Source organism: Paraburkholderia sp. XV (assembly GCF_020177535.1).
In the GTDB taxonomy this organism is placed as follows: domain Bacteria; phylum Pseudomonadota; class Gammaproteobacteria; order Burkholderiales; family Burkholderiaceae; genus Paraburkholderia; species Paraburkholderia caribensis.
The window spans coordinates 115,344-169,814 of sequence record NZ_JAGUUD010000007.1 but is presented as its reverse complement, the minus strand read 5'-3'; the positions used below and the strand labels follow the sequence as shown (position 1 = coordinate 169,814).

Below are 54,471 nucleotides of genomic sequence, written 5' to 3'. Positions count from 1 at the left end.
GCCTCGTCATCGAGCGCCCACACTTATCGGCTGTTGATTGTTAAAGAACATTCGCTAAAAAGCCGCTGTTTTCTGCTGCTTTCTTGCGTCTCCGTTGTTTGGAGAGGCCGAATTATGCGGAACCCCCAGGGGGCTGTCAAGCACTTATTTCGAACGATCGACGAAAATCTTTCGATGCAACTTTATTAGGCACAGTCGACATTTGTCACCCCCTTTATCGAACCTGGCCATCTGTTCCCATCGGCGTCCCACTCCTGTTCCATTTCCGCCCTCCGTATCCAGCTATATTTTTCACGGATCCAACAATCAGTCCGGACGTTCGTGCGACGTACTGCTTCCGACGCGGCACGCATCGGCGGTGCGGGTATTCGCGTGTACCGGTTCGCCGTAGAACCGGGAGCACCGCCGCATGGCTGCATCCGTCTGCTGTTGCCGTGCGTAAAAGAGGGATGACGCGAGAGGAATGACGCGCCGCCGATGGAGAACACGCAATGGATGTGCAGACGGAAACCCATCCCGTTCCGCCGGGCAGCCACGTTGCGGTCGTCGGCTCGGGCATCGCTGGACTTGCGAGTGCGTATCTGCTGGCACGCCGCCATCGCGTGACGCTTTACGAGGCCGCCACCTACGCCGGCGGGCATACCCATACCGTAGACGTCGAGCTCGATGGCCTCACCCATCCCGTCGATACAGGCTTTCTCGTCTTCAACGATCGCACTTATCCCAACCTGATCGCACTCTTCGACGAACTCGATGTCGCGTCGCACGAAAGCGACATGACATTCTCCGTCTCGCTCGATCACGGACGGCTCGAATGGGCAGGCACCAATCTGAACACCGTCTTCGCCCAGCGGCAGAATCTGCTTTCGCCCAGCTTTCTCGGCATGTTGCGCGACATCCTGCGTTTCAATGCAACGGCTGAAAGGCATCTCGAAGCGGCATCCGCCCGCGGATACTCGGTCGGCGATCTGTTGACAGCTGGCCGCTACGGCGATCCCTTCAGACAAAACTACCTGTTGCCGATGGCGGCCGCCATCTGGTCGTGCGCGAGCGCCGACGTGCTGCGCTTCCCCGCCGCGACCTTCCTGCGCTTCTGCCTCAACCATGCACTGTTGCAGGTGAATCGCCGCCCGCGCTGGAAGACCGTCGCAGGCGGTGCGCGCGAGTATGTCCGCCGGATCGTCGCCACCCTCGATGACGTGCGCACCAATGAACGGGTCGTCGCGGTGCGCCGCGAGCGAGGCGGCGTCCACGTAGCGACCGAAACCGGCTGCGAGCGCTTCGACGCGGCGATTCTCGCCACGCACGCGCCCGACAGCCTGCGCATGCTCGTGGACCCCGATCCCGACGAACGCCATATCCTGGGCGCGATCCGTTATCAGCCCAATGTCGCGTGGCTGCATACCGATCCAACCTTGCTTCCGCACCGCGAGCGGATATGGTCCGCATGGAACTACCTGTCGACCCACGGGGCAGACGGCATGCGCCCGGTCTGTGTCAGTTATCTGATCAACCGCCTGCAACCGCTGCCCTTCAAAAGACCTGTGATCGTGACACTCAATCCGTCGCGACCGCCCTCACCCGAGACGGTGCTGAAGCGCTTCGAGTACGATCATCCACTGCTCGACGGTGCGGCCGTGGCAGCGCAAAGCCGCCTTCCTTCGATACAGCGCGCAAGACGCACATGGTTCGCGGGCGCGTGGACAGGTTATGGCTTTCATGAAGACGGACTGAAGTCGGCGCTGCGCATTGCTCGCGACTTCGGCGTCGAACCGTCGTGGTCCGTACGATGAACGGCCGTTCTTCCGATCGCGCCGGTTGGCTGATGTCCGGGCGCGTGATGCACGAGCGGCTACGGCCCGTGCGTCATCGCTTCGTCTACCCCGTGTTCTGCATCCGTTGCGATCTGGCAAGGCTTCATGAACTGGAGGGCTGGTGGCTGGGCGTCGACCGGTTGCGGCCATTGAGCCTCAGAACGCGCGACTACGGCGCATGCGATGGAACCGACCTGCTTAGGTGGGTCCGCGGGCAGATCGCAGACGCAGGCCTCGACCTGGACGGCGGCACTGTGTGGTTGCAAACCTTCCCGCGCATATTCGGCTACGCGTTCAACCCTGTCAGCTTCTGGTTATGTCACGACCGCGACGGCCACCTGCGCGCATTGCTCGCTGAAGTACGCAACACGTTCGGACAACGTCACTCGTATCTCCTGAAAGCGCGCGACAACGGCCCCATCGACGCGCACACCCAGCTCCACTGCGTAAAAGCGCTACACGTGTCGCCGTTTTGCGATGTCGAAGGACATTACGTCTTTCGTATCCACGAGACCGAACACCGCTCTTCGATCTCCATCGACTATCACGACGCGCAAGGACTTTTGATCCGCACCGCGATTTCGCTAGGAAAGCACCCGCTCACGCGCGGGCACGCGCTGCGCGCACTCATGCGGCAACCGCTTCTCACGGTCGGCGTCATCCTCCGCATCCACTGGCAGGCGCTGCGCCTGTGGTTCAAGAAAGTGCCGTTCTACGGGAGCCGGCCGCCCTCGCCTCACTCACGACCAACATCGATCAACGAGGAATCGTCACCATGACGTTGTCACGCGCCTTCTATGCCGCCGGCGATGCGCCCCTGTTCGCCCGCCTGTTCCTCGCACTGCTGGAACGTTTGCGCGTCGGCCATCTGGTCCTGACGACGCCAGACGGCCAGCAACGCGTGTACGGCGATTCTCATGCCCAACCCGGCGCGCAACTCATCCTGCGCGACTGGCGGGCATGCCGCGCGATCCTGCAGGCGGGCGACATCGGATTTGCCGAAGCGTATCGAGCCAGATGGGCCGACACGCCCGACATCGTGGCGCTGGCGCGGCTCGCCATGCGCAATGAAACCGCGTTGCCGCGCACGGTAACGGGCAGTGCCCCTGCGCGCCTGCTCTATGGATTGCGCCACTGGCTGCGTCCCAATACGCGGCGCCGCAGCGAACGTAACGTGCACGCGCACTACGATCTTGGCAACGCCTTCTACGCGCTCTGGCTCGATCGGACCATGACCTATTCGAGCGCACTGTTCGAGGACGATGCCACCCGTTCACTCGAAGACGCTCAGGCAGCCAAGTATCAGCGCATCGTCGATGCGTTGCAGTTGCGCGCCGGCATGCGCGTGCTGGAGATCGGCTGCGGCTGGGGCGGCTTTGCGCTGCACGCGGCGCACCAGGGCATACGCGTGCACGGTGTGACGATCTCTGCCGCACAGTACGAATGGGCGCGCGAGTGCGTGGCACGTGCCGGTCTCCACGATCTCGTGACGATCGAATTGCGCGACTATCGCGATCTGCGCGGCATCTATGACGCAGCGGTGTCGATCGAGATGTTCGAAGCCGTCGGAGAGCGCTATTGGCCTGCGTTTTTCAGTGTCCTCGGGCGCATGCTGAAGCCGGGCGCACAAGCGCTCGTCCAGTCCATCACGATGGACGATTCGCGCTTTGCTGCTTACCGGTCTTCGAGTGATTTCATCCGCGAGTACATTTTCCCGGGCGGCATGCTGCCGGGCGCCGAACGCTTTCACGCCGCCGCCAGACGCGCGGGTATGGCATGCGTCGAGTCACTATCGTTCGGGCTCGACTATGCACGCACCTTGCAGCGCTGGCATGCACGCTTCGAGGAGAACCTCGACGCTGTGCGGACACTAGGCTTCGACGACCTGTTCATCCGCACATGGCGGCTCTATTTCGCGTATTGCGAAGCGGGCTTCGCCGAGCGGCGCACGGACGTCAGGCAATTCATCCTGACTGCTGCGCCGTGAAGCGCGAGCTCATCGGACCCGCGGCGTGAAGCAGCCATCACTCGCCTGCCGGCAGAAACCCAGGCTGGCCGATCTGTTGCGGATGCTGCGGCACGCGACGAAAGCGCGATGCGTCGAAGCCCATCGCATCGAATCGCGCGAGCAGCGAGCGGTAAACATCTTCGCTGATATCGGGCTCGCGCGCGAAAATCCAGCCGAGGCTCTTGTCGCCGAGACCAAGCAGTGTGTAGCGGTACTCGTCGTCGACATGAAGCGTCTGCTGCGTGACATACACCGGCCAGAAAATGCGCACCTTCCACTCGCCGTTTCCACTACCCGGCACGACGCTGTCGACGAAATGAAACGTCGACGGCGACGCGTCAAATGTTCTCTTGTGTGCGGTGTACCGGTCGTCGATCTTTCCGTCTTCGCGCAGCGACCAATCCGTATAGCTACCCACGTACTTGTTCTCAAGAAAATACGGAATGATGGCAATGACGTACCAGCGCCCCATGTAGCGAGGCAGATCCACACTTGCTGGCTTTAGCGGAATGTCCGCGCGCGGATTGGGATTGGCCGGCGACTGCGAGCAGGCCGACATCAGGGTGACCGTCGCAGCGACGGCGGCCAGCGTCAGAGCAACACGCGTAGCTTTCATCGCATCACCGCTTGCCGAACAGATAGTGCGCAACGCCCCATTCATTGCCTCGCGCATAGCCAAAAAGCTCGGACACAGCCATGTAGAACATGCGCCAGCGCTGCAACCAGAGCCGCGCGTTATCCGTACCGTATGTCAGAATCAGTTCTGGCATCACGCGCTCGCGTGCGTTGTCGAGATTCGCTAGCCATAGCTCCGCCGTGCGTGCGTAGTGCGCGCCGCCGATCCACCACTGGCTGTCGATCCCGAGGTCGTTTTGAAAGTGCAGCAATAAGGCTTCGGAAGGCATCGTGCCGCCGGTAAAGAAGTACTTCGACATCCAGTCGGTGGCGTCCCGGGTCTGAAAGTGATACGCGAGCGTTCGATGCGCAAACATGTGGACGAAGAGTTTCCCATCGGAGCGCATCCAGCGCGCAACGCGTTCCAGCAAAAGGCCGTAGTTCTTCATATGCTCGAACATTTCGACCGACAGCACCCGGTCGAAATACCCGGTGCGTAACTCATCATCGAAATCGAACTGGGCAACGTTGCCCGTCACGACGCGCAGATTCGTGATGCCAGCCGACGCCGCACGCGCCTCAATGAATTCGCGCTGGCTGCGTGAATTCGACAGCGCGACGATTCGGGCATGCGGATAATGCCCGGCCAACCACAATGCCAGCGCACCCCAGCCGCAACCGAGATCGAGAATGGTCTGGCCGTCTTCGATCCTTGCCCGCTCTGCGTAAAGTGCGAGCATCGCCTGTTCCGCCTGTTCGAGCGTCTCGTCGCCACGTGGAAACAGGCAGCAGGAGTACTTCAGATACGCTCCCAGATGCGCCTCGAAGAAGGAAGGCGGCAATTCGTAGTGTTGCGTGTTGGCGGCATCGGTTTCGATCGCAATGGGACTGGTGCGCAACCCATCGAGCAGCGCGTTGAAGCGTTGCGAACGAAGCTCGCCGTCGGATGCGCCTTCTTCGACGAGACGCTGCCGCATCAGGCGGCGCATGCCGAAGCGGATTACGCGATCCGGCACCCATCCGCGCTCGCACGCATGGATCAGCCAGTCTTCCCTGGCAAAAAGCGGCTTGTCCGTCGAAGGCTGAGTTGCCGTAAATGTCATGGCGGGGCACCGTTCGGATGTAGTGGAAGCGTAGAGGGAGGGATTCAGCCGCGTCGCCGCGGCCACGGTATCAATGCGCTGGTTTCGCGCATGTACTCGGCGTAACCGGGGCGCGAATGGACCAGATGCGCTTCGAGCATCGGCACGCCTGAGAGCTTCATCAGCAACCATGCCATGAGCACGGGTGGGAGTAGCGTCAACCAGATCCACGGCGACCCGATCGACAGCGCGGCATAAGCCACCCAATGCAGACACTCGAAGAAATAATTCGGGTGCCGCGAATAGCGCCACAAGCCGACGCGGCACACTTCACCCTGATTCGCCGGGTCGGCGACGAAGCGTCTGAGCTGACTGTCCGCAACCGATTCGCCCGCCACCGATATCAGCCAGATCGCTACCGCGAGCGCGGCCCATGAAACGGAAGGCGTATCCGTGCGCCATGCAGGCACGGCGAACGCCAGCGACAACACCATCGAAATGACCGTCTGACACTCGAGAAACCAGAACATCTTCCGTCCGGCCGCCGCACCCCATTGATTGCGGAAACGGTGATAACGCGGGTCCTCCCGTTTACCCGCATTACGCCGCCACAAATGCCATCCGAGCCGCACGCCCCAGATACCGCCGCCCGCCGCGACCAGCGCACGGGCAAGCGGATCGCCGTTGCTCGCCATGCCGTAGAACACGGCGATTGCGCCCAGCGAAAACGCCCATATCGGATCAATCATCCCCGCGTTTTCGCTTTTCAACTGCCACGCCCAGAAAGCAGCGAACAGCGCGACGAGTACCACGAACGCGAGCGACGCTGCGGCAGCAGGAGACATCAAAAGCTCCTCTAACGTAAATCGGCAAGTACGTTGCGACAGGTTATACGCGCCATGACATTGCGCGGATGCATCGAGCAAAGAGTGGGCGTAAACAGCGTGCCCGCGAGGGGCGGTGTCGCGGATTTGAATCGGTTCCCCCTGCAGCACGAGGGCGCGGCTGCGTCGCTACGAGGAACCGCTAGATGAGGAGCAGCAGAGTAGCGCTCGAAGAAAGGGTGTGCAACGTAACCAGCCTGACGCAAGCATGCGTCAGGCCGACGCACGCACTCCGTGCGCAGAGATGAGCTTGCATGCATGCGCCGGCAGCCCTGCCAGCACCGGCACGCCGGGCGCGAGACCCGGCACTTCGCGCGGGGTGGTCGCAGCAGTCAACGTGAAGCCTGCGCATTCGATGGTGGCTTCGAGCGAGGCGCCGACGTCGCGAATGAACCGCACCGTGCCCCGGACGCAATTCGCATCATGCACGGCCTGATCGGCGCCCAGTTGAATATGCACGTCTTCCGGCCGGATCAGAAGACGAATGTCGCCGGATGCGACGGACGTCGGCGCCGGGTTCGCGACGACGATCTGCTGCCCGCCCGGCAGACGCACTTTCCCGCTCTCGTCGTTTGTGACGGGCAAGATATTGCCAAGGCCAATGAAGTCGGCCACGAATTCGCTGACGGGGTCGCGGTAAATATCGAGTGGCTTGCCCACCTGCGCAATACGGCCTTTCTCCATCACGACGATGAGGTCGGCCATGGTCATCGCTTCGCGCTGATCGTGCGTGACCATGATCGTCGTGATGCCCAGACGCTGTTGCAGCAGACGAATTTCAATCTGCATCGCCTCGCGCAGCTTTGCATCCAGCGCCGACAGCGGCTCGTCGAGCAACAGCAGCTTGGGGGACGTCGCAATCGCGCGAGCAATCGCCACGCGCTGCCGCTGGCCGCCCGAAAGTTGCGTCACGGCACGCCCGGCCATATGCGGCAACTGGATCATGTCGAGCAGTTCGGCGACCCGCCTCGCCTGCTCGCTCTTGCCCGTCTTGCGTAATTTGAGCGGATACGCAATGTTCTCCGCCACGGTCATATGCGGGAACAATGCGAGCGACTGAAACACCATGCCGAAATCTCGCCGGTTCGCGCTCAGGTGCGTGATATTGCGACCGGCGAACATCACCGCCCCCGACGTTGGCTGTTCGAGGCCGGCGATCATCCGCAACAGCGTGGTCTTGCCGCAGCCCGACGGTCCGAGAAAGCACACCAGCTTGCCTTCGGGAATCGCGAGGTCGACGTTGTCGACCGCATGCGCGGCGCCGAAACGTTTCGTGACGGCCTGCAGCGTGAGATGAGTCATGACAGTTTCCAGTCGGTTTCGCGGCAAGGCGCGATGATGCGGGATTGCAGCAGCGCAATCACAGCGCAATCCCTTTGTCGCCCACCAGTTTTTCGAGCAGCCAGATCAGCGCAAAATCGATTGCGACGACGAACACCGCGAACGAAAACACGGTCGGATCGAGCGAAGACACCGTACGGCTATACAGCCATACGGGAAGTGTCATCGTGTCGATGCCATACAGAAAGAACGTCACCGTGAATTCGTTGAACGAGATGATGAACGCGAACAGCATGCCGGCGAGAATGCCGGGCCGCATCAGCGGCAACACGACATCGACGAGCGCGCGTCGCGGACTCGCGCCCATCACGTAAGCGGCCTCTTCGAACTCGGGCCCGATCGACGCCACCGACGCCGCGCAGTTCTTCACCGTGAACGGCAACGCGAGAATCACGTGAGCGATGATCAGCCGGAACACGCCGAGTTCGACGGGCAGAACGTTGAACACCAGCAGCAGCGACAGCCCGAGCATGACGAGCGGATAGACGAGCGGCAGCGCGACCAGTTGTTCGACGAGCCGTTTGCCGCGAAAACGGTAGCGGCTCAGCGCGTACGCGGCGGGCACGGACACGAGCGTCGCAACGATCATCGTCGAGACCGCGACGAGCAGACTCGTTCCGAGCGCCGCGCCCATCGACAGCGCATCGCTTGCGTCGGGCGAAACAAACGTGTGCCACGCCGCTCGATACCACCGCAAGCTGTACGCATGCGGCGGAAATTCAAGCATGTCGGCTGCGCTGAACGACATCGCGATCATCGTCAGAATGGGGAGCGCCGCCAGAAACAGCACGATGGCAGCCGCCAGGGCGGCGACCTTCCCAAGCCGGCCCGGCATCGTCGAGGACGGCCTCAGCGCGCCCAGCGGCCGGCGAGGCAACACACCTTGCGTACTCATCAGGCAGAACCCTCCAGACGCCGCATGCGGCGCAGCAGCCATTGAGACAGCGCCATCAACGCAAGCGTGGCGACCATCAGTACGACGCCCGATGCCGACGCCGCAGGCCAGTTCAACAGCGGCGAAACCTGGTCGTGCACCAGCACCGCGAGCATCGGGACGCGTCGTCCGCCCAGCAACAGCGGCACCGCGAACGCACTCGCGTTATAGGCAAAGACGAGCAGCGCGCCGGAGACGATGCCGGGCATCGCGAGCGGCAGCACGACATCACGCATGGTTTGCCAGCGGGTCGCGCCGAGCGTCGCCGCAGCCTCCTCATACGAAACGGAAATCGCGCGCATCGCGCTCGACATCGGCAGCACGGCCAGCGGAAACGCCGTCTGGATCAGACCGAGCAGCACGCCATGTTCGCGATAGAGCCACATGACGGGACGCGACACGAGGCCGCTGCCGAGCAACGCATGGTTGAGCAATCCAGCGGGGCCGAGGATCACGAGCCAGCCATAACCCTGCAACAGCAGATTCACCAGCAGCGGCAGCAGCACGCCCGCGAGCAGCAGGCGTCGCACAAGGCGCGATTCGGTGCGCGCCATTGCAAGTGCAACGGGAATGGCGAGCAGCACCGCACACACCATGCTTTGAAAAGCGAGCCGCAATGTCAGCCACAGCGACTTGACGAAATAGCTGTCGGCGAGTTCGACATAGTTATGCAGCGTATACGCACGCCATTCGTTGCCTGACACGCCGAAACTCATTCGCACCACGACCAGCGCGGCCGCGGCAAGCACGGCGAGAAACACGAGAATCGGCGCCAGCAGCAGCCACGGCCTCGCGCGCGCCGACGCGCTGCCGGCACCGCTCGCGGCGTGCCCGTCGGGCACGCCCGTCGATCCCGCCGGCGCGACGTCAGCGCGCCCGCGCCGCGAAAAGAGCGCGGGCATGCCGTTCATGCCGAGAAGATTTCCGTGTAACGCTTGATCCACGCAGGCTGCACCGCCGCGAGCGCCTTGTCGTCGTGCAGCACCGCTTTTTCGGCGATCTGCTTCGGGCTCGGCACATAGGCGCGGCTCTCGGCGGGAATCGCGGCCTTCGAGTTGACCGGGCCGTTCAGGACGTCGGCGGCCATCCGGCCCTGCACGCCCGCATCGAGCGAATGGTTGATGAATGCGTGGATCAGGTCGGCATCGCCCGGGTGTGACTTCGGAATGACGGTGAACATCAGTTGCGTCGCGAAGCCTTCCTTCATCCCGTAGGTCACGCCCATCTTGTACTCGGGCTTGCGGATCTGATCGGGGAAGAACGCGGGTGAATAAATCCCGCCGATATCGAGCGAGCCGGTGCGAAACAGATCGGCAACCTGATTCGGGTTTTCACCGAGCGTCATCACATGATCTTTCAGCAGCGCAAGCTTCTTGAAACCCGGCTCGATGTTCTGTTGCGAGCCGCCTGCGAGCTTCGCGGCGATGATCGCGAGATCGACTGCCTCGGCCCACTCCGGCGGCGGCAGGAACACGCGCCCCGCGTATTTCGGGTCCCACAGCGCTTCGTACGAATCGGGCGGCGTCTTCACCGTCGACGTGTTGTAGATCAGGCCGTCCGACCAGAGCAGATAACCGACGCCGAAGCCGTTCGCGCCCGTGCGGTATTGCGGCGCCACGTCTTTCAGGTTCGGCAGCTTGTCGAGATCCGGCTTGACGAGCAGGCCCGCATCGCCGAGCCCGGACGCGCCGACGCCTGCCAGCGTGATCACGTCGTAGGTGGGGCGATCGCCCGCCGCCTTGACCTTCGCGACCATGCCGGACGTTCCGTCGGCGCGGTCGGCGATCACTTTCGCGCCGGTCTTCGCGGTGAAGGTCGCGGCAATGTTGCGCAGCGCGGCCGTGCCCGTATCGTCCGACCATGTGAGCAGACGCAGGGTCTTTCCGGAGAAATTCTGTTGCTGCTGGGCGCGCACGTTGATGAAGGGCATCGGCAACGTCGAAGCCGCGAGTGCCGCGCCGATCGTCTTGATTGCCTGCCTTCTGCCCCGTTTGATGTCTTGCATGACGATCTCCTGATGAACAATCGGTGTCCACTGCCTGTCTCACGTGAACCAGCGGCACGGTGCGAAGGCGTTGCGCGACAACCGACTGTAGGTTTGCCAATATCACGCAACAAGCGAAATATGCGCATGCGCATCATGTCGAAAACTCATGCGCGCGAGGCGTGCAGGCGGCCTTCCTTCAGGCAGGAGAGCGTCATTCAATACCCGCTACATACCCCACCTCAGCGACGGTGTGTGTACTGCGCTATCCCAATGTCTTAGCATTTCGTCGTTCATCACGCACAACGTAATCGACGCGCCCGCCATTTCAAGGGAAGTCGTCAGCGAATCGACCTGCACGCGCGCAATCTTCAGGTCACGCTGCTGCAGCCACAAGCGGGTGGAATTGAACAACAGATAGAGTTCGCCGAGCGGGGTGCCGCCCAATCCGTTGATCAGCACCAGCAGTTCGGCACCCGCCGGCGGCTTGAGATCCGCGACAATGGCCGTCAGCAGTTCGCCCGCAATTGCGTCGGCCGCGGTGAAACGCGCGCGCCGGCGCCCCGGCTCGCCATGGATGCCGACGCCAACTTCGATTTCATCGTCGCCGATCTTGAACGTGAGCGTCCCCGCCGCCGGCACGGTGCAACTGGAGAACGCGACGCCCATCGACGCCGTATGCTTGTTGATCCGGTCACCGAACGCCTTGCATTGTTCGAGGTCCGCGCCGCTTTCTGCAAGACTCCCCACCAGCTTTTCGACGATCACGGCGCCCGCCACGCCGCGCCGCCCCGTCGTGTAGCTGGAATTTTCGACGGCGACGTCGTCGTTGATCAGCACCATGGCATTGGGCAGCTCCGACATCTCCGACGCCATTTCGAAGTTCATCAGATCGCCCGAATAGTTCTTGACGATGAACAGCGTGCCCGCGCCCGTATCGACGGCTTGCGCGGCAGCCATCATCTGGTCGGGCGTCGGCGACGTGAAGACCTGGCCGGGACACGCGGCGTCCAGCATGCCATAGCCGACAAAGCCGATGTGCAGCGGCTCGTGCCCCGACCCGCCGCCCGAGATCAACGCGACCTTGCCCGGCTTGAGCGTCTTGCGCCGCACGAACACCGGTTCCTGATTGAGCACGACGAGATCGCTGTGCGCGGCGCCGAATCCCGCCAGGCTCTCGACCAGAAAGTCGTCGACGTGATTGATGAATTTCTTCATGGTCTGCGCTCCTTCTACGCTCTGTCTTGCGCGAGCCGCGCACATACGGCGTCGATCATCAACTGGCTCGATCGCGCGCCCGGATCGATGTGGCCTCGCGAGCGTTCGCCGAGAAACGATGCGCGCCCCTTGGTGGCGAGCATGTCGCGCGTCGCGAGCATGCTCTGCTCCGCGACTCCCGGCAGGGTGTCGAGCACGGCTTCGGGCGAAGCGTCGCTGTCCGCCAGTTCCGCCAGGCGCGACGCCACGGGAATCAGCACGTCCATCATCGTCTTGCTGCCGAGACCAGCCTTGCCGCGCTGCGCAACGGCATCGACACCCGCGGCGAAGATGCGCGCCGCGTCCTGCACGCTGGCGACGTCCCCGCTCTCACCCGACGCTTTCGCCATGCCGTGCAACAGCGAATAGAACAGCGGCCCCGACGACCCGCCCACCGTCGACAGCAGTTTAGACGCGGCGAGATCCAGCGCCGGCGCGAATGCCTCCGCTTCGATATCGGCACGCAGGCCGAGCAGCGCATCGGCGCCGCGCAACAGGTTGAAGATGTGATCGCCGTCGCCGATCTGCTGATCGAGCGCGGCGATCTCCTCAGTGTGTTCCTTTAGCGTGGCATGCGCAGCCTCGATGCACGCCATGACCGTTTTGCCGTTCATGCCGGAATCCTCCTGCCGTCGGAACGAAAATAAAGAAGGCTGCGCGGCGGCAGTGACACGCCGACCGTTTGCCCTGGCGTGAAGTTGCGTTCCGTCATCGTGGTCGCGACGATCGCGGTGCCTTCGCGCTCCAGAATTAGCAGATGCCGAAGCGGCGAATATTCGAGCACCCGAAGGTTCAGCGCGTCGCGCGCATCGGTGCCGTGCAGCACGATGTCTTCCGGGCGGATCGCGACAGTCGACGTGCCCGCCGGCATCGCCGCCGGATCGAACAGCGCGGACGGCAGCAGGTTGATGGGCGGCGAGCCGAGACGTTGCGCCGCGCTGAGCGACGCCGGGTTGCCATAGACTTCGCGCGGCGTGCCCATCTGCACGATGCGACCGTGTTCGAGAATGCCGATGCGATCGGCGAGCGTCGTTGCCTCGACCTGGTCGTGCGTGACGTAGATGATCGTTGCGCCGATGGAGCGATGCAGCCGCTTTAATTCGATGCGCAATTCCTCGCGCAGCTTGGCATCGAGCGACGACAGCGGCTCGTCCATCAGAAACACTTTGGGCTCGCGCACCAGCGCGCGGCCAATCGCCACCCGCTGCATCTCGCCGCCTGACAGATGCGTCGCCATGTTGGCGAGTTTCGACTCGATGTGCAGCATCTGCGCGACCGACCGCACGCGCGCGCTGACTTCCGCTTCGCTCGTGCGGCGCCGCGGCGAGCGCAACGGAAACGCCAGATTGCCGAACACCGTCAGATGCGGATAGAGCGAATACTGCTGAAAAATGAAGGCGGCGTCGCGGTCTGCGGGATGCATGTCCGTGGCCGCCTCGCCGTCGATGAATATCTCGCCTTCGTCGGGCCGTTCGAGGCCCGCAATGAGCCGCAATGTGGTCGTCTTGCCTGCGCCGCTCGGTCCGAGCAACACGACGAACTCGCCCTCGTTCACGTCGATCGACACGTCGTCCACCGCGACGATATCGCCGAACCGCTTCGTCACGTTGTGCAGGCGAATCTCAGACATAAGCGCCTCCGCTGCCGTTACCGCTACCGTTAAAGGCCATCTGGCGTGCCGCGCCGGGCAGCAGACTGCCGCTCTCCGCGTCGTACAGCAGTGTGCGTTCCTTGTGAAACGACAGCCCGACCTGCGAACCCGCCGCGCGCCCCTCGTCCTTGCCGACCCGCACGCGCACGATGCCGAGCGCCGTCTCGACCACCAGAATCTGATGCGAACCGAGATATTCGTCGGCGATCACACGTCCGCGCAACGCGCCGCGATCGTCTATCACGACGTGCTCGGGCCGCACGCCCACCAGCGCCTTCGCGGCCGATGCATCGGTACGCGGCACGGCCACGGCCGCACCGCCAAGCGAGACCTGTTCCGCGCCTGCCGGGACGCCGCCGTCCACCGCGAGGAAATTCATCGGCGGGCTGCCAATGAAGCTGCCGACGAACACGGTCGCAGGAAAGTGGTAGATCTCATGCGGCGAGGCGGACTGCAGCACTTCGCCGCGATTCATCACGACGATGTCGTCGGCCATGGCCATCGCTTCGCTCTGGTCGTGCGTGACGTAGACGGTGGTCGCCGTGAGCGCGTTATGCAGCTTGCGCAACTCGAGGCACATCAGTTCGCGGAAGTCCGCGTCGAGCGTGCCGAGCGGTTCGTCCATCAGAAAGGCCTTCGGATGGCGCACGATGGCGCGTCCCAAGGCAACGCGCTGACGGTCGCCACCCGACAGGCCGCCCGTCTTTCGATCCAGCAGATGCTGGATGCGCAGCATGCGCGCGGCCGTGTCGACGCGCGCCGCTATTTCGCTGCGCGAGATGCCCTCGTTCTTCAGCGGAAAAGCGATGTTGTTGCGCACGGTCATATGCGGATAGAGCGCGAACATCTGGAACACGAATGCAATGTCGCGCTGACGGGCTCTCAGCGCCGTGACGTCTTCGCCGTCGATCAGGATCTGACCCGACGTCGGCAGTTCGAGTCCGGCGATCATCCGCAACGTGGTCGTCTTGCCGCAGCCGGACGGTCCGAGCAGCACCACGAAACGGCCGTTGCCGACCGTGAGATTCGTATCGTGCACGGCCGTGAATTCGCCGAAGCGCTTGTGGAGATTGGAGAGAACGATCGTCGACATATGGCTCAGTCCGGGAAGTGGCTGGTCACGACAAAGGCCAGCGCGCCCACCAGAATCACGGGAAACGACCACGTATAGAGGCCGACGGTGAACGGTTGAACGAGCATGGCAATGCCCAGACCAATGAGTGCTGTCGATGCGCCTTCCCAGTAGCGTCTGCGAAGGAAGCGCCGGCGCGGCGTGGCAGGTAGGGCTTTCATTTGCGCACCGCTCCAAAAGTGATGCCGCGCAATAGATGCTTGCGCAGCACGACGGTGAAAATGAGGATCGGCAGCACGAACAGCGTGGTGGCAGCCGCCACGGCCGGCCAGTCCTGACCGCCCTCGCCGATGATGAACGGAATGAACGGCGGCATCGTCTGCGCGTCGCCGCTGGTCAGCAATAGCGCGAACGCGTACTCGTTCCACGCGAAGATCAGGCAGAAGATCGCAGTGGCGGCAATGCCCGTGATCGCCTGCGGCAGCACCACCTTGATGAAAGCCTGCATACGGGTGTAGCCGTCCACGAGCGCGGCCTCTTCGTATTCGCGCGGGATCTCGTCGATGAAGCCCTTGAGCAGCCACACGGCCAGCGACACGTTCACGGCCGTGTAGAGCACGATCATGCCCAGGTACGTGTCCGCGAGCCCGAGCGCGCGGTACATCAGGTAGATCGGGATCGCGACGGCGATGGGCGGCATCATCCGCGTCGACAGAATGAAGAACAGCAGATCGTCGGCGAGCGGCACCTTGAAGCGCGAGAATGCATAGGCCGCGAGCGTGCCGAGAAACACCGCGAGAAACGTCGAGCCGAAGCCGATCACGAGTGAGTTGACGAAGCGCGGCAAGACCTTCGACGGTCCCGCAATCACCATGTTGCGCTTGCGCACATCGCGGTCGTACCAGGTCTGTGCAGGCGGCAGGCTCGCGATGAACTCCGGCGTCTGCCGCGAGCGGATCGTGAAGAGGTTCACGTAGCCTTCCATCGACGGCTGAAACATCACGACGGGCGGATAGGCAATCGCGTCCTCTTGCGTCTTGAAGCTCGTCAGAATGATCCACACGATCGGCAAGGTCGCAACGAGCGCGTACGCGATCACCACGACGGCAGCAAACGTCTTGCTGCGCGGCGTCGCAGCGACGACCGATTGTTGAAGGGCAAGGTCTGTCATCGCTGTTTCACCCTGTTGAGTGCCTTCACATAGATATTCGCGGCGCCGAATACGACGACGAACAGGATGATCGCTAGCGCGGACGAATAGCCCGTCTGCCACTTCTCAAACGCGGCGCGCTTGAGGGTGATCGACACGGTTTCCGTCACGGAGCCCGGGCCGCCCGACGTCAGCAGATTCACCATGTCGAACATCTTGAAGTTCTCGATGCCGCGAAACAGGACTGCGAGCATCAGGAACGGCAGCGTCATCGGCAGCGTGATCGACCAGAACTGCCGCCACGGCGAAGCGCGGTCCACTTCCGCTGCTTCGTAGATGTAGTCGGGAATCGAGCGCAGCCCGGCAAGACAGATCAGCATCACGTACGGCGTCCACATCCAGGTATCGACCATTACGATCGTCCATGGCGCAAGCGGCACGTCGCCGATCATCTGGAACGAACTGGGCGGAATGCCTGTGAAAAAGCTGACGATGTCGTTGAAGAGACCGGTTTGCGGCTGCAGCAGGAAGGTCCAGAAATTGCCGACCACGGCGGGCGACAACATCATCGGCAGCAGGATCAGCGTGGTCCAGAAACTATGGCCTCTGAACTGCCGGTTGATCAGCAGCGCGAGCCCGAACCCAAGCAGGACTTCCAGTCCGACCGACCAGAATACGAAGCGCGCGGTGACCTGCATCGCGTACCAGATGTCTTCGTCGGTCAGAATGTCCGTGTAGTTGTCGATGCCCACATTGCGCGCGGGCACGCTCGGCATGTTCGACTTGAAGTTCGTGAACGACAGCCGCAAAGCCCAGATCAACGGAAAGATGTTGATCGCGAGCAGCAATACGATGGTCGGAAGAATGAACAGCCACGCGATCGTCCTGTCGGACAGCCCGCGCTGGCGCGCAGCCGCGCGCGGCGGCCGTTTCGCCTGCAACCCTTCCGGCGCAAAAGGCTTGTTTGCCAACATGCCGACTCCTTTTCGCGGATTAGCTGGGATGACCCGCCCGCTAATCCGCGAGCCGAGATACCTTGATCGCTAACGCGCCTCTACTTTCCTTCCGCCTTGAAGACCTTGTTCCAGTCCTTGACCAGCAGATCGAGTGCTTCTTTTGCGGTGCCTTTATCGGCAACCACATAATCGTGCACGCGCTTTTGCATATCGAGCAGCAACTCTGCGTAGGCCGGCTCCGCCCAGAAGTCCTTGACGATCGACATCGACTTCAGGAACGCGGGTGCGAACGGTGCGCTCTTCGGAAAGTCCGGTGCATCCACGACCGACTTCGCCGCCGAATAGCCGCCGAGTTGCCACCATTTCTTCTGCACGTCGGCTTGTGCGAACCATTTGATGTATTCGAGCGCGTCCGCCTTATGATCCGAGTACGACACCACGGAGATGCCCTGCCCGCCGAGCTGCGTGAACTGCTTCATTTCCTTTGGATTGACGAAGAAGCCGATTTTGTCGCCGCCGACATTCGGGTCCTTGTACAGCCCGGGGAAGAACGCGAACCAGTTCATCTGCATGGCAACCTGACCGGACTTGAATGCATCGAGTCCTTCCTGCATGTACGCGTTCGTCATGCCCGGTGCCGTGCAGCATTTGTACAGTGCCTTATAGAATTCCAGCCCCTTGATGGCGCCGGGTGAGTTCACAAAGCCGTCGAGGTGATAGGGCTTCTTGGGGTCCTGGTACTCGAAGCCGAAGTTGTAGAGCATGTTCGTCACACCCATCGTGATACCTTCCGAGCCGCGCTCCGTGAAGATATACACGCCGTACACCGTCTTTCCATCAATCTTGCGTCCCTGGAAAAACTCGGCGGTTTGCTTGAGTTCGTCCATCGTGGTTGGCGGTTCGAGTTCGCGTTTGTATTTCTGCTTGAACTCCGCACGCAGTTCAGGTCTTGCAAACCAGTCTTTCCGATAGGTCCAGCCCACTGCGTCCGCCATGGCAGGCAGGGCCCAGTAGTTCGGCGTGTTCTTCGGCCATTCTGCGTAGCCGACCACGGTTGCCGGCACGAAGTCATCCATGGAGATCTTGTTCTTCGCGAAGAAGTCATTCAGCTTCACGTAGTGACCATTCACGGCTGCGCCGCCAATCCACTGGCTGTCGCCGATGATCAGATCGCACAGTTTGCCGTGCGAATTGAGTTCATTGAGGAAGCGGTCCGCGTAGCTCGTCCATGGCACGAACTCGAACTTCATTGCAATGCCGGTTTTGGCCGTGAAGTCTTTCGATAACTCTACGAGTGCATTGGCGGGGTCCCAGGCCGCCCAGCACAATGTCAATTGCTTGCCCTGGGCGTGCGCCGTCGATCCCAGGCAAAGTCCCAATGATGCGAGGACGGCCGCGACTACCCTTGCTGACGTAAGACGTAACATTTGTCTTCTCCTTGTCTTTCTCGGGTCTCCAACCTGATGACAGACAGCGTCCATGCGCCGGACGCCGTATTCGGGCTCTGACGGATTCACAAAGCAGTCCGCGTGTCGCGAGCGTCAGGCATGCGCATTCTCACGAAGATAAATCCGGGTTTCGGGCGTCGGGATGTTGAGCACGCCCCGCACGTCGTTAAGAAAATTGATGGCCGCGAGGCCCGCCCAATGGACGATGCCGCGCACGTCCTGATCGAGGATCACGTCGATTGCGCGCTCGGACAATTGCACCCGCGTCTCGGCGGTACATTCGTGGCCGATCAGAACGACGCGCGCCTTGTCGCCGGATTCCTGCAATGCGGACGCAATGCCGGAAATGCCGCCGCCCGTCACATACACGCCGACCAGATCCGGGTGTCCGGCCATCAGGCCTTGAACAGCAAGACCGGCACTGTCGTCGTCTTCGGCGAAATCAGGCTCCGTGACCCAGCGCAGGTTGCGAAAATCTTCTTCGAGAACCTGCGAGAAACCCGTCCGGCGCTCCAGCTGATCGTGCAGCCGTGACGACGCGGACAGCACCGCGACCGTACCAATGCGGGATCCGACGAACCGGCCCATCAGCAGCCCGGCCGTTCGTCCCGCGATGCGGTTGTCGACGCCGACGTAAGCCGCACGCGCACTCGACGGCAAATCGGAGAACACCGTGACGACGGGCATGTTCCCGTCGGTCATGTCCTGGATCATTCGCACGACCCACGGGTAATCGAGCGGCACGAGTACGAGTGCGTCGTAGTCGGTCAACTGCTGGGCGAAGGATGCAGCGTCTCGCTGGTTCGACAGGTCGCATCGATAAAACGACGGGACGATGCGATGCTCGCGAAAGAAGCTCGCCGACAGCGCGATATCGCGCTCGGCCTGATCGAGAAAACGGGAATTGATTTGCGGCAGAACGAATGCGACCCGAAACGACGTTGCTTTTGCCGGACGACCACGACTTGCACGCTCGTCGCGCAATGTCGCGAGCGCGAGATGAACGCGTTCGGCTGTCTCCGGGCGCACACCCTGGTCGTCGCGCAGCACACGATCGACCGTGGCGACGCTGACGCCGGCGCGACGCGCAATCATCATACGGGTAGCCGGCATGGGTCTCCTCCGTTGCCGAGCCAGGAGTGATTTTGTTATTTGAAAATAGTTTTTCCGCCAAAGAATGCAAGGTTTTTTGTGGGCTTAAATGCGTCATTCTTGACGACATTTCTGAGTGAAGTACTTCGCGAATCCGTGCCGAATAGATCCGCTATTCACCCGACGATAAAGAACGGCGGCATAAGGAGAATCATTTGCGCCCCCTGTCTCGTTATCGCCGCGCTCGTACGAGCGGCCTATCCTGTATGGAACTCTGCGGAATGACGGGAGCTGTCATGCAAGCCGATCCAAAAGTTATTGAATATCTGAACGCCGAATTGAAGTACGAGCTGACGGCCATCAACCAGTACTTTCTGCATGCGCGTCTTTATAAGCACTGGGGTCTCGAAGGACTCGGCAAACATGAGTACGACGAGTCGATCGAGGAAATGAAGCATGCCGACAAGCTGATAGAACGAATCTTCATGCTCGACGGCTTGCCCAATCTTCAGGATCTGGCCAAGCTGCTCGTCGGGGAGGATACGCTGGAGGTCCTCCAATGCGATCTCAAACTCGAACAGTCCGCCCAGGCCCATTGCAAAGAGGCGATCGCTTACTGTGAATCAGTCCAGGACTTCGTTTCGAGAACGATCTTTTCGGACATACTCGACGACACTGAAGACCATATCGACTGGCTCGAGGTACAGATCAACCTGATCGACAAGGTTGGAATCCAGAACTATCAGCAGTCGTCGATGGGTTCACCCGGTTGAGTCGCGAGCTCGCGCCGCGTTTCTCAGAGCCGCTCAAGGTCGACACTCACAGGACCGATTTTCCAGATCTCGCTACAGTACTCGCTGATCGCGCGATCCGAGGAGAACTTACCCGAACGTGCGGTATTGAAGATGGACATACGGGTCCAGCGTCGCACGTCGTGCCATGCGTTGTTCACGCGTTCCTGGCAAGCCACGTAATCCGCGTAGTCGGCCAGCACGAAAAACGGATCGGCGTGCAGCAGATTGTCGACCAGCGGCCGGAACATATCGCGGTCGCCGCGCGAGAAATGCCCGCTGACAATCAGATCCAGCGCATCGCGCAATTCGCCGTTGCCAGCCGCGAAGTCTGCCGGACAATAGCCATCGCGCCGCCTTTGCTCCACCTGTGAATCGGTCATGCCGAACAGGAAAAAGTTCTCCTCGCCGACCTCTTCCCGGATCTCGATGTTCGCGCCGTCGAGTGTTCCGATGGTCAGTGCGCCGTTCATCATGAATTTCATGTTGCCTGTACCCGATGCCTCCTTGCCCGCAGTCGAGATCTGCTCGGAAAGATCCGCTGCCGGATAGATGAATTGTGCGTTCTTCACATTGAAGTTCGGGTAGAACACCACCTTGAGCCGACCGCCCAACGACGGGTCGTTATTCACGACTTCCGCCACGCCGTTGATCAGGCGAATGATCAGTTTGGCCATCGCATATCCCGGCGCCGCTTTTCCGCCGAATACGAAGCAGCGCGGCGCGACAGCAAGTTGCGGATCGCGGCGCAGACGCTGATACAGCGTGACGATGTACAGCGCGTTCAGGTGCTGTCGCTTGTATTCGTGAATGCGCTTGACCTGAATGTCGAATAACGCGGCAGGGTCCACCTCGACGCCCGTCGCGCTTCGAATGTGCTGCGCGAGGATCGCCTTGTTCGAATGTTTGACGCGGCGCCACTCGTCGAGAAAGGCCGGTTCGTCCGCGTGCGATTCGAGGGCGCGAAGCCGTGCGAGGTCGGTCGCCCATCCCTCGCCCACTGTCTCGTCCAGTAACCGCGCAAGCCCGGGATTGCTGAGCATCATGAAGCGACGTGGTGTGACGCCATTGGTGACGTTCTTGAAGCGCCCGGGCCACAGTTGCGCGAAGTCACGCAGCACCGTTTGCTTGAGCAGCGCGGAATGAAGCTCTGCCACGCCATTTACGGCATGGCAGCCGACAGTTGCCAGATGCGCCATGCGCACCTTCTTCTCGCCGGCCTCGTCGATCATCGACATTCGCGCCACGCGTGCATCGTCGCCGGGATAACGCTGCCGGACCTCGTCGAGAAAGCGCCCGTTGATCTCGTAGATGATTTCGAGCAGGCGCGGCAGCAGGCTGCGAAAAAGCGGCAGCCCCCAGGTTTCGAGCGCTTCGGGCAGCAATGTGTGGTTGGTATAGGCCAGCGTGTCGCGGGTAATATCCCAGGCTTCATCCCAGGGGACCTGCCGCTCGTCGACGAGCAGGCGCATCAGTTCCGCGACTGCGATTGAAGGATGCGTATCGTTCAACTGTACGGTGAACATGTCGGCAAAGCGCACAATGGGTTCGCCTTTGATATCGAGCAGGCGCAGCATGTCCTGCAACGAGCACGAAACGAAGAAGTACTGCTGCGCGAGGCGCAGCCGCTTGCCGGCTTCGGGCTCGTCGTTGGGATAGAGCACCTTGGACAGCGTTTCGGATATCACCTTTTCCTGCACGGCCTGGTAGTAGTCGCCGGCGTTGAAGTCCTCCAGATCGAAAGACTCGACCGCTTCGCTCTTCCATAGGCGCAGCGTGTTGCAGGTATTGACCCGGAATCCGAGCATCGGCGTATCGCAAGCCACGCCCTTGACCATGTGCGCCGGTATCCAGCGCACGCGGTAGCGGCCCTGCGCATCGTTCTCGCTCTGCGTGTGTCCGCCGAAGCGCACGTAGTAGTTCACGTTGGGGCGCACGATTTCCCATGGGTTGCCTTTCTGCAGCCATTTGTCCGTGGCCTCGACCTGCCGGCCATCGCGGATCACCTGATCGAAGATACCGAACTCATAGCGTATGCCGTATCCGACGGACGGTATCTGCAGCGTGGCCAGCGAGTCCAGATAACAGGCAGCGAGCCTTCCGAGCCCGCCATTGCCAAGTCCGGGCTCTTCCTCCAATGCGATGAGTGCGTCGAGATCCTGACCGAGTGACTGCATGGCAGCACGCGCTTCGGCCTCGATGCCCAGGTTCACGAGATTGTTGCCGAGTTGCGGTCCGATCAGAAACTCCGCAGAGAGGTAACACGCAACCCTCAGCTCGCGAGCCGCATAGGTCTGGATCGTGGCGGCCCAGCGCGCCAGCATGCGGTCGCGCACGCTATAGGCAAGCGCCATATACCAGTCGTGCGGCGTAGCAATGGCGGGCGGACGAGCCTGCAGGCAGATGAGATTGTCGAGCACGCCGCGCCGCAATGCATCCGGGTCCAGCGCACTGCGCGCGGAGTCGCCGCAACGGTTGTCGCTCGCGCTCATGTCGGCAGCCATGGTCTTACCCTCCTGTTTTTGCGCGACCGCTTCAAACCCGAGGGCAGTCTCACATTCGCGGCGCTGCCCAAGGAGATAGGCGTACACGAAGGGAGCATACGTTACACCGTGCGTATTTCAAGCCAATGCCGAATTATGTTGGTTCGTCATTTACTATCGGTTCCTAAACGTATGTCGAATCGGGATACGCGTGCCAGTCATCGACTGGGGGGAGTCGTCCCCGTTGCATGAGACGAATGTGCGGCCGGCAAATTCGGCAAAAAAATGACACATCGACCCCACTAACGATCAATCTTCCATTGTGCGTCGAAGCGCTAACTTATGACCGATGTGTGCTTGCGTAATTCGGGCTGGCGGGTTGACGCTGCTGCGCCGCTGACCGATATTGGCAAACTGCCCCGCTCCGTTTTCGATTCGTCTTATCTTATTGCGATCGCAGCATCCGTCCGCACCATGGATGCCGTCGCGTTTATACGGGGGAACAATTAACGATGAACGCTCAAACCGCTCGTCGCCCGATTTTTTCGACCACGTGCGCACGTTGCGGCGGTAGGTTGTCCGAGCCTGTCAATTTTTGTCCACAATGCGGCGCGCCCGCGAGGCTCGCGTTCAGCACACGCGCCTCGACGAACAAGCCCGACGCCGCAACCGCATCTAAAGCGGCAAGTGCGACAGCCGCGCGTCCAAGCGTTGCGCCTGGGGGCCAGAGCTGGCGGTCACGGCTGACATCGTTAGATTTGCGTGGTTCGCGTATGAAAACGGGGGCAGCGCTGATTCTGGTGGCCCTGGCCGTGCTCAGCGTCGCGGTGGTGTCACTGCATCGCCCTGACGGCGGCGCCGATGGAGAGCCGATAGCAGCATCGAACACAACGCAAGGTAGCGTAACGACGAATGGCACGAGCCAGGCGGAGCGTGCCGCGGCAGTCGATGCACAGGCAGCCGCGCGTGGCCCGGCGCGAAACGCCGCGGTGGCGCAGAGCCCGACAACGACAGCGGGAACAACACCTGCGCTGGTCGCGTCGGGTGCCGTGCCCGAACCGGCTCAGCCACCGATCTCGACATCGCCGCCATCACAATCAACGTCCTCGCAGAGTTCAGTTTCGAACAGCGGGAGAGATAGCGACAAGAATCACAGGCTGCTGGCCCTCGCACTTGCGCGGGCACGCAGCGGCCTCGAGAAAAACGACCTGCGCATGGCACGCTCGGGAGTTTTTTGGGCGCTGTCGTTGCAGCACGACAATGACGAGGCACTCGCGTTGAAGCAGGAGTTGCTCTCGCGGGAAAGGGATCGTAAAACGCCAGTCGACGCGACCCGCGGCTCCGGCAAATCTGCGAGTCCGTCGGACTGAATTCCCCCGCCGCCAAAAGCGTCAATACGCATGCGTCTGAACGAAAAAGCGTACCCCCGGTCTTATGTGGTATCCAGCTCCCAGTCACTGGGACCGTTCCCTAACTGCCGGGGTCGAAATGAAACATACGGTTATCGCGATCGTTCTGGGTCTCACAGTGTCGACGGCGTTTGCGCAATTGCCGCGCGGCGTCCCTTCCGTCGCGCAGCCCGCCAACAACTCGCTCCAGTTGCCTGCCAGCCGTTCCGCCGGCCTGCCAGCCGGTCGATGGGTACCGCCGTATAGCGGGCCGACGCCGGCCAGGACTCCCGCACAGGTTTATCAGCAATCCGTGCATGCGGAGGTGGACGGGCAACTTGCGCATCTCAACTCGATGGCGGCCCCCCGCCACTAACGCGCCTGGTACGCTAGCAACCCGGCTAACTAACTGGCGACTTGATCGATATTTCACCTGTGCGTCGATACAGTGGCCGGTTCCTTGAATACGATCGCGGAGGGAAACCCGTCACTCGACCGGATGCCTATCAGAAAATCTGAAGACGTTGATCAAAACAATGAGATTCTCTTGTTGGCGTAGTTCTGCCAAAGTTGCTGAAAGGACCCGCACTGCGGCGTCAACCGCAACCTGAGCACGAACCCGTGAAACCCATCGTGATGGATCATCCACTGCGCGCCGAACTGGCTGCGGAATTGCATGCTCGCCCGTTTCTCAAACTGGCGGAGTCTGTTTCTCTGGTGCACTACGCCATCTACGCCGAGCACAATCCATCGATTCACGAAACGGCATTACGCGCGTTGTGCTGCGGCACGGGCATCCCGCTGCCCGCGAATGGCGCCACGCATCATTCGGTGCAATCCTCGTTCGGGTGGCATCTGAAGTGGGAGCGGCACACTGAATTTTCCACGTTTACCTTCGTCGTCCCGCGCAGCGACACGGATTACTTCAGTGATACGGGGATAGAAGGCATTCCTGCGAGCTGGTTCGAGGAGATTGCCGGCAACCGGTTCGTCGCCTGCCGTATGGAACTGTTGTCGGGCGACCATGCCCGTTCGTTACGTGAAGCGCCCACTCGGTGGATCGACGGACCTATTCTCGTCGGTAGCAGCGTACTCGGCGGGGGCCGTGTCTTCTGCGACTGGAGCGTGCGTGCGGATGGCTTCATGCGGTTCGTCGTGATTGACGAGGACTTTCGTGAAGAACAGGGCGGCCGCTTGCTGCAGCGGCTCTACGAAATCGAAACGTACCGGATGATGGCTCTGCTCACGCTGCCCATCGCGCGCAAGTTAAGCCGTGATCTCGACGACATTCATACGTCGCTTCAATCACTGATGCAGCGCATGGACTCGCCTGGCGTGGATGGCGATGATTCGCAGTTGCTCGTCAAGCTCACGCATCTCGCGGTCCGCCTCGAATCGCTGTCGGGGTCAGGAGGACGCTTCAGCGCTTCGCGGGCTTACGAAAAACTGGTTCTCGCGCGAATACAGGAATTGCGGGAAGAGCGAATCGAGGGGATGCCGACGATCCAGGAGTTCATGGAGCGACGCTTCGCGCCTGCGATGGAAACCTGCCGAAGCGTCTGGGCGCGCCACGAACAGATTGCCGCCCGAATTGCACGTGCTGTCGATCTGTTGCGCACGCGAGTCAATCTGGCACAAGAGAAAGACGTCACCCGCCTGCTCGCCGGCATGGAGCGAACAGCACGCAACCAGTTGCATTTGCAGCATGCCGTCGAAGGCCTGTCCGTCGCCGCCATCTCCTATTACGTGCTGTCACTGGTCGCCGCTGCGTTCAAGGCGCTGCACGTTCTAAGCATTCCGATTGAGCCTGAGCTCGCCGAAGGCATCGCCATCGGCCCCGTCGTATTGGCCGTGATCGCCATTACCCGGCGCACGCGGGGCCGGATGGCGAAACGAAGTTCGAGCGAAAAAGAGACCTCGTTCGCCCGTTGAATTCGTCCCGGCAAGAACAACGGGAGCCGGCCGAATTCGTGCGGACATGCCACGGCCGGTTTCCAGTCGATCTCAGTAGTCCCACTGAACGGGCACAAAACGGAAGGCTTCACCGCTCTTCGCAATATGACCGATGGACGGAAACGCAACATGCGCGGCGGCCAGCAGAGCGCCCGTATCAGCGGCTTCGTTGAGCAGTGCAATGCGCACGTCCACCGCCGCTTCGGGATCGTGCTCGAAACCATTCTGCCATTCGGGATTGTCGAAGCCGACTTCGAAAATCGCGTCGCCCACGAACGTCAGCTTCTCGCCCTTCGATGCGACGTCCACGACGCAGTGCCCCGGCGTGTGCCCACCTGTTACGCGCGCCGACACGCCCGCTGCGACTTCCACCGCCTGATCGAACTGCACGATGTTTTCGCTGTAGAGTTCCACGAACTTTGCAGCCGCCTTGCGAAGCGCGGGAGGAACCGCTTCCGGCATCACCGTTTTGCTGAAGTCCGGATTCTTCCAGAACGCCACTTCCGCGGCCGATACGTGAATCCGCACGTCCGGGCGCAGCCTGGCCTTGACGCCATCGACATTCAGCCCGCCGACGTGATCCATGTGCATATGCGTGATCACGATATCGGTGAGCGCACTGAGGTCGATCCCAGCCGATTCCAGGCGCATCACCGACTGACCGGCGCGCGTGAAGTATTCGAAACCGTCGCCCACCCCCGAGTCGATCAGGATCAGACGTTCGCCGCTGCGCACGAGCGCGATGTTCAGAGCCCAGTCGAACATGTCACGTTGCAGGAAACGACCATCGAACCATTCGTTGCGGTCCGCTACGCTCACATTCGTGGACATGGTGGAGGTCGGCAAAGGCAGAATGCCATCGCTGATCAGCACGACGTCGACGTCACCCACGCGCACGGCGTAGCGGGAAGGCACGAGTTCGCCCGAGCCTTCGCGGCCAAGGTTGGCGGTAACCGGCTGCACATTGCGGGTTGTTTCGCTCATCTTCGATAGTCCTGTTGATTAAGTGGGGTAAGCGGCACCGGGCGGCGCGCTCACGAGCACGACCACGAACTGCGCGCGCTTCGTTCGGCTCGCGTTTCGACCAACCGTGTGTGACGGATTCTAGTGAGGCGGGACCGACGCCAGTAGCGTCCCGCATGCGTGCACCATGTTGTCCGAACGGCAACAATCGACACGGGCAGCAAGAGGTAACGCGAGCGGCATGCCTGTCGATCAGCGGTCCGCCAGGAACATCGAGCGTCCATCCGACTAGCGCCTCGATCCGGTGTTTCACTAAGGCCACGCGGTGCGCCGAGGCCTGGCGTGCCGAAAACTATCTCTCAGCGTGCAAAAAAGCCTGCACCTCTAAGAATGCCGAAGTGCCGCGCTCCGCGCGGGAAGTGCATGCTCATGATCGCACCGGCGATTGATCTCATGACACAAGAGAGTTTGCACTTTTGGTCTGGCGTTGGATACGAGTCAGTAGCTTGCACACGAAAGGCTGCACTTCCGGCGCGAAGTGGACGTCTCGCGTCTTCAAATTATTGGGGCATTAGCGAAAAGCGCCTCGCTGATATGGTGTATCCGTGGCCTAATTGATGCCTACCTGTGCGCGAGCTCCATTGGAGCGAAAAGTGCAACGGAGCCTGTTTCCTGTCGCGCAATTGAGTCGCCGCGATCAACGTTCGCTCATGCGTCGCGCATCAGTTGCACGCGATATCTGTGCCACACCAGCGCGCCATCCGTGCGTTTGGGGCTACGCCTAGGATGGTCAAAAAGTAGACCCGTCTGCGCAGGATAGGCGCTCGCAAAGACCGCAGCCGCAATTCCACACGGTTTGGGTCCGATGGGGGCAATGAACATCCGTTTGCCGACGCCCAGCGACGCTCGCGTCCGTTCCAGGCATTCAAATGCTGCCTCCGGATCATTTGCCGAACAGTACTCGATCACGAGAGGACCTTGTTGCAGCCTGGGTAGGTGCGGAATGATGGCGTCGAGTTCCCATCCGGGGTGATACGCCGGAATTCCAAAGACCACCTTCACTTCTTTGTCTGCGATCATCTGGTGCTCTTCGAGGGCGCGGTCGAGCCGTTCCGATTCGAAGCCCAGGAAGAACACCCCGGCCTCCAGGTCGTCACTGCCCAGATCAACGACCGAACGAGGTATCGGCTGATAGCCCAAGGTGGTCTCGGTGAGCGCAAACTGATCGCCGCCGGGATGCGTGCGGGTATAACTTGCAGGCTCCACGTAGACCACGTCGATCGTGCCAGACTGTACCTCCACCAGCCCGCTCACCAGCGCGAAAAGCTCCGCAAATCCGAGTGTCGTCGCTTCGAGCACAAGGGTCGACGTGTCGTAGGCTGAAAGGAGCTGTACGATCCTGTCCACATCGGAGTGCCGGTCACCAATCGAGATCGTCATGTCTTCGACGTTGTACCGTACGGGTACACGCACGCATGCTTCCCCCCACGCAGCAACGGCCAGTTCGCCGCGCGTGTCAATGACATCTCCATGGAACAGCGTAACTTGCGCCGGGATGCCCAGTGCGTCAGCGCTCGACGCCGTCGATGTATCAAAACGGATCAACATGGGTCACAGAAGGTCCAGTTGGTGGGACTCGGCATCGGGAAGGTTCCGAGAGAACACCCGGGCGAGATCGCGGAAGTCACCCTCGGTGCCCATCGCAAGCGTGTGGAACTGTTCGACGGTCAGGTCGATTTTGCGTTTGCGGCGGTAGCTGATCTGGAAATATGGCGCATAGATCGGATTGAGCTGATAGTCGACGATATCCTGTCCGACATTTCCCTTCGTCTTCGTCTCAAGTTGCTCGATGAGAATCGCGAATTTCTGCAACTCACTGATAAAACGACGCTCGTCATCGTTGAGCGCGCGCGCGCCTGAATTGATGGTGATCTGGTTTTGCTCAGGTTCGCTCATCGCAGGGCTCGCCTGAAGTGCGCGAAAGATACTGCCCAGCCGCAAAGTGAACACACGAAGCTGCTCTCCGGATGGACCGAATGTCTTGATTTCGCGTATCAGTTGCTCGGCTGCATCATATGCTGCCCGGCACTGGACGTCGACCGGGTATGGCGCGGCCTCGATGTCGCGCAGCTCGGCAACTTCGAGCGTCTTGTAACAGAGGATCAGGAAGTTACGCAGATTATTGTTCGCCATCGTGCAGAGCGTGTCGAAGCCGCTGTACAGAGGACATTCCCTTCCGTATGGGCGATACAGCTCCAGCAGTGCGCCGAACAGGTTGTTATGAATCCACGTCGAACCGAACGATCCGGAGCGATCGGCCTGATACGCTTTCAGCTCACGCTGGACCTGCTCCGGTGTGAGAGATTTTCTGCTCAGCAGTGCGGGAAGAACAGCAAGCGCATCAGGCACATCGCTGGCCGCCAAAAAATCGTCGGCGGAGAGCTTGCTGGAACGCTGGCGCAGTGCCCTTTCGATACGTTCTGTGAGTTTTGGGCGAATACGCACGTCTGCGATCGCATCCGCCGCAAACTCCTTTTCGGTTTTTGACGGAAACCGCTCGCGCATCGACTGCAGAATACTGTCCTGATAGCGCGGATCCAGTCTTTCACTCAACCTGTCAGGTGAGCGGACGATCTGCAGCAGTTCGCTGTTGTCAGCGCCGGCCGCGATTTCAAGGTTGCCCAGAAATACCTCGGCAAAGAACAGTGGACGCGCGGACGGTTCGAGATACTTGTCCAGATCCAGGAGGCGATAGTCATGTGTCGCGTTGATCGACTCCGGTCCAGATGTCTGATTGTCGGTGGGATGCTCCTTCGACGTGAAACTGACAATGAGTGGCCGCTGGCTGTGCTTGAGGAACGAATTCAGAACATGCCTTTGATAGGCAACGAGGTTTTCGACCTCATCGACATAGACATGCAGGCACAGTTCCTCAAGGCCCGGTGTTGCGCGTAGGTCTTCTACGAGCGCCGCTATGAATTCGCGCCCGGGCGGCAGGAGCGGACGATTGACCGCCTGAACATTCGAGACCCACGTGCTGAAGGCGCGGCGAACCTTCTCCAGATGCGTCATCAGCTCGCGTGCGGATGTGGGAAAGTCCGGAACAAAATCAGAGGCACTGGGAAGAACCAGATGGTTAAAGCGTGCGACATCGAACCCGACATACGCGCTCGTCGCAATGGCGCGCACAGCCCGGATGAGTTCGACCGCGATCACAAGCGCGAAATAACCGTCGAAGACCACCGCCCATTCAGCATCGTCGATGCCGCGATGTTTCATTGAGCTGCAAAACTGGGTGTCGACGCGCCAGTAGATCCCGACGTGCTGGATCTCGTCGGGTGGAATCTCGGTTCGCCTCGGCGAAAAAGCGGTGTGGTAGTCAAAATACTTGAGCAACATGGTCTTTCCACATCCACGCTTGCCCGTAATGTACGCCGATTTCGTCGCGACTTTTAGCCGTAATTGGTCAAAGTACGGCGGCATGAAGAACTCACCCCATACGTCGGCGTCATGTTCTTCAGCGCGAGTCTTTGCAAACATGGAGGAGTCAGTAATCGTCATTTTCCCGCTCATCGCTCAATCAGTGGTGTCCAGTTGGCCGACTTGTTCCATAGCAGGTGCAGCGAGTCGTCGGGCACCCCATGCTCAAAAGCCACCATCAGTCCAAGGGAGCCAAATCCTTCGGTTGCAGAGCCGAATGGCCCTCGCCTGCGACAGATATCTGCGTACACTTCACGAGGCGTTACTCCCGGATGCGTCCATTGTCCATCGGCGATCCACTGCTCGCTCAACGATTGCAGCGAGTTTCTCTCTGTCATCAATTCCCCGTAGAACAGCGGAACGGAAGGAAACCGCTGATGCAGCGTCGCGATCGCACGCGTATGCGCGAGGCCAACGACGATCGCTACCTTGCCGTCCGAATAGTCGTTGCGCCAGCCCTCGAGGAAGGAAACCAGTTGGATGCCCGTGTAGGCACCATCATCGACGACAAGATACCGTTCATCGGCCTCGAATTGCGACACGTCGTGCGGGTAGTATTTGTCGATGGCATAGTTGCGGTTCACGATGCGCGTGACGACCTCACCGCTCTTACCAGGCTTGGTCATGCCATTTACGTCCGGCGGACCACAGTAAAAGGACAGGCCCTTGATGCGGCCGGCTAACGCATCGCGCCAATGCGCTCCCTCAGCCACTTCTGCTGATCGAAGAAAGTGAGTTGCCGCGTCTTTGAGCGCCTGCCTGAGACTGGACTCCAGCTGTTCGCCAGTACGGTAAACGAGATGCCGCAGGATCAGCCACGCCAGCGACTTCTCGCTTGGGCCCTCGAACTGGTTCATCCATGACTTTACCCGCTCCAGCGACAACGGTGCGCGGCGGATACCGACCTTGCAGAGCGAGCGGACAGCCCGTTCCAGTGCGAGCTGATCGAATCCTTCAGGATTGCCCTCGCCGGGAAGCACGGTCATCGTAGCACCTCCAACTCCATCAGATCCGAGGATGAAAGAAATCTCGCCCCTACTCCATGTGCAGATGCATCGAGTGCGCGCCGTCCGGCCTGACTGGAAAGAAATCCCAGCAGCGCCTGGCGAGCTTCATCCCTCACCCGTAGCGTGAACACGCAGTCACTGACCACACAAGGACCGTGTTCGACGATTGCGACCTTCTCGTGGAGGTTTCTGCCGATTCTTGCAACCAGTACATCTCCTGGCATGGATATTTTTGTCCTCGGCGGAAGCGCGCCGAGTGCGCGCTGACTCAGCCGGAAGCGTTTAGGCACAACCGGGTCGCCTGCGACGAAGTCGCCCAGATGAAAGACGGGCCACGAGCATTGCGCGATCTGCTGAGAGCTGAATGTGCCTCGTGTGATAGCCAGCGTCATGTCGCCCACCCGCAGCACCTGGCGCATGCGGTGATCCGAGCGCTGTGCGCGGGTTGACACGTGGTAGGAGTAGTCGAGACGGCGCTGGGCCATATCGGATGGAACGGAAACTGGTGGGGATATGACGCCGTCGGCACTGATCTGGCGAAGCGTCACGGTCGAAGTTTCGCCGCTTTTCTTGGCGAGCACAACAAGGTACGTTTGCGCCTCTGTGCCGGAAAATACTCGCCGCGGAAGCTGTACCACTTGTTCAACGCGATGCTCGCGCAACAGCGCGCGCCTCACGCCTTCGAACTTTCCAGCAGTAATAAGACCGTCTGGAAGTATCAGACCCAGCGTCCCATGCTGTTTGAGAAGTCGCAAATTCTGCGCGATGAAGAGCAGATCAGCACCCGCGTCGTGTATCGACTTCAGCGAACCTGACAGGCCAGCGTCTTCAAGTATGCGACCGAAACTCTTGCGCCAGCGCGGACGGACGTAAGGAGGATTACAAACCGCCACGTCGACGCTGCCGAGGGACAGGCCGATCCGGTTGGCCAGATCGTCGTCAAGCGCGTCATGTACGTGATGTCGGTAGCTGCCGGACTCGATCGCAACAGACGCATCCATGAAAGCCGTTGCGCAATGGTCAACGTCCACCGTGACAACCTGCGCCCGTCGCCACTTGTCCCGGGCAGCCGATGCGAGCGCACCACGCCCCGAACCCAGTTCCACAATGAGTCGTGGCTGTTGCGCGTGCATTGCGGTTACGAGACTCTCGCTTACCCAGTCGGCGGTGTAGTAACGTCCCCAGCTATCGGCGTTCGTACTCGGTCGCGAGAGGTCTGATTGTGGGGAAAGCATCGAAACTCCGGGCTCGTAACGTCACGGTCGTTGAATGGGGAAAACTACTGCCTGACTTCTCTACCGCGCATCTCGCACGATTCTGGCCGGACAAATCTTGCCGCCAGCGTCTCATGAGGCGTCCGACGACGCGCGCGTGATGGTAACCGATTGTTTGCGGAAGAACACGCGGCACGCGTGACCAGCGGGACCGAGCCCAACGCTTACGGTGCCGTCAGATCCTTCCGTAATCTCATAGATTTCGCGTACGCGTTCCAGCGACCAGCTTCCATTAGGGTTCTGGAATACGTGCACGTGGCCTACTCTCAATTTGTGGGCTGGGATGCGGACGGTCTCAGGTGTCTCCGTGCGTATGGAGATCTCTTCGTCCGCATTCATTCTCCCCGTGACGTCAAACATGCCGCACACCAGCGTCGGGTCGCGATGGTATGCGTCGAGCAGTTTTTGATACTTCGCGGTCATCCCCTCGCGATGCATCAGCAACGATGCGACAAGTACGCGCGCAGTCGATTCCGTAATCACCTGCGCACCGGTCGCGATTCGCTTGATGCTAATTTCTGCGAGACCCAGTTCCTCGGCGGTCTGGGCATGCGTCCACCCCAGTTCGGCCTGTACAGAACGGAATTGCTCAGGGTTCACGAATTAAGCCCATTCGTTTTTGGTATCATGATGATACGCGAGACAGCCGCCCATGCGCAAGTGTCAATGCATCGAGAATGTCTACCTGGCGGACAGCATGGCGTCGGCGCTTAACGCGAAAGCCCATTTGCGACGCCGCGCAGATTGCGCAGTCACACGCAACTTGCGGCACGCGCTAATTTTCTCGTCCAAACAGCCGATATAACAAAAAGCGCCCCTTCCCAACATAAGGATACGAATGAATCTCCGGAAAATCGCCTCGGTCGCCGGCACGGCATTTATCACAGTTGCGCTGACTACGGGATGTGCGACCAAGACGTCGCTGCTCCAGACTGAAGCCCAAGATCATACGGTGACCGTCCTTGCCACATGCGGAGCGGGACTGGACGATAGCGTATCCGCGAAAGCGAAAGCTCAACTCGGTCACGGCGGGGAAATCAGCGCTGAAGCACTGTCGTCCGTCAAGTCGTCTCTCGTCAACGACGGAACGTTGAAGAGCGAAGACAAGCTGAAGGCGTTCGATATCTTTACCAAATGTGCGCTTGAAATGGATAAGCGCATCCGTGATGGAAAACCGGCTAACGCAGCCCTCTCCTCCTTGGTCGGCAAGCAATGGTACCTGAGGCGTGCTCACTACGAGAGCGTCGTCGTCGACCAGACGAAGGTGCCACCATACTCTGTGAAATGGACCGCCCGGGATGTCCGGTCCGGCGAAACTCGCTCAGAAGAACAGCCGATCAGCGGCGCATACTGGATCAGGTTTCGCGAGGACGGCATGATCGAGACGACCTACACCAATCAGGGCATCAATAGCGATGTTCTGTTCGGGCATGGTTGCGCGGACAAGTGGGTAGCGTTAGGTGATGGCGGCGGCGTCTGGGTACAGAACGGCACGGTCTATCCCCCCGAACCAAGGGAAGAAGCCAGGTTCAGGGTGGCAGTGAACGGGAACAAGCTGGTTTTGAAGCGGCTCGAGGGTTCCCATCAGGTTCTGGTCGACGGTGAGTTTCAGGCGGATTGAATGCGTAGACGAGGCATCGCGGGCGAGGCCCGATTCAAAGCGATCTGAGAATTGACCGCCAGCGGCGGCACACTTGCCAAGGAAGGTGATCGCCGAAAATGAACGGTGGCGTCAAACCGTCAGGATGGACGCTGTTGTGACAACAGCCAGTCGCGGAAGGCAGAAAACCCGGGCATCGTCAGCTTGCTTCGGGAATGCGTCAGATAGTAAGCGGCGTCGCCCTGGTCGAGCGTCAACGCGTACGGCGCGACGAACTCCCCGGCGGACAGCCCGGCGGCCAACAACGCAACGGTCGCCATCGCGATCCCATGCCCCCGCGTTGCCGCCCGAAGGGCGACGAGAGAGCTTTCGTACGTCAATGTGCTAATCAGCGCGAAATCGGTTGACCCTGCAGCGTGCAACCAGTCGGGCCAGTCCGTCGGCCTGGGCAAGGTAGACAGCAGCGTGCAGCCGCGAAGCGCGGCCGTTTCGCCACGCGCCAGTGCCGCATGGTCCGTCAGGTACTGTGGCGTACACACCGGCGTGATCAGGTTCCGGAACAACCTCTCACAACACAAGTCCGTCCGCGAGACGGGAGCAAGATGAATTGCCGCGTCAACCGGGCCGTCTGAGAGATTCACCGGACCGTCGGACGCCTCGAGGACGACCTGCACGCCGGGATTGCGCGAATGAAACTCGGGCAGCCGCGGAGCCAGCCAGTACCTCGAAAATGTCACGTCTGCACGGATTCGCAGGCGCCGCGCGCGCCGGCTCTCGGTAATCTCCGCCGTCGCATCCCGAAACGCGTCAAACGCCACGGAGACGGCCTTGAAATACCGTACCCCGTCCGGTGTCAGTCTGTGCCCGCTTTTCTCAAAGAGATCGACACCCAGCTCTCGCTCTAACAGCTGGATCTGGTTGTGGATAGCTACGCGTCCAATGCCCAGCTCCTCGGTGACCAGAGGATAGCTCATCAATCTTGCAAGCGCTTCGAACGTGTGCACGCATCGTAACGGCGGAAAGTCGCGCATCGACTTCTCTCCTAGTCGCGGCAATCGAGTGGTGTCAGGTCCTGCGGCAGGCTGGCCCACAGGCTTCGGACTGACCGCCAGAGCCGGCCGTTTTCTGCCAGTGCCCCATCGGTGCCGCCACAGCGATGGACCAGCTCGATCCACCGGACGAGAAGTCGTGCCCGCTCCAGACACACCTTGCGGACACTGGCTTCAGCGCGGAAGCGCATCCAGTGCGCAAGACTCCTCTCGCTCACGCCGAAGACTCGCGCAATGGTTTCACGCGGCCACCCTTTCTCGTCAAGAATGGCCGCCGCGCGTGCAAAATCCGGTCCGGCGGACGTCGGTTCAAGCCGCCGGTTTTGTCCACGCGCGTCCTCTTCAAACAGGAACGAATGCCCACACGAGCAAAGGCAATGGAAGCGATCGTCCAGGGCGTCCGAGATCAGCAGACGGTGTTGCAGATCGTCCTGACTTTCCGCTCCCGGACAGAGTGGACCCGGCGAGGCTTCCATGCGCCGGACGAGGGTCGACAGAAACACGTCCATCAGGACGATCGGCAGACTCTTTTTTCTTTGTCCACGGCCACCGCACACGCAAGCGTAAAGCCAGCTGCGCGGTGCTTTGGGAACGAGATGAACGAGCTCGAGATAATTTTTGCCGAATGCATGTATGACATCATGAATCAGCCGGTCTTCGTCGATAAGGTTACGATTGCTGGCGCCGTAGCCCAGTGATCGCAGGCAGTCCAGTCGTTCCCTGGAATCCCCAAACCGGAGGGCAGCGGCGCCGTCCTTCAGGATCGCGGCGGACAGGACACTTACTTCATGCCGAGCTGCGCGTTGAAACGGCGAGCCCGGCGTTTCAAGCAATGTATCGGTGCGGGGCCGCCGCGCCGTGAACATGCCCTTGGCGCCAGCACCAGCGCTCGTCAGTGCGCAGCCGTGGACATGGCAGGTAACCACGCCCGGCAGCTGATGGGCCCGTCGCCAGTATCGGCGGATGCCCTCCGCATCGTCCTGGTACCAGCAAGCCTTGCAATAGCGGATGCCGAGCCCATACACACACGTGCCGAGCGCATTGGCGCTCCACGGTATGGGTCCGTTCAGCGTCTCCCTGTCCGGTTCCTGGATGCACACGCCGGCGACGAAGTCGACTTTTGCCTTTGACCAGAAGGCAGCGTAGTAAGGAAATAGCGTCAGCCGGTCGCGTATCTCTGCCGCCGTCATCCCCCAGGTCCGCCGTGTCTCGACTTCGACGTGCCGGAGGTTCGTCACGATTGCAACCGGCATACCGATACCGTCGCCGAACAGCCTCCGGCAAAACGCCGCGACGTCATGTACTTCGTCGTTCGTCACGTAAGCGGCCGCCACGCTGACGAGAACTTCGTCCGGGAGGGGAAATTCAAGCAAGATCGTCATCAATTCGCTCCGTATTCCTTACTTCATCATCGTTTTCTTCTTCCCGAGTCCTTTGCCGGCTGTGGCTTCTTCTTCGTTGCCGCCGGATCGTTCTTCGCCCCGTTCTCGCGGGCTGGCCGACGGGGGCGCCCGTCACTCGCCGGCGTGAGCGCCGCACGAATCACGTCCTCACTGGTCCAGTCAGGATGCGCCTGAAGGCTGTCCCTGACCACCGACTCGGCTTCTACCTTCGTCTTTCCCAGTTCGACGAGGATCGCAACGCAAAACGAGAAGCGCGCGTCCGGTTTGCCGGTTCCCGGCCCATTTTCCCGACCCCGGTGGCCAGAACGCTTGCCAACAGTCGCCCTGACCTTTTCGACCTCCTCGAATGCAACGTCCTCGAAATCGACGAGTCTTGCATAATCCTTCGTGCGCAGTGCCTGGATGAGCCCGGCGACTGGCGAAAACGTCCTGGCGACACTCTGGAGCACCAGTTCATGCGTGACGGCTTCGAATCCCGCGAGTAGTCCTACATACTGGGTAATTTCCCATGCCAGTTTGGCAAACGCAGGCAGTCCGGCGCTGACCAGGTACAAGGCTTTCCGGATCACACCTCTGTTCGCCGGTGCGCGCGGCAGGAAATCGATGCGCATCAGCTGGTCGGCGAACTTGCGCCACTCCCGGTCATAGGAATACGGCGACAGCTCGGTCATACCGCCGCTGATCGCGCGCCTCGCGTTACGCAGGGCTTTGCCTGTGGGATGGCGTTCAGGCTCGCGAGTACCCGGCATCTCGCCAGTGAGGTAACGTTTGGCGTCATGCGTTCCCAGCAGCACGTAGGCGCACGCGTTTTCATTCAGCAGGTTCGACAGAAACCCCAGGAGCCAGGTCTTGTCCGCAGCCCTGAGCGCGAACTGAATTTCGTCGATGATCAGGACGCCCACCATGTGCCGCTTGAGAACGGTCACTACCTTCTTGACGTAGTCGCCGATGTTTGCGCGGCTCCGCATTTCTTCGACGTTGTGTTCATCAAAACTGAGATCGAACCAGTACAGGATGCCCTGCATCAGCGTTTGCACGCTGCCATTGGGCGGACACGACACCATGAGCCACGTGACCTGCGTAAAAATCAGAGGTGCGCCTTCAAACTCATGATGGTCGATTTTCATCGCAAACAAGCTGAGCACCATCATGATCAGCGTGGTCTTGCCGACGCCGGAGAGCCCGAAAACCGAGTGACAACGTGAGTGGGACTGCGCGGGTCGCTGGATGACGGTGGCAACGCCCGTCTGCGCCAGCTTGTATCTGTTCCGAACCTCTCTTGCATACGACGCCGTTGGGACGGCGTCCCGGTAGCGATGCCGCAGCGCGATATGCATCCAGTCGTACAGGTCAAGCACTTCCGGTACGATGACCAGTACCTGCATGACGTGCTCGATAGCAAGCACCTTCATTTCCAGCGGCCACGCCCGGTATGTTTCCAGATGCGGTACAGTAAAACTTGCTTTCAGCGCCTCGATCACCTCGTCCCGGGGACGGTATACCGGGATGGCCCGGATCATGGGATTGTGGGCGTTTTCCTCCAGTTCGAAGGAACTGTTATGGTAGTCGGCATCGACACATGGATTAACATCCGTGAAGATATAGTCGGCCATCGACGTGACCGGCACCTTCTTGTATTCCTTGTCGTCGTTGTCCTGGCTCATATGGTGACCTCTATCCAAAAAGGGAGGGGGTGCCATGCGTCGCCCGTCGTCGGCCCGCTCTGTCGCCATCGGACCGGTTCGCTGGCGCTACAGTTTCTCGAAGGTGCGTCTGCGCATGAGCGCCCGTGCGTCGCCAGGACCGGTTACCGGCTTGCGCGGCCTGGAACCGGGGAGATCCTGGCGGTGTTCCTGCGCACGCGCTGCGCCGCCCTTCGCGACGAACACCCCCATGCCTCGCGATTGCCGTTCAAGCGCGGCTTCGGCAGCCCGGGCGTCACGCATGTCCGTCGTCTTTGGATGGCGACGTCCCGCCTCACCGAGTGCCTTCCGGCGCTCACGCCAGGCCTTCCGTCCCTCTTCCGCGTTGTTCAACTGGTCCATGATCCGCTGGGGTTGTGCCGCCCGCCGTTTCTCGGCGTTGTTGCGCCGGGCCCGCCATCGGTACTGGTTCCATTCCTTGAGCGAGGCATCGTCCGGGCTCACGGCGTTCGTGCCGTACTGGACGGCGTACTCCAGATAGTCGTCGCCCTTGAGCAACAGCGTGGACATGCTGTCGGGGTGGTACTGGATCGGGACTTTGTCCTTGCCATGTTTGTGCCACACGTGGATAAGTGTCGACTCGATGTAGGGCGAGGTGAAATACGCACCGTTCCATAACAGCCCCTTGTCGGTCGGCCTTGCGACATCGTGTGGCCAGGTCGCGAGCCGCACTTCGTCGACCGACCGGCTCACCAGGCTTCCGCCCAGATTCGCGATCCCCCAGTTCCAGCGGTTGATCGGCGTGTCGGCGTCACCATCGAACACTGAATCAGGGATCGCGGCACCATGGGTGATCGGCGTATCGTTGTGACGCAATATGGCCCGGATCATTTTCTTCGTGATTTCTGTGGCGGTATGCACCGCATCCCACACGTAGCGTGGTGCACATCGCGTCGCGACGTCCTTTTCCACCACCCCGAAAGCCGCGCGCTGAAACTGGCTTGGGACCGATCCGAAACGTCTTTCGGACAGTCCGCGCATCGTCGGATCGCGCGCGCGCGCATTGCTGATCGGTACGCGCAGCTGGTGATTGACTGCCCGCCAGGCCGCCGCCTTCATGTAGTCACTGCCGTGATCTGCCAGAAATCCATTGCCAGGCAGTCCTTCACATGGCCATTGTTCACGCGTGATCGTGATCCCGTAGCGTGCACACAGTTCGTCCTTCGGTGTCACGATACTTTCAAGCACCAGCGCAACCCCCTCGAAGCTCGGCGGCTCGAGTGTCACGTGCACGCCAACGATGAGCCGGCTATACAGATCCATGCACAGGTAGATGGTTGGGCGCCCTACGACGACCGTGCGCTTGAGCCGCGAGACCACGTAGACGTCCCCGACCGTCGCATCAATCAGGTACTGTGTGCCCGGCCCCATCGAGTGCTGCAGCGCATGACCCCGCTTTGGCCGGTACGACAGCGCGTACTGGCGCTCGCCCACCCTCCGCTTGATTCGCGCAGCCAAAGGCACATTGGTCAGATAGTGATGCTGGAACTGCCGGACAGTGACCTCGCCAAACGGCGCCAGCTCGAGATCGACGATCTGGCCGGTTGCGTCCTGGACCTCACGGGTGCAACGACAGACATAGTTCAGGTGGTCGACGCACATCTCCATGGTAATCTGCTTGCGGCTTCCCACGTTGCCGACCGAACGGGAGCGTTTGCGCCTCGCATCCGCAGGCCTGGCGCGACCGCCCGCTTTTCGACTGCGCTTGCGGACACCATACAGTTTCACGTCCTGTTTTGAGCGCTGGATCTCCTCCATCAGTTCCGGCGGGATATCGACCTGCCAGGGACCTTCCCGACAGGTCAGGTACAGATCGATGTATTGCTCAAACAGGCATCGCAGGAGCGCAGACGGACATGCGTTCTGGTGAGGATGCAAGGGCTTGCGCCCTGGTCGCTTCGCATACTCGCGCTCGCGGCACTCAGGTGCGTTCTCGCCGCGGAAGGTGGCAAGCTGGACCTTGCGCCCGCATCTGAACAGCGTACTGGACACCGCCGCCGGGCTCATGCCCCGCTGCAGATACCACCGGTGCAACCGGCGGATCGTCGTGAGACTTATCTGTGCTTCTGTGGCGTGCCGTTCCAGGATGGCTTTGCGCTGTGGCCCGTAAAACAGTGTCTTGCGAAACTCAGGGTCCCCGACCAGTGACGCGATGTGTCGCCAGTTCTCGTCGCTCTGCAAGACATGTCCGTCCGTGTCACACTGGATTTTCCTGAACGCATCATACGGATCACGCTTGCGCTCGACCTCGACAAACCTGTCCGCACCTTCATAGCCGGGCGCCGCGCGGCGGCACAGCTCCCACGTCAGCAGACAGATGGTTTCCGTGCGACTGCTGCGGACGTCACACAGCACGGTGTCGACTTCGCCGCCACCCGTGTCGACCACGCGATACAGTTTTCCGGTCGCCGCCTCCTCGAACAGGTCGTTCCGCGCGACCGCCCTGAAGCTGCGGGCGCGGTCAGCCATGGTACGGTCCCGGAACAACCCGCCAGCAGCAGCGACCCGGAGTTCGCGCCCGGCCGCACTCACACACTTCGATGTCGCGGCGCGTTTGCCTGTCGACAGGAACCCACACAAAGACACCCGCAGGGGCGCGCCGCTCAAGGCGGCGAATGACCGAATTGACCGCAGTGATCGGAATGACCGGCATCCCCAACCGCTCCGTCTGACATTTATCGAAAAGAATGGCGGATATCCAGAATGTCCATGACAGCCCGGTTGACTTGCCCCATCTCACGTTCTCGTCCCTGGCCGTCCGCGATTGCCCGCGGAAGCGCGCCATCAGTCTGTTCAGGAGTGCGGACGGGCGGCCGTCGTGTTCACCGGAACTGATCGGTAGAGAGATCGACCTGTGCCGGCCCTGGTCGCCCTGCATCACGCCCATGCCGCGCCGCCGAACCTGCCGGCAACACGGGGAGACAGCGCTGGCGCTGACGCGGCGGGATGGTCCGATGGTTCCATGCCGGAACGGGACGCCCGGCATGGTTCGGCCGACGTGGCGGAAGCGGTCATCCATTGCGGGCTCCCTTGGGGGGGGCAGCCGCATCACGCGGCCCGGGTGATTTTCAGTCCGCTGAGCGGCTGGCGCAGCAGGTCTGGCACGTCGAGACGGCCCACAATCCTGCGGGTGGCAAGCAGCTGCAGCGCCGCTCGCACGCCGTCGCCCGGTGGTCGGCCCGTTGTCCGGGCTGCCGCATGACACGCCTCACGCAGGCTGCGATACCGGCACCGCCGGCATTCCCCAAGCAGCGCATCGTGCTGCACCTGGTCGTCAGCGTTCGGACTGACCGCCAACATGTACTCACCGTGCGGGAACAACTGCCAGAGGTTACGCACCTGGCAGTCGTTGAATCCGCCCGAGCGGCTCAGCTGCCAGCTGACGCCCCGCCGGCGCCAGTACTCGCTGACGATCCGCATCGCGTCGGGCACAGCACGAGCCGGGTCCAGCTGGCATGCGAGCGTGTCGAGGGCGATCCACGCATAGCCATCACCTGTTTTGCGCAACACCATCAGGCCGGTACGCAACACGGACGGGCTGCCGTCGCGCATGCGCGGATGCGCGATCCCGAGCTGGGATGCGATCAGCTCCGTTTCAGCGGGATCGGTCAGCGGAAAATATTCGTTCAGGTCACATGTGTCGGGATGCCAGTGCGCAAGGAGAAAGGTCGCGAGTTCCGCGTCGGACCCAAGAATGATCTGGCGGCCACCGCAGCGCGCGCAGCAGAAACGGTGCATGCGGCCCACGCCGCGCGCGATCTGCCGCTGCGTGAGCCCAGGCACGTACGACGCGCCGCTCCCCTCGCCACGCCGCTCCCTTGCGCAGCGTGCGACCAGCTTCTCGGACAAGGTCGCGTCCATAAGCCTCCCGGACCGTTGCGACAACATCCATCACCGCCGCGAGCGGCGGCCCAGGTCGCGATCAGCGCAACGAACCGCGCGTTCGGCTGCGCGCACGACCCGTCTGCTTTATATGGCACCGACAGCCGGAAGGGAACATCGCGTCACGTTGCGTTGCCACACGCCAGCCACATTCGACCGCCTGCCGGACCTGCGCGACGGGGACGAACGGGCCATGAAGTCGCAGACTGCATCGTCGCCACGTCAGTAGCGGCTAAATGGCATTCGCGCGTCGCCATATCCGGCGTATTTTCCCGTCGGTCACATGAAAATATACGATTGGCGGTTTAAAATTAATAACAGAATGTATTGCGACTTCCTGTTATGGATAATCGGATGACGCATTGCATCATTAAATTTGTGCATTGCGAACCGTCAATTAAGGAGATTACGAACAGATCGGTCCATTTCCCTTGGGTGACGGCCTGACGCGGTGGCTAGCCGGATCGTCGGGGGCATCGAAGCACGCACGGACGCGATCCTGGGCCCTGACTCGCACGATAATAGGAGTTACCTGCTTTCTCCGTTTTTATTCTCATCCTTTATTTGCTTTAATTACGCACACAGCGTAATGAAAAAGCCAATTCCCCCAAATGGCCAGATTCACGCGATAATCCGGCAAATGGGACGCCCTCCTTTAAATACGACTGACGCCGTTATCGCCGTCATCCGGCAGCAGCTGGCTGAGGGCTGCGCGGGCACGCAGGTCACCCCCGCTGTGTTTCGACGGCTGGTGTCCGCCCGTCGCGTGCGCGAGCGGCTCGGCGGCGGCGACCTGGCCTGGATCAACCGCACAATCCGCAGCGTCGAGGCGCAGATCCTGGCCGAGTCGGCTGCGCGCGATCCCGTCGCGGATCTGCCCGATGCGGTCGCCACGACCATGCGGGCACTCTGGCAGAGCGCCGTCGCGGAAGCCCATAACCAGCTCGCCACCGTGCGCACCGAGGCCGCGCGGGCGATCGAGGACGCCCAGGCCGAACGCGACGAGGCCACCGCGCTCGCCGCGATGTTGCGTCACGAATGCGGCGAGCTCCAACAACGCGCCGACGCACACGTCCACAAGATCGGTGAACTCGACGCGACGGTGGCGCATCTGGCGCGGCAATGCGAGGAGGAACGGGCACGGCGCCAGTCGCTGGAGGCACGGCTGGCCGACGCACTGGACGCGCGCGAACGCGATCGCGCCGCGCATCAGGACGAGCTATCGGCCGAGCGCCGCGAATACGATGGACTGCGCCGCCAGCTGCTGCTGGAAACGGACGCGTACCGGCAGTCCATCGGGGAAGCGCAGCGCGCGCTGGAACGGGAGCTTGCTGCCTGCCGTCAACTGCTGGAACACACCACGCGCGAGCGCGACCGGCTCGCGATGCGCGACGACAGCCAGTCCGGATTGCGTCCGGCTCAGGGACGCGCCCCCTAAACCGCCGGGTGTGCGTGCGCACCTGTCACCGGAGACCGTCATGTCGCCTGCCGACTGGATCGACGTGCTCGCTGTTCCACCCCGACCGCTGCCGGCCGGCATCGACGACGCCGTGCGCTACCTGTCCCATGCACTGGGCGTGCCCGTCTACGAACGCTGGACGCCTGCCTCCCTGCTCAGGAAGTACGGGGGCATGCAGGACGCGAGAGCCGCGCAACCCGAGGTCTTTGCCCTGCTGCTGGCCGGCGGCGCCGTGGTGCAGTTCTGGGATGCGGGCCGGGTGCTGACCGTGCCCGCCGGGCGGGCTCCGCGCAGCGAGGTGGTCGTCGAGCGCCTGCTGCGCGTCCTGCGGGTTCGCTTTCGCTGCGTCAGGCCCCGCGGGCCGCAGCGCGACCCTGAGCCCGTCGCCGGTCCGGCCCCGCACACGGGCACAAGGGCCCAGGCCTCGCTTGACGACGAACCCTGGCTCGCCGGCGCGGGACACCTCGTCAACCGGGATGCGGCGTCGAACACCCTGTGCAGCTTCGACGATGCGTCGGCGATCCGGCTTTTCCTACGCGACCGGGCAGGCGGCTCCGTGCACACAAGACGCGGGTATATCGCGGAAATCCGGCGCCTGGTCAGGTGGTGCCAGGCAAACGACATTGCCGGCCCGCTGTCCAGCCTGTCGCGCGAACACCTCGTCCGCTACCGCGAAGCCCTGTCTGCCATGGGCGCACGTACTGCGCGCGCCTCGCATGTGCTCGGCGAACGCAGCCAGCAACGCGCGCTCGCCGTCGTGCGCAGCGTCCTGAGTTATCTATGGCGCACGGGGTATCTGACGGCGAACCCCGGCGCGGGTCTGGGCGACGCGGCCGCCGCACGTGAGAAGTTCGCACCCGATCGCATTCTGCCCGCCGGCGCCGTACGGGCATGCGACGACTGGTTGCGCGCCCGCCTGAACGCGGACGGGCAGCCGGTCGCCGTCGCGCGACGCGCGGCGATCGTCGCGACCTACCGTTTTACCGGCATCCGCCTGGACGAACTGGCCTGGCACGATAGCTTTCCCCGGCTCGCAACCAGCGACGACGGCTGGACGCTACAGGTCAGGGGAAAGGGGCACCGGGAGCGGGCGGTTCCCGTCCCCGGTCCGTGCGTGATCTTTCTGCAGCGATACCGGTCGGCATGCGGACTGCCGCCTGACCCGGCACCCCGGGAGAACCTGCCGCTGATCCGCGGGCAGCGGCAAGACGCGCTCGGCCCCTCCGGACTGTATCGCGAGGTCCGGGCCGCGTTTGCGGAAATGGCCGCCGCCGTGCCGCCTGCCGAGGTCGCCACGCGCCTGGCGCTCCAGGAGGCGTCGCCACACTGGTTGCGTCATCTGGTCGGCAAGACGCTTGTCGTCGATGCTCACGTGCCGCTGCCCGTCGCGCAGGTCCTGCTCGGGCACCGGTCGGTAGCGACTACGTCCGGCTACGCCCGCGCCGATGCAACCCAGCTTCGCAACGTGATGCAACGCTGCTTTACGCTGACGCCCGGCCCAGGATGACGGGCGATATGTGAGCTGGAAGCAGCAGAACTGATGTGTGATCAGAGCAATTTCACGTTCGCCTGAAACAGAAGCGTCGCCTGAACGATCAGCGGCGCTCTACAGTTCGGCGAGACCTACGAGAACAGGCAGTACGGCTTGCTACGCCTTCGGTACTGTGACTTGCGAAGGCACAAGACGAGAACACTCGGTAGTTTCATCGTCTGCGGTCATTTAACGACCTGGTCAGACATCCGGATCCAGGTGGTTGCTCTCGTTAGCGGGCACAGCCCGGGGCCATATCAGCTTGGCGTCGAGTGATATTTCTGTAACTCCCCTGAAGCCAAGTTGCTCGTAGAGACGACGCGCGGGATTTCCGTGAAGGACGCTCAGGGAAACGGATACGCCTTCTCGCCGTGCTTCATTCAACACCCCGCCGAAGATGGTTTCAGACCCCCTCGCTATCGGTCGGCGCCCGAGGGTGCCGAAAATGGTACGCCTGAGGCCGTCTGGCAGCGCTGCTATGTGCACTTCCTGCGCAACGCGCTGGACTATCTGCCGCGTAAGCCGACGATGACTGCCTGCAGGAACTGCGCTGGATGTACGACCGTCGCGACCTGCAGGAAGCACAACGGGATCTGGCTGCATGGATCAGCAAGTGGCAGGGCAAGTATCCGAAGCTCGTCGACTGGGTGGAAGGCAACATTGCCGAGACGCTGACGTTCTACCGCTTGCCTCGCGCGCATCACAAACACCTCAAGTCGACCAACAAGCTTGAGCGCCTGAACGAGGAAATCAGGCGACGCACGCGTATTGTGAGAATCTTTCCGAACGAGGCGGCGTGCCTGCGACTCGTCCGGGCCCTGTGCAGCGAAACGCATGAAACGTGGCTCGAAGACAGCCGTTATCTGAACATGGCTCTGCTGGCCGAGCAGAAGAAGGAGTTTCTACGCGCTGCTGCATGAGCGGCGCGCCGTGTCCGCTGTTGAGGGCTACGCCCTGCGCAGCGGACACGGCAGAAAGATCGACTGAAACCATCGTCACCGGTTTCTGCACAACTTGACGTACACAACTACGGTAATCCATCGACGACTAGCAACCTGCACCCTTACTGCCCCGCGGGCGACAGCCTGCGCCGTCCATCGCCTGCAGTGTGAAGAATTTGCCATACAGAAAATGGTATGGGGTTCGATCGTGTTGGCGACTGGCTGCGTGGCCGGTTAACGACCGGCACAGGCTTTTGTGTACGCGCAACCCTCATACCAGGAGGAATGCATGAGCCTCGCCGATTTCATTGAAGCTGATTTATCCGGTCTGATTGAAGACTGGACCAGTTATGCGCTTTCGCTCAGCCAGGACGACACGCAGCTGACGGAAACCCAGTTGCGTAACTCGGCGGCTGACATCCTGACCGCGATCGCGACGGACATGCGCGAGACGCAGAACTACGCGCAGCAGGAAAGCAAATCGCGCGGCGGTACGCACGCCCCGAATTCGGACTTCGACCGGGTCGCGCGTCTGCATGCGGAGGATCGTCTGTCACACGGATTCAGCATCAACGATGTGGTTGCCGAGTTCCGTTCCCTGCGCCCCACAGTTCTGCGCCGCTGGGAGAAAAGGTCGCCGTCCGGTGCTGCGGCGTTCCAGGAGATGATCCGGTTCAACGAGGCGATCGACCAGGTGCTTGCCGAATCGGTGCGGCACTACGCACAGCGCACTGAGCGCATCCGCGACCTGTTCGCCGGCGTACTCGCCCATGACCTGCGCTCCCCGATGGGCGCAATGCTGAATGCCGCCGAAGTACTCTTGCATGACGAGGGTCTCTCCTTTGCCGGCGCAAGGGCGGTGGCGTTTGTTCAGCGTGGCGCCATGCGGATGAAACAGATGATTGACGATCTGCTCATTTTTACGCGCACGCGGCTGGGCGACGCGCTGCCGGTCAGTTTGACGCCGCAGGATACCGGGCGGATCTGTCGCGATGCGGTGGACGAAGCGCGCGCGTCCTACCCCAATGCCCATATCGAGCTGCGTTTGGCCGGTGAACTCCGGGGTAGGTGGGACGGCAGTCGGCTCAGCCAGCTGGTGGTCGATCTGGTAACCAACGCTGTGCGCTATGGAGCAGGACCCGTCGTTGTGGACGCCGCCGGTCATGATGGCGAGGTCACACTGGTCGTATCCAACGAAGGTAACCCGATCCCGGAACGCGCGCTGCCCACGCTATTCGATCCGCTAACCCGCGCGGGGCCGGCTGACCGGCGGGGTATGGCGGCAGGCATGGGGCTGGGCCTGTACATCTGCCGCTGCATTGCTAGCGCGCACCAGGGAACGATAGGGGTCGCCTCTTCAGAAAACGGCACCTCATTTACCGTCCGCCTGCCGTGCTCGCCAGCATCATGACAGAGTCCCCGGCAGTCTCATGAATTCCCTCTTTTCGGTCGCACGAACTCTGCTCCAGACTCACGAATTCCGTTTCCCTGCATCAACTGCCGGACAGTTATGCGAGCTTGATGCGCAACCCTGTATGGATGTACAGTTCAGTGCATCTCCCTCGGAAGGAAGAGTATGGACACGCGACAGTTCAGAAAACTTGAGCAGCCTTCGGATTTCCGCCAAGTTGAAGGTTACGTCGATTGCATTGACCTCGACAGGTCCAACTCCGGCGGGTCCTTCATACTATCTACGAACGTACATGCGGTGCTCGCTTACGACCTGTCATCAGAAACATCGGGACGGTGTGCTGGTTGAACTAGAGGACGGACGGCTCTCCAACATTGGTCACGTATGCGGCGCAAGCCCGGAGAACTTCGGAGAGCAATTCGCCAGGGAGCGTGAACGATTCGCCGACGATAAGGTACGTGCCGACGCCATCCGTCGATTGCAGGACCGGAAAGAGATCCTGAATCGCTTTGATGAGGCGCGGACGATAGGCGCGGAGTGCGGCCGATCGCAACTACAAATCGATACCTTGCTGGCATCCTTCAACCTTCGTGTGCCATTACAAGTCAGGCTGAAGGATGTGAGCGGTCGGATTGTGACCGAAGAGCTGCAACGCGATGAGGCAGAAATGAGCCGACTTATTGACGATGGCTTGTACCAGACTCGTGCTCAGGCGAGGTATTACCAGAATCGCCGGGGCGAAATAGAGGGCCTGGCGGTTATCGCGCCCAAATTCAACGTCGGAAAAATGTTCGAAAAAGCGGACCGGCTACGCCTCATGGATCCGCTTTCACTCACAACGCGAGACCTACTGACCCACGTGCGTGGACTGCAGGAGGTAACGGACGACATCGAAGCTGCATCCAGATGGATTGGAGACGCGAAAAAATTCGTTTCCCAGAAAAATTTCGCTGTTCTAGCCTATCTTCTACCTCCCGGTTCTGAGCGCGAGCGCCTAGCGTCTCTCACCATCGACAACCTGCGTTCGATAGGTGCAAGTCACGCGGCTAGGCAGCACACAGCCGAGCAGTCTGCTGCCCGTCCCAGCAGACGCGTTGAAAGACACGCAAAGCGACTTGAAGCGCAAAAGAAAGCCTCTGCCTAGCCGCTGTTCATAAAATAGGCCCCGGCTTACGATCTCTGGGGTCCCGCATCTGGGTCGCTTGTCAGCCTTGATTGCAGTAAGCTCCGGCGGAAAACGAAGATGTAAGGACACCCCTATCTCAAACTCTGATCACGCCGGCAAACCAAACTTCTTTCTATAGCCGTGAGAATGTTGCAAAACTCGAATTGTGCGCCGCGCGAAAGAGCCAAACTCGACAGACCCAGAAATCATCGAATTGTTGAAATGGGAATTCGGCACGAACGGCGCCGAAAATTCGTCTCGCTTGCGCACTAACTGTTCCCATGTATCCGGAGGTTGGTTATCGTCGAATGGCTACTCGCCATAAATCTGCGCTTTAAAGACGAGAAGCGCCGCTGACGCGGAAGCGCGCGTTTAAGACTCGGCGAATTCGACGAAGCTCGCGCGCGCAGCTTCCAGTAGCTCGTCAGATAACTGCCTGTCAAGAGCTCGCGCCATCGCAACCGCACCGATCATCCCGGCTGCGACGGCGAGAGCTTTTCGATGCGCATCTTTTGTGTCCTCTCGCTCCATCGCAGCTTGCAAAGCAGAGACGAGTTCGAGAAATGTCTCTGAAAACTCTTTGCGGTAGATACTGTCCTGGCGGGCAGCTTCGCTCGCGGAGGCAAGGAGGGGGCAACAATTAATACGATCGTCACGCTGACGCTTTGAGACATAGTGCATCAACAGCGCATTGACATCCGGCTCGTTCCCTAAGGCCTTCGTTCGGCGCTCTGCCCCAGCTTCACGCCCTCGCCTCAGCGCCGCGACGGCCAAATCACTTTTGCCGGCGAATCCCGAATAGATGGCGCCATGCGTTAAACCCGCAGATCGGGCAATCTCCGCTACCCCGACGCCATCAAGGCCTTTTTCCCGAAAAAGACGGCCAGCGGCGTCCACCAAACCCCTCTTGTTTGCCTCCGCGGCTTCTTTGGTAACTCTGGTCATATCCGAATTCCTTGCACTTGATGAGTTGAGTCACGAGGCACAGCTGATGCCATCCCGAGCGCTGTTGATTGGCGCCGAGCCCACGGTCGCGCATGCCGAACGTCGAATCCTTTCGAAAATCTTATGATTGCGCCCATCATCATATCGCTCTAGAATTAATGATAACAAGCGTAATTTAAATGACTGCGGTGCGACGTCGGCGCCGGCAGGTGCTGTGACTCGAGGCAGCCTCTGATGCCTGAGACGACCCAGCGTTTTGCGTTGCCGTCCGGCGTTGGACCTGCGTATCACCGCAAAGCTGCGCTTACCAGTTTCATCAAATGAGGACAAAAAGCGTTATGCGTTTATTGATAGTTGGAGCAGGCTCCACCGGTGGATATCTCGGCGCCCGACTGGCACAAGCCGGGCGTGACATCACCTTTCTGGTTAGACCGACGCGAGCGTTACAGTTGCGCGAAACGGGGCTACGTATCCAGAGCGCGCACGGCGACGCGACGTTGTATCCAACGCTCGTGACAGCAGGTGAGATTGCACAGCCCTACGATGCCGTCCTGCTCGCTGTGAAGGGATACCAGCTGGCCAACGTCCTGGAAGACATTGCACCGGCGGTCGGCCCAGAAACCATGATTTTGCCCGTTCTCAACGGTATGGGTCATATGGAAACTCTCGCCCGGCGCTTCACGAAGCACAACCTGGTCGGTTGCACGCTGAAGGTAGCGACGGTGCTTGAGGACGACGGGCGCATCGTGCAACTTTCGCCGATGCAGGACTTCGCCTTCGGAGAACTCGACGGCGGCGTTACATCTCGGATCGAGGCTCTGGATGCCTTCTTCCGGGACGCGAATATCGGTGCCCGCCTGTCGCGTGTCATTGGTCGCGAGATGTGGGAAAAGTGGATTCTGCTCGCGTCAGTCGGCGCCATTACATGCCTGACGGGCGGAACGATTGGGGAGATTGAAGCCTGCACGGGTGGAGCGTCATTCGCTCTCCAACTGCTAGAAGAGATCGTCACCATTGTGAAGGTCGTTGGCGAGCCTCCATCGGACACGTTCCTACACCTTACGCGCGAGCAACTTACCGCCAAAGGGTCGCCGTTCGTATCGTCCATGTTCCGAGACGTGCAGCGTGGCCGACCAGTCGAGGTGGAAGAAATTATTGGCGCCCTCGTGCGCCACGCAGGGGAGGCAGGCATTGCGACGCCGCTTCTCTCGGCCGCTTACGTCAAACTTCTCGTCTATCAGCACAAGGTCCGCTAGGCGCGATAGGAAGCAACCGTACGCAATCCGGCTCACAGGCAGCTGGCAGCGCCAGACCAGAAAAGTAACTTCGAAAGAGCACTTCATGAACGATGAGACTACATCGACAGCGTCGTCGACTCAAAACGATAACGCGGCGCGAATCGCACGGGAACGACGGGAGCGTTGGGTAAGCGGGCGCGCTGCCCGAATGTTACTCTGCCTCTCCGGCGTCTCTTTCATGATTATGCTGGACTCGAATATCGTTGCTGTTTCCCTGCCAGCAATCGCACGCAACCTCAACGCGGCGTTTTCCGATATCGAATGGGTAATCAGTGCCTACGTCCTGACCTTTGCGGCCCTGCTGATGCCCGCTGGTGCGCTGGCAGATCGCTTCGGCCGTCGACGGATGTTGATTCTTGGTCTGGTGACCTTCACCGTTGCCTCTTTCCTTTGCGGACTCGCGCCTTCATCTCTCATTCTAAATGCCTCGCGCGCCCTACAAGGTGTCGGCGCGGCAGTCCAGCTCAGTGCAGCGCTGGCTGCGCTGGGACACGCATTTCGTGGTGCCAGCCGCGCAAAGGCCTTTGCCTTTTGGGGCACTGTCATCGGAGTCGCCGTGGCCGTGGGTCCTTTGGTTGGTGGAGTGATCACCACTGCATTGGGCTGGAGGTGGGCGTTCCTCGTCAACGTTCCAGTAGGAGTGGCCCTCATCGCACTCGCTGTCACGTCTGTCGACGAGTCAAACGACCCAGACACGCAGAGGCTGGACGTACCCGGCATGATACTTTTCGGTACCGGCTTGTTCGCCTTGGTATGGGCGCTGATCGACGCAAATGCGGATGGATGGACGAGTCGCCCGACCATTATGAAGCTGGCCACAGCATCTCTACTGTTCGGACTGTATGTCGTAGCTGAACTTGTGCAGCAGCGTCCGATGGTGGACTTCGCTCTTTTCCGCAAACGGACGTTCCTCGGCAGCAGCTTTGCCATGCTCGGCTTTGCGTCCTCAGCGCAGGTCATGATGACCTATCTGCCGCTCTATCTCCAGAACAACTTTGCGCTTAGTCCCGCTATGGCGGGCATTAGCATGTTACCTTTTGCGCTTCCGCTGTTCTTCTTTCCCCGGATTGCAGCCGCGCTCGCGACAAGAATCTCGGGAAGAGCGCTTCTGACGACTGGTCTTGTCATCGTCATGGCTGGCAACCTTGTCACCGCCCTCATGGTCAATACACATCTGCCGATCGAAGTCGTCGCTATCGGCATGTTCGTCACCGGCTGTGGCGCTGGCATGCTGAATGGAGAAACTGCGAAGGTATCGATGAGCGTTATTCCGCCGGAACGAGGCGGAATGGCGTCAGGCATCAGCGGTACGCTGCGATTTGTGGGGCTTGTCACCGGAATCACAGGATTAGGCACAATTCTGACGAACGGAACCCAGCTTCATTTCGTGAAGGCCGCGTCGGCAGCAGGCCTGACAAATATTATGAACGGAAGCAGCACTGCAATGGTGTCCCGCATTGTCGCGGGTGACGTGGCGGGTCTCGTAGCAGGAATGCCAGAAAACGCACATGAAAAGGTTCTCGACATTGCACGTCTGAGCTTCGCCTCGGGCTTTGCATCTGTGTTGCTTGTCGCAACAGGAATCGCGGCCGTAGCTGCATTGCTCACGCTCCTTCTTGTTAGCTCCAAGGAAACGTCGCCGCTTCCCGTACACCCTGCCCCTACGACAAAGTCGCCCGCCACCTTCGACTGAGATTGAGGCGTTGGCAATAGCCATAGGCGGCAGGCGTCCGACCAGAGCAATCGGTCTGCTACGGTTCCCTACAATGGTTCCTCCTCGCGCTCACGCGGAACACGGCGAATATCGAGACTCGGACATGCGCGCGTCCGCAAAATCCGGTTATCCGTCAACCGTTTACCAGCGTGACATGGTACGCGCCCGCCTCGGTGCTGAATCGGCTGTCACCGGCAAAACGGTCTGCAATGCCCGTATCTCCTCGCACAATCAGACTGAGCAGCGAAAGACACAGGCATCAAGGTTGGTGGTCGCGCTCTCACTCCCGTTATAAGCCGCAGGTAGCTTAGAAGCTCACAGCGCAACGCGCAGAGAGATCCGAAGGTCAATCACTTCTGACCATCCGCAGACGCTGTCGGCGCCATATGCGACGCCGACTCATCGGCCCAGATCTTTTTCTCTGCGGCCTGGATATCTTCCGGGTAGTTCAGATCTACTGATTGTCCCGGGCGATAGCCTGCCTGCTCAACGCGAATGAGATCGGCATGCACGTCGGCGCGGGTAAGTTCCGAGTTATTGTCCGCCTTAGCAGATGCAAGCGCCGGGACTCCAAGCGCACAGGTCAACATCAGTGTCGCACAAGCGCCATTCATTGCAATTCTCCCTTCAAGTATGGCTGGAGCCTCATTTTGGAAGGAAGAAGCTGACCGGAATCGGACCGGAAGATTACAATTTTGATATCTTGGTGGCTAGGTAGCCAATGGATTTGCCCCTGTACCTCCGGACACCGCCTCACACTTGAGTTGATGAATCGGTCCTGCGCCTGAACTCGCGTGGCGAGCGGTACTTCAGCGCGCTGTGAGGATGATGCTCGTTGTAGTGCTCAAATGCGAGGGCCTACCAGAGCGAAAACAAGTCTTTTTGATAATGTACGTAAGCCTCGCCTAGTGTTGCGTAGGACGGCCCGGGACTTCCGTCAACTCTGGATGGATGCGCGAGAGGTCGCGACGCATAACCGATGATGCCCAGGGACACCCCATAAAGCAGTGCCGTCCGATATTCGATCCCGCCGCCATAATTTATCGCATTTGATTCTGGCCTTTCGAATAAAACGCGTTACGTGCGGCAAATCAATTGCGAGTCGGTATGCGCGATGGCGAATCGTCGATTTATGACTTGTTTTCGTAGAGGTCACGCCGACGCATCACAGTTCAGCTCTGCTGAACAGGCGCACAATTGTTTCCGTAGACTCTGACGCGCGACCGGCTGTTTATGCAGCTCAAGCCGGATCGTCGAGGGTCTTAAACGGTACTGACGCAGCACGGACTTTCCTCTGCGCGGCTTTAGTCGCCTGAAACGTCGATATCCTCCGCGTGGACAGATACTGCAGTGTGGGCGCGAATCTCGTGTGCGAGCCCAATCTCACACGCCAGCGCACTGATTCCTTCGCGGTTCTCTCGTCGAATACCCGGAACACAGCCAAGGATGAACCAAGCGAAGGTATGTGCCTTCTCAGCATATACGACGACTCGTCAAGAAAATGTCAAGACGTCGATATTTCTTCAACCCCGACTTCGAACGAGAATTCACGTGAGAGAATGATCTCGAATCGTTCGGTGCTCATAGACTGCAGCAGTCTTTCGCACGGATCCGGTCGATTGCAACCCGGCGGAGCTCGCCCTGACTCCGCACCCTCTCGCCATCACAATCCGCTTTTCCATGTCGATTTACTTTCTGCACTTTTCTCGAACTTTACTTTTTCTGGGAATTCTGACTTTGGTT

At 60.7% G+C, this 54,471-nt stretch carries 44 protein-coding genes and 1 pseudogene (1 of these 45 cut by a window edge); 15 read left to right on the top strand and 30 right to left on the bottom strand.

The window, feature by feature from the left end; all coding sequences use genetic code 11:
- The first annotated feature begins 491 nt into the window (after nucleotides 1-491).
- Genes KFO72_RS06455 through KFO72_RS06445 form a run of 3 tightly spaced genes read left to right on the top strand, consistent with a single transcriptional unit; the run spans nucleotide 492 to nucleotide 3,801 of the window.
- Nucleotides 492-1,793 (top strand): NAD(P)/FAD-dependent oxidoreductase, encoded by a 1,302-nt coding sequence (locus tag KFO72_RS06455; protein ID WP_225031681.1) that lies wholly within the window; start codon nucleotides 492-494, stop codon nucleotides 1,791-1,793.
- Nucleotides 1,790-2,593, top strand: coding sequence for a DUF1365 domain-containing protein (locus KFO72_RS06450; RefSeq protein ID WP_176055155.1), 804 nt, complete (start codon nucleotides 1,790-1,792; stop codon nucleotides 2,591-2,593). Before KFO72_RS06455 ends, KFO72_RS06450 begins: the two co-directional genes overlap by 4 nt.
- A complete protein-coding gene (locus tag KFO72_RS06445; protein WP_225031680.1) occupies nucleotides 2,590-3,801 on the top strand; it encodes an SAM-dependent methyltransferase in 1,212 nt (403 codons plus the stop codon). The genes KFO72_RS06450 and KFO72_RS06445 overlap by 4 nt, the downstream gene beginning before the upstream one ends.
- 37 nt (nucleotides 3,802-3,838) lie before the next feature.
- Here the strand turns inward: KFO72_RS06445 and KFO72_RS06440 are convergent, their stop codons facing one another.
- The 16 genes from KFO72_RS06440 to KFO72_RS06365 all read right to left on the bottom strand — a co-directional run bounded on the left by KFO72_RS06440 (nucleotide 3,839) and on the right by KFO72_RS06365 (nucleotide 19,309).
- Complete coding sequence (locus KFO72_RS06440; protein WP_225031679.1) at nucleotides 3,839-4,438, bottom strand: lipocalin family protein; 600 nt, start codon at nucleotides 4,436-4,438, stop codon at nucleotides 3,839-3,841.
- Between the two features lie 4 nt (nucleotides 4,439-4,442).
- The gene (locus KFO72_RS06435) at nucleotides 4,443-5,540 is read right to left on the bottom strand and encodes an SAM-dependent methyltransferase (RefSeq protein WP_225031678.1); all 1,098 of its coding nucleotides are present in this window, start codon (nucleotides 5,538-5,540) and stop codon (nucleotides 4,443-4,445) included.
- A 44-nt stretch (nucleotides 5,541-5,584) separates the two neighbouring features.
- The gene (locus KFO72_RS06430; protein WP_224099548.1) at nucleotides 5,585-6,364 is read right to left on the bottom strand and encodes a DUF1295 domain-containing protein; all 780 of its coding nucleotides are present in this window, start codon (nucleotides 6,362-6,364) and stop codon (nucleotides 5,585-5,587) included.
- 252 nt (nucleotides 6,365-6,616) lie between these two features.
- Nucleotides 6,617-7,705, bottom strand: a complete 1,089-nt coding sequence (locus KFO72_RS06425; RefSeq protein ID WP_060603219.1) for an ABC transporter ATP-binding protein — start codon at nucleotides 7,703-7,705, stop codon at nucleotides 6,617-6,619.
- Nucleotides 7,706-7,763: 58 nt separating this feature from the next.
- Nucleotides 7,764-8,639 carry an ABC transporter permease gene (locus KFO72_RS06420; protein ID WP_225031677.1) on the bottom strand — a complete coding sequence of 292 codons (876 nt, stop codon included), beginning with the start codon at nucleotides 8,637-8,639 and terminating at the stop codon, nucleotides 7,764-7,766.
- A complete protein-coding gene (locus KFO72_RS06415; protein WP_057176757.1) occupies nucleotides 8,639-9,589 on the bottom strand; it encodes an ABC transporter permease in 951 nt (316 codons plus the stop codon). The genes KFO72_RS06420 and KFO72_RS06415 overlap by 1 nt, the downstream gene beginning before the upstream one ends.
- Complete coding sequence (locus KFO72_RS06410; protein ID WP_060603225.1) at nucleotides 9,586-10,683, bottom strand: ABC transporter substrate-binding protein; 1,098 nt, start codon at nucleotides 10,681-10,683, stop codon at nucleotides 9,586-9,588. The genes KFO72_RS06415 and KFO72_RS06410 overlap by 4 nt, the downstream gene beginning before the upstream one ends.
- 207 nt (nucleotides 10,684-10,890) lie before the next feature.
- A complete protein-coding gene (dhaK, locus tag KFO72_RS06405) occupies nucleotides 10,891-11,880 on the bottom strand; it encodes a dihydroxyacetone kinase subunit DhaK (RefSeq protein ID WP_225031676.1) in 990 nt (329 codons plus the stop codon).
- 14 nt (nucleotides 11,881-11,894) lie between these two features.
- Nucleotides 11,895-12,533, bottom strand: coding sequence for a dihydroxyacetone kinase subunit DhaL (gene dhaL, locus KFO72_RS06400; protein WP_054935239.1), 639 nt, complete (start codon nucleotides 12,531-12,533; stop codon nucleotides 11,895-11,897).
- A complete protein-coding gene (locus tag KFO72_RS06395) occupies nucleotides 12,530-13,549 on the bottom strand; it encodes an ABC transporter ATP-binding protein (protein ID WP_225031675.1) in 1,020 nt (339 codons plus the stop codon). The genes dhaL and KFO72_RS06395 overlap by 4 nt, the downstream gene beginning before the upstream one ends.
- The gene (locus KFO72_RS06390; protein ID WP_060603231.1) at nucleotides 13,542-14,663 is read right to left on the bottom strand and encodes an ABC transporter ATP-binding protein; all 1,122 of its coding nucleotides are present in this window, start codon (nucleotides 14,661-14,663) and stop codon (nucleotides 13,542-13,544) included. Before KFO72_RS06390 ends, KFO72_RS06395 begins: the two co-directional genes overlap by 8 nt.
- 5 nt (nucleotides 14,664-14,668) lie before the next feature.
- Nucleotides 14,669-14,863, bottom strand: a complete 195-nt coding sequence (locus KFO72_RS06385; RefSeq protein ID WP_054935236.1) for a hypothetical protein — start codon at nucleotides 14,861-14,863, stop codon at nucleotides 14,669-14,671.
- The gene (locus KFO72_RS06380) at nucleotides 14,860-15,813 is read right to left on the bottom strand and encodes a carbohydrate ABC transporter permease (protein ID WP_054935235.1); all 954 of its coding nucleotides are present in this window, start codon (nucleotides 15,811-15,813) and stop codon (nucleotides 14,860-14,862) included. The genes KFO72_RS06385 and KFO72_RS06380 overlap by 4 nt, the downstream gene beginning before the upstream one ends.
- Nucleotides 15,810-16,766 (bottom strand): carbohydrate ABC transporter permease, encoded by a 957-nt coding sequence (locus tag KFO72_RS06375; RefSeq protein ID WP_054935234.1) that lies wholly within the window; start codon nucleotides 16,764-16,766, stop codon nucleotides 15,810-15,812. The genes KFO72_RS06380 and KFO72_RS06375 overlap by 4 nt, the downstream gene beginning before the upstream one ends.
- A gap of 80 nt (nucleotides 16,767-16,846) precedes the next feature.
- Nucleotides 16,847-18,175, bottom strand: coding sequence for an ABC transporter substrate-binding protein (locus tag KFO72_RS06370; RefSeq protein ID WP_225031674.1), 1,329 nt, complete (start codon nucleotides 18,173-18,175; stop codon nucleotides 16,847-16,849).
- A gap of 114 nt (nucleotides 18,176-18,289) precedes the next feature.
- Nucleotides 18,290-19,309 (bottom strand): LacI family DNA-binding transcriptional regulator, encoded by a 1,020-nt coding sequence (locus tag KFO72_RS06365; protein WP_176055163.1) that lies wholly within the window; start codon nucleotides 19,307-19,309, stop codon nucleotides 18,290-18,292.
- A gap of 275 nt (nucleotides 19,310-19,584) precedes the next feature.
- Between KFO72_RS06365 and bfr the strand changes: the two genes are divergently transcribed.
- Nucleotides 19,585-20,061, top strand: coding sequence for a bacterioferritin (gene bfr / locus KFO72_RS06360; RefSeq protein ID WP_054935243.1), 477 nt, complete (start codon nucleotides 19,585-19,587; stop codon nucleotides 20,059-20,061).
- A gap of 23 nt (nucleotides 20,062-20,084) precedes the next feature.
- Here bfr and KFO72_RS06355 read toward each other — a convergent pair whose 3' ends face one another.
- A complete protein-coding gene (locus tag KFO72_RS06355; protein ID WP_225031673.1) occupies nucleotides 20,085-22,583 on the bottom strand; it encodes a glycogen/starch/alpha-glucan phosphorylase in 2,499 nt (832 codons plus the stop codon).
- Nucleotides 22,584-24,050: 1,467 nt separating this feature from the next.
- Here KFO72_RS06355 and KFO72_RS06350 point away from each other — a divergent pair.
- Both KFO72_RS06350 and KFO72_RS06345 read left to right on the top strand, forming a co-directional pair.
- Nucleotides 24,051-24,326: a hypothetical protein gene (locus KFO72_RS06350; protein WP_082670393.1), complete on the top strand. Its 276-nt coding sequence runs from the start codon at nucleotides 24,051-24,053 to the stop codon at nucleotides 24,324-24,326.
- 257 nt (nucleotides 24,327-24,583) lie between these two features.
- Nucleotides 24,584-25,882: a DUF3422 family protein gene (locus KFO72_RS06345; protein WP_225031685.1), complete on the top strand. Its 1,299-nt coding sequence runs from the start codon at nucleotides 24,584-24,586 to the stop codon at nucleotides 25,880-25,882.
- Between the two features lie 72 nt (nucleotides 25,883-25,954).
- On the opposite strand, the gene KFO72_RS06340 is transcribed toward KFO72_RS06345, so the two are convergent.
- From KFO72_RS06340 to KFO72_RS06315, 6 genes are all read right to left on the bottom strand, one after another.
- Entirely contained in the window at nucleotides 25,955-26,887 is a 933-nt protein-coding gene (locus KFO72_RS06340; protein ID WP_225031672.1) for an MBL fold metallo-hydrolase, read from the bottom strand.
- A 687-nt stretch (nucleotides 26,888-27,574) separates the two neighbouring features.
- The gene (locus KFO72_RS06335) at nucleotides 27,575-28,474 is read right to left on the bottom strand and encodes a hypothetical protein (RefSeq protein ID WP_224099552.1); all 900 of its coding nucleotides are present in this window, start codon (nucleotides 28,472-28,474) and stop codon (nucleotides 27,575-27,577) included.
- Between the two features lie 3 nt (nucleotides 28,475-28,477).
- Entirely contained in the window at nucleotides 28,478-30,427 is a 1,950-nt protein-coding gene (locus tag KFO72_RS06330; protein WP_224099553.1) for a hypothetical protein, read from the bottom strand.
- Nucleotides 30,428-30,435: 8 nt separating this feature from the next.
- Nucleotides 30,436-31,332, bottom strand: coding sequence for a hypothetical protein (locus KFO72_RS06325; protein ID WP_224099554.1), 897 nt, complete (start codon nucleotides 31,330-31,332; stop codon nucleotides 30,436-30,438).
- Nucleotides 31,329-32,588, bottom strand: coding sequence for an N-6 DNA methylase (locus KFO72_RS06320; RefSeq protein WP_224099555.1), 1,260 nt, complete (start codon nucleotides 32,586-32,588; stop codon nucleotides 31,329-31,331). Before KFO72_RS06320 ends, KFO72_RS06325 begins: the two co-directional genes overlap by 4 nt.
- A 111-nt stretch (nucleotides 32,589-32,699) precedes the next feature.
- Entirely contained in the window at nucleotides 32,700-33,227 is a 528-nt protein-coding gene (locus KFO72_RS06315) for a hypothetical protein (RefSeq protein ID WP_224099556.1), read from the bottom strand.
- Between the two features lie 238 nt (nucleotides 33,228-33,465).
- Between KFO72_RS06315 and KFO72_RS06310 the strand changes: the two genes are divergently transcribed.
- A complete protein-coding gene (locus tag KFO72_RS06310; RefSeq protein WP_224099557.1) occupies nucleotides 33,466-34,248 on the top strand; it encodes a hypothetical protein in 783 nt (260 codons plus the stop codon).
- Nucleotides 34,249-34,367: 119 nt separating this feature from the next.
- Here the strand turns inward: KFO72_RS06310 and KFO72_RS06305 are convergent, their stop codons facing one another.
- The 5 genes from KFO72_RS06305 to KFO72_RS06285 form a co-directional block, all read right to left on the bottom strand.
- Nucleotides 34,368-35,258 (bottom strand): LysR substrate-binding domain-containing protein, encoded by an 891-nt coding sequence (locus KFO72_RS06305; protein WP_225031671.1) that lies wholly within the window; start codon nucleotides 35,256-35,258, stop codon nucleotides 34,368-34,370.
- Nucleotides 35,259-35,269: 11 nt separating this feature from the next.
- Complete coding sequence (locus tag KFO72_RS06300) at nucleotides 35,270-36,658, bottom strand: TniQ family protein (RefSeq protein WP_225031669.1); 1,389 nt, start codon at nucleotides 36,656-36,658, stop codon at nucleotides 35,270-35,272.
- Nucleotides 36,659-36,684: 26 nt separating this feature from the next.
- Nucleotides 36,685-38,343 (bottom strand): ATP-binding protein, encoded by a 1,659-nt coding sequence (locus tag KFO72_RS06295; protein ID WP_225031667.1) that lies wholly within the window; start codon nucleotides 38,341-38,343, stop codon nucleotides 36,685-36,687.
- 87 nt (nucleotides 38,344-38,430) lie between these two features.
- Nucleotides 38,431-40,851 carry a hypothetical protein gene (locus tag KFO72_RS06290; RefSeq protein WP_225031666.1) on the bottom strand — a complete coding sequence of 807 codons (2,421 nt, stop codon included), beginning with the start codon at nucleotides 40,849-40,851 and terminating at the stop codon, nucleotides 38,431-38,433.
- 579 nt (nucleotides 40,852-41,430) lie between these two features.
- Nucleotides 41,431-42,243, bottom strand: a complete 813-nt coding sequence (locus KFO72_RS06285; protein ID WP_224099562.1) for a hypothetical protein — start codon at nucleotides 42,241-42,243, stop codon at nucleotides 41,431-41,433.
- 610 nt (nucleotides 42,244-42,853) lie between these two features.
- Between KFO72_RS06285 and KFO72_RS06280 the strand changes: the two genes are divergently transcribed.
- The 5 genes and pseudogenes from KFO72_RS06280 to KFO72_RS06255 all read left to right on the top strand — a co-directional run bounded on the left by KFO72_RS06280 (nucleotide 42,854) and on the right by KFO72_RS06255 (nucleotide 48,750).
- Complete coding sequence (locus KFO72_RS06280; protein WP_225031663.1) at nucleotides 42,854-43,702, top strand: DNA-binding protein; 849 nt, start codon at nucleotides 42,854-42,856, stop codon at nucleotides 43,700-43,702.
- 40 nt (nucleotides 43,703-43,742) lie between these two features.
- Nucleotides 43,743-45,230 (top strand): tyrosine-type recombinase/integrase, encoded by a 1,488-nt coding sequence (locus KFO72_RS06275; protein ID WP_225031660.1) that lies wholly within the window; start codon nucleotides 43,743-43,745, stop codon nucleotides 45,228-45,230.
- Nucleotides 45,231-45,707: 477 nt separating this feature from the next.
- A pseudogene (locus KFO72_RS06265) lies at nucleotides 45,708-46,174 on the top strand (transposase); the annotation flags it as partial.
- Between the two features lie 310 nt (nucleotides 46,175-46,484).
- Complete coding sequence (locus tag KFO72_RS06260) at nucleotides 46,485-47,606, top strand: sensor histidine kinase (protein ID WP_225031657.1); 1,122 nt, start codon at nucleotides 46,485-46,487, stop codon at nucleotides 47,604-47,606.
- Nucleotides 47,607-47,943: 337 nt separating this feature from the next.
- Nucleotides 47,944-48,750 (top strand): hypothetical protein, encoded by an 807-nt coding sequence (locus tag KFO72_RS06255; RefSeq protein ID WP_225031655.1) that lies wholly within the window; start codon nucleotides 47,944-47,946, stop codon nucleotides 48,748-48,750.
- Between the two features lie 393 nt (nucleotides 48,751-49,143).
- On the opposite strand, the gene KFO72_RS06250 is transcribed toward KFO72_RS06255, so the two are convergent.
- Nucleotides 49,144-49,716: a TetR/AcrR family transcriptional regulator gene (locus KFO72_RS06250; RefSeq protein ID WP_225031653.1), complete on the bottom strand. Its 573-nt coding sequence runs from the start codon at nucleotides 49,714-49,716 to the stop codon at nucleotides 49,144-49,146.
- Between the two features lie 338 nt (nucleotides 49,717-50,054).
- Here KFO72_RS06250 and KFO72_RS06245 point away from each other — a divergent pair, with 338 nt between their 5' ends.
- Both KFO72_RS06245 and KFO72_RS06240 read left to right on the top strand, forming a co-directional pair.
- The gene (locus tag KFO72_RS06245; RefSeq protein ID WP_225031649.1) at nucleotides 50,055-50,972 is read left to right on the top strand and encodes a ketopantoate reductase family protein; all 918 of its coding nucleotides are present in this window, start codon (nucleotides 50,055-50,057) and stop codon (nucleotides 50,970-50,972) included.
- Nucleotides 50,973-51,057: 85 nt separating this feature from the next.
- Nucleotides 51,058-52,707, top strand: coding sequence for an MFS transporter (locus KFO72_RS06240; RefSeq protein ID WP_225031648.1), 1,650 nt, complete (start codon nucleotides 51,058-51,060; stop codon nucleotides 52,705-52,707).
- A 371-nt stretch (nucleotides 52,708-53,078) separates the two neighbouring features.
- On the opposite strand, the gene KFO72_RS06235 is transcribed toward KFO72_RS06240, so the two are convergent.
- A complete protein-coding gene (locus tag KFO72_RS06235) occupies nucleotides 53,079-53,342 on the bottom strand; it encodes a DUF4148 domain-containing protein (RefSeq protein ID WP_224101163.1) in 264 nt (87 codons plus the stop codon).
- Nucleotides 53,343-54,408: 1,066 nt separating this feature from the next.
- On the opposite strand from KFO72_RS06235, the gene KFO72_RS06230 reads away from it, so the two are divergent.
- Nucleotides 54,409-54,471: the beginning of a beta-propeller fold lactonase family protein gene (locus KFO72_RS06230; protein WP_225031647.1), read on the top strand. Its footprint extends 933 nt past the window's final position; 63 of the gene's 996 nt are visible here — the first part of the coding sequence; the start codon lies at nucleotides 54,409-54,411; its stop codon lies off the right edge, out of view.

What these genes read in the sequence shown, in the direction of transcription:
- KFO72_RS06455 (WP_225031681.1), top strand. Translation starts at nt 492, where the DNA reads ATGGATGTGCAGACGGAAACCCATCCCGTTCCGCCGGGCAGCCACGTT.
- KFO72_RS06450 (WP_176055155.1), top strand. Translation starts at nt 1,790, where the DNA reads ATGAACGGCCGTTCTTCCGATCGCGCCGGTTGGCTGATGTCCGGGCGC.
- KFO72_RS06445 (WP_225031680.1), top strand. Translation starts at nt 2,590, where the DNA reads ATGACGTTGTCACGCGCCTTCTATGCCGCCGGCGATGCGCCCCTGTTC.
- KFO72_RS06440 (WP_225031679.1), bottom strand. Translation starts at nt 4,438, where the DNA reads ATGAAAGCTACGCGTGTTGCTCTGACGCTGGCCGCCGTCGCTGCGACG.
- KFO72_RS06435 (WP_225031678.1), bottom strand. Translation starts at nt 5,540, where the DNA reads ATGACATTTACGGCAACTCAGCCTTCGACGGACAAGCCGCTTTTTGCC.
- KFO72_RS06430 (WP_224099548.1), bottom strand. Translation starts at nt 6,364, where the DNA reads ATGTCTCCTGCTGCCGCAGCGTCGCTCGCGTTCGTGGTACTCGTCGCG.
- KFO72_RS06425 (WP_060603219.1), bottom strand. Translation starts at nt 7,705, where the DNA reads ATGACTCATCTCACGCTGCAGGCCGTCACGAAACGTTTCGGCGCCGCG.
- KFO72_RS06420 (WP_225031677.1), bottom strand. Translation starts at nt 8,639, where the DNA reads ATGAGTACGCAAGGTGTGTTGCCTCGCCGGCCGCTGGGCGCGCTGAGG.
- KFO72_RS06415 (WP_057176757.1), bottom strand. Translation starts at nt 9,589, where the DNA reads ATGAACGGCATGCCCGCGCTCTTTTCGCGGCGCGGGCGCGCTGACGTC.
- KFO72_RS06410 (WP_060603225.1), bottom strand. Translation starts at nt 10,683, where the DNA reads ATGCAAGACATCAAACGGGGCAGAAGGCAGGCAATCAAGACGATCGGC.
- dhaK (WP_225031676.1), bottom strand. Translation starts at nt 11,880, where the DNA reads ATGAAGAAATTCATCAATCACGTCGACGACTTTCTGGTCGAGAGCCTG.
- dhaL (WP_054935239.1), bottom strand. Translation starts at nt 12,533, where the DNA reads ATGAACGGCAAAACGGTCATGGCGTGCATCGAGGCTGCGCATGCCACG.
- KFO72_RS06395 (WP_225031675.1), bottom strand. Translation starts at nt 13,549, where the DNA reads ATGTCTGAGATTCGCCTGCACAACGTGACGAAGCGGTTCGGCGATATC.
- KFO72_RS06390 (WP_060603231.1), bottom strand. Translation starts at nt 14,663, where the DNA reads ATGTCGACGATCGTTCTCTCCAATCTCCACAAGCGCTTCGGCGAATTC.
- KFO72_RS06385 (WP_054935236.1), bottom strand. Translation starts at nt 14,863, where the DNA reads ATGAAAGCCCTACCTGCCACGCCGCGCCGGCGCTTCCTTCGCAGACGC.
- KFO72_RS06380 (WP_054935235.1), bottom strand. Translation starts at nt 15,813, where the DNA reads ATGACAGACCTTGCCCTTCAACAATCGGTCGTCGCTGCGACGCCGCGC.
- KFO72_RS06375 (WP_054935234.1), bottom strand. Translation starts at nt 16,766, where the DNA reads ATGTTGGCAAACAAGCCTTTTGCGCCGGAAGGGTTGCAGGCGAAACGG.
- KFO72_RS06370 (WP_225031674.1), bottom strand. Translation starts at nt 18,175, where the DNA reads ATGTTACGTCTTACGTCAGCAAGGGTAGTCGCGGCCGTCCTCGCATCA.
- KFO72_RS06365 (WP_176055163.1), bottom strand. Translation starts at nt 19,309, where the DNA reads ATGCCGGCTACCCGTATGATGATTGCGCGTCGCGCCGGCGTCAGCGTC.
- bfr (WP_054935243.1), top strand. Translation starts at nt 19,585, where the DNA reads ATGCAAGCCGATCCAAAAGTTATTGAATATCTGAACGCCGAATTGAAG.
- KFO72_RS06355 (WP_225031673.1), bottom strand. Translation starts at nt 22,583, where the DNA reads ATGGCTGCCGACATGAGCGCGAGCGACAACCGTTGCGGCGACTCCGCG.
- KFO72_RS06350 (WP_082670393.1), top strand. Translation starts at nt 24,051, where the DNA reads ATGAAACATACGGTTATCGCGATCGTTCTGGGTCTCACAGTGTCGACG.
- KFO72_RS06340 (WP_225031672.1), bottom strand. Translation starts at nt 26,887, where the DNA reads ATGAGCGAAACAACCCGCAATGTGCAGCCGGTTACCGCCAACCTTGGC.
- KFO72_RS06335 (WP_224099552.1), bottom strand. Translation starts at nt 28,474, where the DNA reads ATGTTGATCCGTTTTGATACATCGACGGCGTCGAGCGCTGACGCACTG.
- KFO72_RS06330 (WP_224099553.1), bottom strand. Translation starts at nt 30,427, where the DNA reads ATGACGATTACTGACTCCTCCATGTTTGCAAAGACTCGCGCTGAAGAA.
- KFO72_RS06325 (WP_224099554.1), bottom strand. Translation starts at nt 31,332, where the DNA reads ATGACCGTGCTTCCCGGCGAGGGCAATCCTGAAGGATTCGATCAGCTC.
- KFO72_RS06320 (WP_224099555.1), bottom strand. Translation starts at nt 32,588, where the DNA reads ATGCTTTCCCCACAATCAGACCTCTCGCGACCGAGTACGAACGCCGAT.
- KFO72_RS06310 (WP_224099557.1), top strand. Translation starts at nt 33,466, where the DNA reads ATGAATCTCCGGAAAATCGCCTCGGTCGCCGGCACGGCATTTATCACA.
- KFO72_RS06305 (WP_225031671.1), bottom strand. Translation starts at nt 35,258, where the DNA reads ATGCGCGACTTTCCGCCGTTACGATGCGTGCACACGTTCGAAGCGCTT.
- KFO72_RS06300 (WP_225031669.1), bottom strand. Translation starts at nt 36,658, where the DNA reads ATGACGATCTTGCTTGAATTTCCCCTCCCGGACGAAGTTCTCGTCAGC.
- KFO72_RS06295 (WP_225031667.1), bottom strand. Translation starts at nt 38,343, where the DNA reads ATGAGCCAGGACAACGACGACAAGGAATACAAGAAGGTGCCGGTCACG.
- KFO72_RS06290 (WP_225031666.1), bottom strand. Translation starts at nt 40,851, where the DNA reads ATGGCTGACCGCGCCCGCAGCTTCAGGGCGGTCGCGCGGAACGACCTG.
- KFO72_RS06285 (WP_224099562.1), bottom strand. Translation starts at nt 42,243, where the DNA reads ATGGACGCGACCTTGTCCGAGAAGCTGGTCGCACGCTGCGCAAGGGAG.
- KFO72_RS06280 (WP_225031663.1), top strand. Translation starts at nt 42,854, where the DNA reads ATGAAAAAGCCAATTCCCCCAAATGGCCAGATTCACGCGATAATCCGG.
- KFO72_RS06275 (WP_225031660.1), top strand. Translation starts at nt 43,743, where the DNA reads ATGTCGCCTGCCGACTGGATCGACGTGCTCGCTGTTCCACCCCGACCG.
- KFO72_RS06260 (WP_225031657.1), top strand. Translation starts at nt 46,485, where the DNA reads ATGAGCCTCGCCGATTTCATTGAAGCTGATTTATCCGGTCTGATTGAA.
- KFO72_RS06250 (WP_225031653.1), bottom strand. Translation starts at nt 49,716, where the DNA reads ATGACCAGAGTTACCAAAGAAGCCGCGGAGGCAAACAAGAGGGGTTTG.
- KFO72_RS06245 (WP_225031649.1), top strand. Translation starts at nt 50,055, where the DNA reads ATGCGTTTATTGATAGTTGGAGCAGGCTCCACCGGTGGATATCTCGGC.
- KFO72_RS06240 (WP_225031648.1), top strand. Translation starts at nt 51,058, where the DNA reads ATGAACGATGAGACTACATCGACAGCGTCGTCGACTCAAAACGATAAC.
- KFO72_RS06235 (WP_224101163.1), bottom strand. Translation starts at nt 53,342, where the DNA reads ATGAATGGCGCTTGTGCGACACTGATGTTGACCTGTGCGCTTGGAGTC.